A 57279-nucleotide genomic window follows, 5' to 3' on the forward strand; every position below is an offset into this window, starting at 1 on the left:
TCAGGCGGGTTGCCTGACGCTCTGGATGCATTGGGTTGGGAAGACCGGACTTCCTATAGGGTTCCTCAGAAATAGGGCAAACGGATCGTTTTAGGCTCTGGACCTATAAACAGGTAACAGCGTCAACGGCTGCTTTGACCCAGAGCAGACACTTGCAGAAAACACGGCTATGACCGGGTCGCGGACAAACCGGACATTCACTTCATAAGCTGCAGAAGCTTTTATGGAAGGGCTAGGCGGCTGCTACAGCGCGTTTAAGTTGATTAAGCGCGGTTCTTAGCCTCGATCTCGGACATGCAATGTTCAGCCTGCCGAAACGCGAGCTTAAGTGTCCGAAGGACTCCCCTCGTGTGATCGACCAGCCGGCTTGGTTTCTCAGGAATGTGTCAAGTTCTTCTGGGGCAAGCCCCAGGCCTTCGAAATCGAGCCATAAAAGGAAAGTCCCATCTGGTTCGATCAGGTCCACGCCTTGTATGTCTTTCAGACATTTTCGGGTGAGATCTACGTTGGCCCACAGATAATCCAGCATCGACTCCAGCCATGGTTCACCGGAGGTATAGGCGGCCTCCATCGCCACGGATGCGAAGGCATTGTTCTTATTGACTGTTAGTCGGCTATTATGCGCCTGCAGGGTGTTGCGACGACCGTCATCCGGCACCACTGAAAAGGAAGAACAGCAAGACGCGATATTGAAACTCTTGGCTGGCGACAGACAAGTAATGGAGTTGGCGCCTGCCCTTTGCGAGATGCTCGCAAATGGCGTGAATTCGTGGCCCGGAAAGGTGATGTCGCAGTGAATTTCGTCGGACACAACGAACACATCATGTTTAAAGCAGATGTCGTCGACCTGCCGAAGTTCCTCTCTGGTCCAGACCCGCCCCACCGGGTTGTGCGGATTACACAAGAACAGCATACGATTAACGGGTTGCGAGGCGAGGTGCTCCAGCCCAGCGAAATCCATGCTGTATCGGCCCTGCTGAAACACTAAGGTGTTTTCTGCCACGCAACGTTCATTTTCGGTGATGATGTCTGCAAAATCGAAGAACACTGGTGGCTGTATTATGATTCCGTCACCCGGCGCGGTGAAGCAATTGACCGCCATGGCGAGTGTGTTGAGTACATTTGGAGCGTGCAGAATATGATGTGGCTCGATTTTCCATTTGTGGCGACGCTCCATCCAGCCAATCAAAGCCGGGACCAACCTGTCCGGTACGGCTTCGTAGCCGAAAAGACCGTGTTTCAGACGCCTTTCGATAGCAGCCGTGATACAGGGAGCGACACGGAAATCCATGTCGGCGACACCAGCGGCAAAAAGATCCGCACCATCGGACCCCAGAACTGTTTGATGAAACTTGAGGGCTGGAACCTCGCGCCTGTCGATAACCTCATCAAAATCAAAGTCAGGCATCTCGGCCTGTGTCCTGTGCTATTTGATAAAGTGCATCGCCTCGGTTTGTCCGTGCCATTGCACGCATCGCCAATACCACACCGCCAAAGGCGGATTGCACATGATCTGGTGCGCGGCCCGGTGTGTCTGGATGGTGAAGTTGTGCCACGGTTTCACCCTCTGAAACGGGGTCTCCGATACCTTTCAGCGGCTCGAACAAGCCTTCATCATAGGAGTAGATCACGCCCACAGCATTCAGCAGGCGAGTCCCTCTTGAGGCGTCTGGCACATAATCTGGCAGCATTCCCAAAACGTTCAAAATGCGGCGTAACCCACGTCGCGTATAAGACAAAATCCCGGGCGTCACTGCGTTGCGGCCGCCTAGCTCGGCCATAACGTTGATCACCCCCTTGCGATTGGCAGCTCCCATCGCAGTTCGGGCCGTGCTATTTTGTCCCCCACCTCCGGTAAACACCCACGCATAGGGCAAATCAAAGGCTTCTGTGAGTATCTGCAAGCCAGCCTCTTCCTGAGGGGTATGTCCAGGCCCGCGCAAAAGCGTGGCGGGATAATGCAGTGACGACCCACCTGAGTGAAGATCTACGGCATAATCGGCAAGCGGAAGAATGACCTCTTCATGGTAATGGGCGATCATTTCGGAGGGTGATCCCACAGGATTGCCGGGATAGAGGCGGTTTAGATTACCGGAATCCAAAGGTGATATGCGTCGACCGTGCTTGGCTGCTGGCAAATTGACCATGGGCAACAGGATAAGACGACCGCGAATGTGTTCCGGTGATAATTCTGTAGCGAGTTCTGCTACGGCGACTTGCCCTTCGTACTCGTCGCCATGAACGCCGGCCGACAAAACCAATGTCGGTCCCTCTCCATTTCGGATGACTGTGATTGGCACTGGAAGCCACCCGTAAGCCGAATTGTCGACCGAGTGGGGCACGCGAAGATACCCGCTGTGCTTTCCTTCAGCGGCGAAATCAACATCAGAGGAAATCAACGTTTTAGACATTCCTTCTCCTGTCTGCACTGTCACGTTTTTGTCGTTTCAAATCCAGTTAGAAAATTGGTGAAGGCTTGTTTGAAGTGTAGGATCGACCAAGACTGCTAAACCGATTGACAGGTCCGTTTTGTGCTCTGAGCAGTCGGTCAGCCAGGATTTTCCCAACGACAGCTTCCGAAATCCGAACGGCGGCTTAACTGCCCCGCAACGCTCAACAAAAGTTCGTCTGACAAGACCAGACGGAGGGCCTAAAAGTTGCTACGAATGGGAAACTCACATAGCTTTGGCGCGAGGGTAACTCAGTCAGGCTTTCACCTGTCTATGGAAAGGGCGATGAAATGCTCGGCACGGTTTTGATTATTGCACTCATCGCGTTAGAGGTCATTGCGATTGTTTTCGCGTGGCGCGCTATCCAGACGGCGCGTACTCCTCAAGGCGCGATCGGTTGGGCAATCTTTCTTGTAACAGCACCTTACCTTGGTGTGCCGCTTTATCTGTTTCTTGGACACCACAAATATCGTGGCTATGAAATAAGTCGTGCCTCAAGCGAACAGGTTCTTGAAGGTGTGGCGACCTATCGTGAACAACATAAGCCCAAGTCCAAGCCTAAGAACGACACAACACTGTTCGAAAAGATCGGGGAACTACCTGGTGTAGACGGGAATGGTTTTGAGCTATTGATTGACGGCGACGAGACGTTCTCGGCGATTTTCAATGCGATTGATGAAGCAAAGTCGTACGTGCTTGTGCAATCATATATCGTCAATGATGATGGTGTTGGGCGGGCCCTTTGCGATCACATGATCAAAGCCGCCGAACGAGGAGTGTCGGTCCGCTTTATGGTCGATGCCGTTGGAAGCAAGAAACTTCCTCCCACATATTTTCAGCGTTTAATGTCAGCGGGGGTAGAGTACGTAGATCCGAAGTCAACGAGAGGGCCGAAGTACCGTTTTCAGCTCAATTTCCGCAATCATCGCAAAACAGTAGTTGTCGATGGTCATGTGGGATTCACGGGCGGTTTGAATTTCGGAGACGAGTATAAAGGGCTCGATCCGCGTTTCGGTGCTTGGCGCGACACGCACATTCGGTTGACCGGTCCCGTGGTTTCGCAGCTTCAGCTGATATTTACCGAAGACTGGCACTGGGCAACAAACGAGATACTGATCGACGAACTTAATTGGGACGCCGATCGAGATGCGGCTGACATGACCTCACTTTTGGTGGCAACTGGTCCGGGTGATGATTTAGAAACAGGAGCCATATTTTTCATTTCGTGCATCGCGGAAGCGAAGAAGCGAGTATGGATCGCATCACCATACTTTGTGCCGGATATCGACATCCTGACTGCGCTTAAACTTGCTGCGCTGCGCGGTCTTGATGTGCGATTGCTAGTCCCAGAGGTCATTGATCACACTGTTCCTTGGCTGGCAGCCTTCGCATACTTTGACGAGATCCGCGACGTAGGTGTCAAAGTGATGCGCTATAATGAGGGATTTATGCATCAAAAGGTCGTGCTGGTGGACGATACGCTTGCGGCTGTCGGAACCATGAACATGGATAACCGGTCGTTCCGACTAAACTTTGAAGCCATGGCGGTTTACTTTGATGATAGTGCTGCATCACAACTAGAAGCGATGTTTGAAGCTGATTTCGAACGTTCCTTCGAACTTTCGAAAAGGCTGTCGCAGCAACCAAAACGTATCAGAATTGGTGCCCCCTTGTCCCGACTAGTTTCGCCTTTGTTGTGATTGGTAGTTTGCACCTTCTTGTAGAGAGAATTCACCAGCGTTGAAAAAAGCGGGCCAAACAGAGTCTATTCCACAGCGTCAAACGGATAGGACTCAATACGCCGCACATTTTCTGCCAGATGCTTTGCCTCACTTAGCCATTCGGACAATTCCGCCTTGATATCGTCCATTGAGAGATCGTGAAATTCAATGCCAGGTTCCGGTTCTCGTTCAGCGCTCATTCGAGGCGCGACAAGCACCGGAACTACAGCAAGATCCAGGCTCAAACAGCAAGGATTCCGACGCCCAGCGCTTTCCCGTAGTTATCGCTCAGTCAGAAGAACAGGCAATGTTCCCCCCTCCAAAAAAAATAGGCCAATCATTGCAACAAGCATAGCAAAACCACTAAGCAAGATTGATAGCGTGCCACCGCAAGACGACGGCGCGTGATCTGATCGCCTATCCCTTGCGGTTAAGAAATGAACAATCGGCGAAATGGCAATTTTGCAAGGGCACTACGCGTTTGAGACTTTCTCGCTCGGAACACCTCAATTAAAATGACGTGGCCACACCATACGTTTGAGGTTTTCAAAACTTTTCGCGTTTAGTGATCCTCGCTTGTTTCCGCAGACTAAACTGCTTTCTTCATACGTTCGTAAGCAGCCTTCATCTTCAGGCCTAGCTCGCGGGCCGCTTCTCCGACTTCCTCTTCGGACTTTTCGAACTGAGACTTACTCAAGAACGAGTCCCAGTCACGCATTAGGCTTTCCCATTCATCCTCTGCTTCTTTCGCACCAAGATGTAGATGCAAACGAAGCTCGTCGCGTGTTTGCTTGAGATCATCCATCCATTTCGCAATATCAGCCATTTCAATCTCTCCTATCGCTGCGGGCCAGAACTTATTTTACGATGTAAGTACTAGTTTAACTTTAAAATTCTGTATACTCCCGCAACGCTACAGTTTTGCTAATTTGGGATTGGGATTGAGATTCGAACCAAAAGCCAAACGCTTGACTGCGATATCCTCCAAACACTTTGCATGCATGGTTAAACCACTGTTTGCTGATCCATTACTCGCAGTCATCGCTGCAGCCACGTTCAATCGATTACAATGGCGAATAATGGTGGCTCAAAAAAACTAACGACCTGGCCGCCGTTATGACAGTTGCAGAGAACTTCATCGATATAGTCGCGCCCCTGCTAAGCGCAGACTATTTATCTCCATTGTCGAAGTCTGCGCGCAGTTGCTCAATTTCCTCTTCAAACTCTCGGCGTTTTTTGGATTGGCCTATGTGCGACAACATCGATTGCTTACTCTTGTTTGAAGCGACAGTCTGCTCTTCCAGCAATTGACCATCCGCTGACAGAACTACTGCGATCCACCGTGTTGCGGGGATTTCTGCACAAAACACCATAACGATTACCGTCATCGGTATTGCGAGAAACGCTCCGATTCCGCCCCAGACAGTGGCCCAGAAAGTTAGAGCGACCATTACCATGAACGTGCTGAGGTTCAGAGAGCGGCCTTGCATTTTCGGCTGTATGACATTGGCGATGAACTGATCCGCAAGGCCATAGCCAATCAACACGATCAAAAACGGCCTCATAGTATCGAATTGGATCAGAGCAACGAGAGAGGGCAGCGTAATTGCGATGAACGCCCCAATGTTTGGAATGAAGCCGGCTACAAACACGGTCAGTGCGAGTAATGGTGCAAAGTCTAAGCCAACCCACGAAAAAATGGCGAATGCAACAACGCCGCTCATGGCACTCGTTACTGCATTCACCCACATATACTGCTTCACGCCATTGGAAATTCTCGAAAGCACTTTCTTGGCGCGATGTGCCTCTTCCTCCCCAGAAACCAAAAGTGGCAACTTAGTAGCCCAAGCTAGTCGTTCAGCAGTCAAGAAGATCAAATAAAGCGTTATAAGGCCAAGCATTGAAAGTGCTCCGCCCACTCCGCTCATTGCTGCAGTAAACCAACGCCCTACATCGGCTTGCTCCATGGCTTGTTGGATTGCGATCACGATCTTGGGTCCGAGAAAACCTTCCAGTTGTTCCGACAAAATTGAGAAGCGCTCCCGGTATCTTGGCAACGCGCCTTGAACATCATCCGCAGATGAAGCGGCAACAAGACCCAGAAGAACGACCGCTCCGATTATCAAAACCGTGCTCAGAAGTTGAGCCAACCAGCCGGGTGGCGACCAGCCAATCAAACTGGTGTGCTGAATCTTATCAACAAGCGCAGAGGTGAGAATATAAAGAAGACCTGTTACCGCAAGAGGAATGAGAAACCCGCGCCCGAACCACAGGGCGCAAATCACAAGAGCGATAGTGACCATCGTGAGGAACCAAATCGGCACTTTTGTTTTGTCTTCGCGAGTTGGGTCCAAACAATTGAGTCCTATTGGTAAACTTGTCTCAAATTGAACACGTTATGCATACAAAATACAACATCGCTTAATCGGCTGGGGCACTTCACGCAGTTTGGGCGCCACTGTCCGACCGGTCTGGCAACTCCGACGTCCAGACGCCAACAAATTCAGACGCGGATGAAACGATTGAAATAAGCACCCGTGCATTTTTGGAGGATGAGGTAGCGAAAGAACTAGATGAACCAAAGAGCGCAGAGACGAACGTATTCAGCAAAATAAAAATGGCGCGTTAGCGACCTGTTCGTTTGGCTTTAGTTTTTTCCTGCGTGCTCTGCCATATGTATCGTTTGGGTGGGATAGGCTAGCGCGGTACCTGCCCTTGCGACAGTCTCTAAAACTTCTAGGGAAAGTTGTTCACTTGTTTCCAGATAGTCCAAATAAGTCCCAGACTTCGTCCAGGCATAGAACTGAATGTCGATGGAACTGTTGCTAATACCCGATACATTAACGTACTTGGGAGCATCATCATCGAGTGAGAAGGCCCCACTGTTCTTCAAGAACTCACTCAAATCACGTCTAACTTTTTCAATTTGGTCACGGGACGACGAAAGAACAAGTGGAATTGAAATCAGGATACGCCTGTGCTGCATTCTTGAGTAATTTTTAACAACAGAATTTGACAGATCAGCATTCGGAACATGGCGGGGCACTTGGTCGAAGCCAACCACGAGTGTGGAACGCAGATCGATCTTTTTGACCGTCCCCAGAAACTTGCCATCAACTTCTATGGCGTCTCCGGTGACAAATCGAGCCTCGCTTTGGTTGGTCATTCCCGCGATCAAATTCCGTACTAAGTCCTGTGCAGCGATCGCAAGCCCTGCGCCCAAAACACCGACGCCAGTAAGAGCACCGCTGATATCGACATTCCAGACTTTCAAAATGGCAGTAAGTCCAAAGATAAAAATAGCGAAGCGAGTAACTCTAGTGGTCCAATCAGCTTCAAGTGTTACATCCTGAAACTCACCCGTTTTTAAGATTGAAACAAAGTTACCCGCTAGTTCATACCAAGTTGCAAACACAGCCACTATGGCAGCGGTCGCTAGACCACTCCTAAAGAGGCCACCTGTAAACTCGGGAAGTTCCAGAGCTTCAGAGACAAGGAAAATCGATAGGGTTACAAGAAGTACCTGAGTAGCCGAAACGAGGCGTTCACGCGTCGCTTCACCAATCTCGGAAGATAAGTTTGACAGCAATGCGTTGAGCGCTGAAACTACGCCCCTAGCTAGCGCCCGACGAAAAACCAAAACCGCCGCGCAAAACACCATCGCTGCGAGTGCCGCGGGTTGATCTACTGAGCTCCACCATCGCGACAGAGCATCACCGTACGAGGAAAGTGGGTCTCGAAAACTGTTTGCTTCCATAAATTCGATTTGTAACTCCAGCAAACGGATGTGTCGAACCCGCTTTAGAATTAAGCGGGTTCGTTGGCCCGTTAGCCAAGTGCCTCGCCTGCCAGCTTAGCTGCTTTGCTCAAAAGAGCTTTTCTGTGAGAGTACTCCTCCTGTATCTCTGCTTTTCTCTTTTGGAACCGAGCTTTCGTTTTTTCCGTCGCCGAGGCGATTTGTTGGTCAATTGCATCCAACCTAGCATCGAACTCCGCGTCGATCTCGTCTAGCCGAGCGTCAATTCGGTCGTTCGTTTCTTTGACCTTTGATTTGGTCTTGTCGATACTTTCCTGGATATCTGCCGCCATTTCTTCAGCGGCTTCGTCCAGCTCGTCCTCCATTGAAGTCAGCTCTTTGTCCAACGCAACCATTTCCGCTTCTATTTGTTCGTCAACGGCGTCAGTCCGAAGCTTTCTGAATATGGTTCCACCATTTTCCTTCATTTTCACATCGAGTGGAGCTGTCCAGACTTCGTCTACAGAAGCGACTATGCAATATTTTCCTGGCAGGAGTTCGACGGCAACATTATCCAGCATCGCAACATCAACGCCAGAAACCCAAAGATCTCGATATGCACCAAAAACACCGCCCGTCATTGAGCCCAAAGCCATGCCGCCGGCCGCAGCCTGAGCAGCTGCCGCTGAACCCGCGACTGCGGCTCCAGATGCCACCGCCGCCGGCCCAGCCAAGACACCTACCATTGCACCAAGCATAAGGCCGAAAGCAGTTCCAATTGGCCCTTCATCAGCTGATTTTTTGACCTCGACATTGCCCTCATTATCTTTCGCAATGATACCGGCCGCATAGACAGCAAGTTCGCCATCGCGATGCAGGTCACGCATCGCATCTGCACCTTTGTACGCGGCCTCTTCAGTATCAAAGACTACAGCAATAAACTTCTCCATCAGGCTCTCCCTTTTTCCTGTTTATTTGGAAACGACTCATTCTTGAAACTGCATATTAACAGCGAAATACACTTGCGTTTTTGGAAGTCCTGCGCCGCGATCGGCGACGGACCACTGTGGTTCTACAAAAAGATTGAAAACAGTTTTGTTGCGTTTAAAGACTTTGCCAATTCGAACGCCCAGTGGAACCGAGTACGCGTCATTCTGAAAGTTGTAAGTCCAAATTGGCGCTCCCCCAGTATACCAACCTTGACCAAGCTGGTAGAACGCAAACGGTTGAAACGCTCCAAGACTCACGCGTGGTTTGCCGTCTGTATCGCCGAAGCCGCCGCGCCAAGTTAACAAGTACCCATATTGGAACTTTGGTGACTTGGCATTGAAGTATACATTTGCCAAGCCCAGCTGCCATTGATCCGAACCAAGAAGATCACTTGTGGCGGTAGGAGCAACCAACTGTGGGCCAATTGCGAAACTGACCGCCGGATCTCCAGTGTTGATCTGATACGCTGCAAAAACATCAAAATCACCCAGCCCGCTTTCGGTTGATCCATTGGCGCCAAACGGAAAGCTGTTGTAAGGAAGGGAGGCTCTGATCAGCCATTGCGAGTTTCCTACGGAGACTGGCTTCGCATACCGCAAGACGAACTGATTTCCGCTTTCGCCGCTCGGCCCGGTAAACTCGTCTATGTAGTAGTTCTGCAGATTAAACGCAGTGATGTTAGCCAAGGGGTTATTCGCCTGAGCGGCAGCTTCTGTATCACTTTGTGCTAGGGCAGCTACGTTGTCTGACAGCAACCAGAAAAATCCTAGTACAGCAACCAAATAGCTTCGGTTCAAATTGAGTGGCATGCGACTTCCTAAATTGATTCCGAGGCCGATGAGACGCGACGTTGTTGGTATTACTAAACTTGTTGACCAAGGCGGTTTGAACCGCCCCAGCCCTTTGCTCTCGGAACACCGACTGAGCCTATCGCGTTCCGGCCATGGCCCTGATGGTCTCCATTACATCTCCCAACGTCCAGCTCTCCGGCGTCTGGCGTGGTGGGAATTCCTCAAAGGTCGCAAGCTTCTGACCGATGAATGCCATAGCTGGTTGCATCACAAACATCCGTTCGACCGTCCAGCGACCAAGACCCTGAGCAACGTCCATGTCTAACTCAAACGGGTTCGAGCGGAGGTTGAAAATCTTCGGGAAACGCAGTTCTACCAGAGGATAGCGCCAGACATTGAGGCCTTGTGCCAACTGCTCGGCAAAGACAATCTTCCAATCATTGTAGCGCAGATTCATCAGATCGCCGCTGTCCGAGAAGTAGAAGAACTCTTTACGCGGTCCTCCATCGGCTTCACCCTTGAAACGCTTGTAGAAACTGTAGCCGTCCAAATAGACTGGGGTATTGTCCTCGCCAAAGAACGCCTCTTTCTGCAACCGCTCCTTCAAGTCGGCGTCACCCAGAGCCTCTGCGATAGTAGGGAACCAGTCATTGTGAGCTATGATGTCGTTTGAGATCGACCCGGGCTCGATGACACCCGGCCACCTGACCATCAACGGTACGCGAAAACCACCTTCCCAGTTCGAATTCTTCTCACCGCGGAACGGCGCAGTGCCGCCGTCGGGCCAACCGAATTTTTCCACCCCATTGTCTGTGGTGTAAATCACGATGGTGTTGTCTGCGACACCCAACTCGTCAAGCTTGTCGAGCAGGATACCTACATGGCCGTCATGTTCGACCATACCGTCGGGATAGAGACCTAGGCCGGTGACGCCGTCACTTTCCGGTTTCAAATGTGTCCAGACATGCATGCGCGAAGTGTTAAACCACGTGAAGAACGGCTTGTCTTGCTCGACCGCACGCTCGATGAAATCGATGGCGCCGGCGAGGAACTCTTCATCCACCGTTTCCATACGCTTACGGGTGAGCGGGCCGGTATCCTGGATCTCGCCGTCTGCCGAGGCGCGTAGAACACCGCGTGGTCCAAACTGTTCGCGGAAAGCCGGATCCTGCGGGTAATCGGGGTTCTCAGGCTCTTCTTCTGCGTTCAAGTGATATAAGTTGCCAAAGAACTCGTCAAAACCATGGTTAGTAGGTATGTGTTCGTCCCGGTCGCCGAAGTGGTTCTTACCGAACTGGCCGGTCATGTAGCCCTTGGATTTCACGTACTCAGCGATAGTCGGATCCTCTGCACGCATACCTAGCTCAGCACCAGGAAGGCCTACTTTGGTGAGACCGGTCCTCACTGGGAGCTGACCAGTGATGAAGGCGGCGCGCCCGGCCGTGCAGGATTGTTCACCATAGGCGTCGGTAAACGCCATTCCTTCGTTGGCGATCCGATCAATGTTGGGTGTTCGATAACCCATCATGCCCATGTTGTATGTCGAGATGTTCCAGTACCCGATATCGTCGCCCATGATCACTAGTATGTTGGGCTTCTCTTGTGCGTGCATGGGGACAGAGGTGCTAACCAGTGCCGCGCCTGCTACCGCCAGACTTTTAAGTAACCTCATACTTATCCCTTCCCCTTTTTGCTTGGCGACAATTCTTTCATCCTGACAGATCAGGCCTCGATATCAAATTTATGAATGTATCCGAAAACTGCAGTTGCAGGTGCAGGTGTGCGATCAAAACAAATTCTTGATCGTTTTGCGCGTGCTCTTATGCTGAAATCAATGTCCGCTATTAATATGCCGCTTTATCTGTCCGTGTGCTCGCGTGATTTCGAGGAGTTGCGTGAGAACCTCGCTGGCTGGGATCACGAATACGAACTGATGAAGCCGGGTGGCTTTTCGGGCTACATGAAGGTCGCCGATTTCTTGGGGACACAAGTGAGTCTAGTGCGATGGGGAAACGCGATCCGCTATCGCGGCACGACACAAGAGCGCAGCTTTGCGTTCGGTTTTCCCATTTCGCAATCTTACCCGGGCGAATGGATGGGCCTTAGAAGTACAATCAACGACATTATTGTGCAGCGCCCTGGCCGTGCTGCCGAGTTTTATGCACCCAGCCTCTGGGAAGCGCTGGTTGTGAGGATTCCAGAGCGGAAATTTCTAAGGTTGCATGCGGTATTGTCAGGCTCAGAAGCCGAGATTTCTGCCATGCCGCATGGCACGGTTTCGTTGCGGCCTTCTGATGCCACGCTATTGCGTCAACTGGCCCGCGGATATTTCAGAACTCTCACTTCGCAAGTCCGGGCCATTACGTCAGTGGCTGTCCAACGCAGCCTATTGTGTGATCTGACCGAACAGCTTGAGCGCGAATTGGTGCTGTCGCTGATAAAAGCCCGTAATCTGGAATTACCGGTGCCAAACCTTGCTAGTCCCGACGCTTTAGTCAGGAAGGCCGAAGAGCTGGTGCGCGGAGCACAACAACGCCGTATCGGTATAGCTGAACTCTGCGCCTATCTCGATGTCAGCGAGCGCGCGTTGCACTATGCCTTTACCGAGACGCGCGGAACTCCGCCGGCCGCATGGCTGCGGCGGATGAGGCTGAACCAAACCTACAGGCTCTTGCGTAAGAACGACCCAGCGCGCGGACTGGTGAAGAAGGTCGCGCTTGAGAACGGTTTTATGCATTTCGGACGTTTTGCGGAGCAGTACAAACGCCATTTCGGCGAACGACCCAGCGAAACCCTGCATCGAAGTGTCGGTCCGTATCGCAAATAATCGGTGAGGGCTGTTCCGCGCCAATGGGTCTAAGTCGGAAATCGACCGGATTTTCAGTAAGCAGACATTCGCTGCAACCCACTTGACAGACCACTTGGCGGACAAAGCCTAGGAGACAAAAAGGCGTGACCCCTCTGAACGCTTCGCATAACGGCTTTCGATGCACGCAGCGCTTTTCGTTTACTGAAATCTCCGAAAAACTCTGACTACGGACAGAGCGCCAGCTTTACCAGAAATACAGGTTTGGGGCGTTGGCAGTTACCAGGTTGTGATTGGTATGGATCAGTTGAGGGATTGAACCGAAACCACGGGTAAAAGCAGTTTTTCTTCGATGTAACTCAGGCCAACAAGTTGTTGTACAACAAAAAATATTGATATCTATATATATTAGTTGCACCTTTAAGAGATACTAACCTGCCGCAAACCTGGACGTGCTATTAGAAGTTAGTCGGGGAATTCATGAAAAAAACGATTAACGTCAACACCAACGGGTCGGATAATTTTCACTCGCCAATGCGCATCAGGGCGGGCGTCTTGGCCGGTCCTGTTCACAGCTTTTCGACGGAGCGAAACCGCCACTTTTCGCCGTGTCTGGACTTGGTTTCTGAGATAACCATCAGCGAAGAGTTTATCGATTTTGATCTGTACCTTGAGACATTGGAGCAACTGGAAAAGGCGTCATACGATGGAGACTTCTTACTCCGAACCGGTCTTGGCCAAAGTGTTGGCGATCTCGGGCTCTTCGGTAAGGCAGTTCTGACAAGCGAGACTCTTTGGGACAGTCTCCAGATCGTTCGAAAGGGCCTTAACTATTTGATGAACACAGCCAATCTCTCGATAACGATCAGGTTCGGCCGATGCCGGCTAGAATACGATCTAAATCTACCGCGGTCCTTTCAGGGTGATCTTGAAATTCAGTATTCAGTGGCCCTCCTAACAAACGTCGTCAGTCAAGCCGTGTGGACGCCGACGGCAAACATGCGAATAGGGTTCCCTAGCGCCAGAAGCGAGCACAAGCACCTTTTTCCTTTCGCGGAGGTTGTGCATCAGTGTCGAACCGGCGTTATCGAGTTTGACGATATCCTGCTGAGAAGCCCAATGAAGAGCTCGGATGCCGGCGTGTATGCAACTCTTCGGCCGTTGATGGAAGGCGTTGATGTGGGTTTTAAAGAGCCGAGTGACTACGGCCATCTGATACAACAGCTACTTCTGAATTCAATCGAACACGCTCATGCGCCGTTGAAGTTGAGCCAGGCTGCAAGTCTGTTGGGAATTTCTTCGAGAACATTGCAAGAGAAGCTGAAACTGGAAGGGACCAGTTTCTCTGGTCTTCGTTCGCAATCGCGGCATGGGATCGCCAAGAAAGCACTCGCAAAGGGTTATTCCATTGAAGAGGTGTCAGCGAAGGTAGGGTACTCACACCGTCAGACATTCTCGGAAGCCTTCACTGCCCTAGAGGGGGTTTCACCTTCGGTGTTCGCTTCCCGCGGAAGGCGGGCTTAAGCAAAAAGAACGCAGGTTCGATACTCGAAGAAGGGTTGGACCGCCGCGTGTTTTCCGACATCTCTACTTTCGGCACAGTTATTCTCTGCATGTTCACCGCAGGGGGCGGACGATTCTGTCGGTGTATTCAACTTGCAGACTTTGCCCCTCGATCCTGGGTGTTTGTCTAATTTACGTGTGGGAGAACAGCTATGAAATTCTCGTCAACCGTTGCTCTGACTGGCTTGCTGGGGGTGTTGGGGCTGCCAGCATCAATTGCACAAGCCGAAAACAGCGATAATTGGGACCGGTCAGTCCTGCCAATCCCGATGACCGAGTTCCGTGGGCACGCAGGGTTGCGAACCAACGAGTCGACGTTGGATTTTCCACGACAAGTAACGGCCCCCAAAGGCGCTCCGAACATTCTCCTGATCATGCCGGATGATGTGGGTTTTGGTGCTCCAACGGCGTTTGGTGGTCCGGTCCCGACCGAAGCCTATGACCGGTTGGCTGCCGAAGGTCTGATGTTCACACAGATGCACACGACGGCTTTGTGTTCACCCACACGCTCTGCCTTGATTACGGGCCGCAATCACCATTCAAACGCCACAGGCGTCATCATGGAAATCGGAACCGGTTTTCCAGGGTATAACTCGCTGATGCCGAAAGAAAACGGTAGCATTGCCGAAATCCTGAAGGGCAATGGTTACAATACGGCTTGGTACGGGAAGAACCATAACGTGCCCGACTGGCAATCGAGCCAAGCCGGACCGTTCGATCTATGGCCCACTGGGCTGGGTTTCGAACAGTTTTTCGGCTTCATCGGCGGCGATACCAGCCAGTTCACCCCGGCGATATTTGACGGCACCAAGCCGGTTGAGCCGCCCAACACGCCTGACTACCACCTTGATGAGGACATGGCCGACCGGGCCATAAACTACATCCGCGAGCAGCATGCACTGGCGCCAGACAAACCATTCTTTGTTTACTATGCGCCGGGCACCTCTCACGCTCCGCATCATGCACCAAAGGAATGGATCGATAGGTTCAAGGGGCAGTTCGACATGGGCTGGGACGAGATGCGTAAGCTGACCCATGCCAACATGATCGAGAAAGGAATCATTCCGCCAGGTACCTTGCTAACTCCACGACCAGAGCAGCTCCGCGCTTGGGACTCCTTGAACGATCAACAGAAGGAGCTTTATGCACGAATGATGGAGGTATACGCGGCGGCTCTCGCGCATATGGACCATCAGATCAATCGAATCTTGGATGCGGTCGAAGAAACTGGCGAGATGGACAATACGCTGGTCATCTACCTAATGGGGGATAACGGTGCGAGCGCCGAGGGTAGCCCGGACGGATTGTTGAACGAGATGACCTTTTTCAACAACATTATGGTTCCGTTCGAAGACACCTATGCCCGCATGGACGAGTTGGGCGGCCCCAACACCTTTGGGCATTTCCCGGCGGCTTGGGCCCATGCGATGAACACACCGTTCCAGTGGACCAAGCAGATCGCGAGCCACTTTGGTGGCACCCGAAACGGAATGATTATCTCTTGGCCGGCGAAGATTGAAGGCAAAGGAGAGGTGCGCAATCAGTTCCACCACGTGATCGACATCATGCCAACGATTTTGGAGGCAGTGGGCGTTCCTGCGCCACATTCGATAAATGGAGTGGCACAGTCGCAGATTGAAGGCACAAGCATGATGTACGCCTTCAATGATGCCAACGCTCCTTCAACCCGCCGAACCCAGTACTTCGAGATGATGGGGAACCGGGCTATCTATAGTGATGGGTGGGTTGCAACAACAACACCACCAGAAGCACCCTGGATCAGTGTGACTAAGAAAAGCGACGTCATCAACGATTGGCCGTGGGAACTCTACAACGTCGCACAGGATTTCTCCCAGTCGAACAACGTTGCAGACGAGCACCCTGAAAAGCTGAAGGAACTACAATACCTGTTCTACGGCGAAGCTAGGAAATACGATGTGTTTCCTATAGACAACGACAAGGTTCCGCGACTGGATGTTGCCTTGCGCCCGAGCCTGACCTTGGGCCGGGATACCTTCACTTACTACGACAACATGCGTCGAATTCCGGAAGGCACCGCGCCTGATTTCAAGAACAAGTCGCACTCGATCACCGCCCATGTCGAGATCGGTGAAGGCGAAACGGATGGTATGCTGGTGACTCAAGGTGGCCGCTTTGGTGGCTGGGCCCTCTATGTACTCGAAGGCAAACCCGTCTACACCTACAATGTCGCCAACCTGGAGCGTTACAACATCCAAGGCGATGTTCTGACGCCGGGCAAGCACGTCATCCGCTATGAGTTCGAGTACGATGGTGGTGGTGCCGGTAAGGGTGGCACCGGCAAACTGTTTGTCGATGACGCTCTTGTTGCTGAAGGTCGCGTCGACCGAACCATGGGCTACCGTATATCGCTCGATGAGACTTTCGACATTGGGTCGGATGCTGGTGAACCCGTAAGTGAAAGCTATCATGTACCCTTCGACTTCCCGGGTGAGATTGAAAAGGTTGTGGTCAACCTCGACCTCAACGACTGATTGATAGCGTAACCGCATTTAGGAGATACATCCTTCGGGCGGTTTTTTCGTAATGTGTAGGCAAGCTGTCTAGCTGCCCTCAAATTAAAGGCCAAGATTATGAAAACACAATGCTTATTGCTGGCGTCTGCACTTTCGAGCTTTGCCTTTTTAGGTACACTTACCAACGCCGACGAGATCCGGCTTTCTGATATCCAAAGCGATGAGGAGTTCGCCGGTTCAATGCCGGTCACCGGATCTGTCGAAACTTATTTTGGGAACTTTGATCTAGAACACAGCTTCCCAACAGAAGAGACTGCGGACCGGATATACGAACTGATTGACCACCAGCGTGCATCGCAACTCTATCTGTGGGCGTTGCCAATCGTGGCTCAGGAACGACTTGCCCAGAACTACTTCAACAATTTTGACTTTGAATACGGCGATTTCGTACGCATCGAGTCCTTTAACGAAAGGCGTGGATACCTGACGGCCAATGAGACCACCAACTACGCATTGGGCCTGCTCAACACCAACGGAGCCGCTACTGTGCTCGATATTCCACCGGGTGTGGTTATCGGCATGGTCATTGATATGTGGCAGGAATCGCCTACTGACATTGGAATCTTCGGGCCCTTCGAAGGCAAAGGGGGAAAGCATGTCATTGTGGGTCCAAACACGCCGCAACACATGCGACCTGACCAGAAAAAGCTAGGCGACGACTTCCAAGTTCATGAGATTGGAACGGACAGGGCCGTCGTTCTGGCGCGTGTGGCCGGTGCAGATGTGGATACGGTTCAGAAAACCTGGAACCAGATCCAGATGTACCGCTACGGTGATGAGCCCGCTACCACAGTGCATCCCGGCGAGGACAAGTTCCTTCCGACGATCCAGCCTCGTGGAATGGCCTTCTGGAAGGTCGTACACGCCGCAATCAACAACGAGCACCTCGCCGAACGCGACCGCCTGTTTATGTATTGGCTGCGTTCCTTAGGTATTGAGCGTGGAAAGCCGTTTGAGCCGAATGAGCGTCAAACAGCAGCGTTATTAGACGGTGCCAAGGTGGGCGAGATGATGGCAAAGTCGTTCGTGTTTAGCGAGCGGCTGGATGGTGTCCTCCGCGAGTTCGATTGGCGATACGTGCTTGGCGGCGAATGGGGCGACGGTATCAAGTACGATCAAAGCACTCAGAACTTTGACATTTTTGATCCCCGAGCCCGGTATACCTACGAAGCGCAGTTGACCTCACCTTCGATGACTGTACCCCGACCCGGGAAAGCACAGGGGTATGTTGCCAAGTTCGAAGACTCAAATGGAGAGCGGCTCAAGGGCGAAGAGCGTTACGTAATGCTCTTTGACCGGGAACCGAAGACCGATTTGTTCTGGTCTCTGACGATTTACGATCCCGACACACGTGTTCTTCTCGACAATCGAGGCCTGGAATCCGGCGATGACGTAACCATAGACAGTCTCGGGCACAAACCAAAGAAGAACGAAGATGGTTCCTTTGCTGTGATGCTAGGGCCTGACGCTGCACCAGATGGCTGGGAAAGCAACTATGTTCGTACGCTGCCTGGTCGCGGCTGGTTCCCTTACATCCGGGCCTACGGAGCTCACGCAGAGTTCTTCGACGGAACGTACCAACTGCCGAATATTCAACGCGTGGAAAACTTCGACGAATATGTGCAATAGGCCGAACCGAGCGCAGGCGGCTCGTTTGCGGGTCGCCTACCACCTAATACTCGTTTCTGTATTGAGCGAGACTGTGTTTTTGTTCCTCATTAACCTGGAGCAGCGCTAGCCGAAATCAGTTCTCAAGAGCACCCAACTTTAGTATGCGCCGTTCGGTGACGTTCGTCGAAGACGATTGGCCACAAGAATCTTGAGGGGCATCGCTAAAATAGAAAGGCAATTCGAGTGAGCGGTTTAGACATTTTTGCATGGGTCGTACTCATCGTTCTGATTTTTACGGCAATCGTTGGTTTTGTGGTTTTAGCCATGCTTCCGGGAAAAATCGCGGCGCAGCGTGGTCATCCGCAGGCGGATGCTATCAACGTCGCTGGATGGGTGGGCGCTCTGTTGCTAGGTGTTTTATGGCCTTTGGCACTGATCTGGGCCTATACTCGGTCTCCGTTTAAAACACAGCTGGACCTTGAAGACCCTACTCTGAACTCTAAGGAGAAGGGGGACTCTGCATGATCGTTTTCCTGACTCTTGCCTATGTTGCAGTCCTCTTTGTTCTCGTGAAGCTCAAGGTTCTTCCGAACTCTAAAACGACTTGGCTGTCGACTATAGTTTGGATGGTTGTCCTATTGATCTTCTTGTTCATCCCGATGCAGTGGGGCGCGCCATCGGGGCCAATTAAGGTTCTTACTCGCGCAGTTAGCATTGTCCCCAATGTCAACGGCGAGGTGATTGAGGTTGTGGCCAAGCCAAACGAGCCTTTGCAGGAGGGGGACGTTCTGTTCCTGATTGATCCTGAGCCCTACAAGATCGCTGTTCAGCAAACCCAAGCCACCGTTGCGCGCGTTGAGGCACAGATCCGACAGGATCGGGAAAGTCTCGCGTCCGCAGAGGCTCAGTTGCGACAAGCAATAGCGCAAAGAAACCTTGCCCAGGCTAGGTTTGAGGATGACCGTCAGCTTGTGCAAAGCGGTGCAATATCGGAGAACCGGTTAGAGACGCGCCAATCAAATTTGGACACTGCGCAAGGTGCCGTTGATCAGGCTCAGGCAGCCGTGTCCCGAGCGCAAGTCGAACTCGATGCCCTCACACCCGACGGGGTCGTTGCCAAACTTGCCGAGGCACAAGCCGCATTGGCCCAAGCCCAATGGAACCTAGAGCAGACCACGGTTCGCGCGCCGTCCAATGGGTTCGTGACCAACTTGGCCATCACTGAAGGTCAAAGGGTCGTGCCATTCCCCTTTTCGCCTGCGGGTGTTTTTGTCGATACTTCTGAGAAGGCCATCATCGTCGAAATCCACCAGATCTATCTGCGCCACCTCAAGCCAGGACAGCCGGTTGAGATGACTTTCAAGACTAGGCCCGGCGTGCTTCTTACAGGGACGGTCGAGACCATTCTGGATGTTGCATCCCAAGGACAAGCGCAAGTGACCGGAAGTGTTTATCAGGCCGGCCAGATCGTCAGCGAGCCTTTCATCATAACGATAACGCCTGATGATCCAGATTTACTCGACGCTATTCCACCGGGTGCAGCAGGCATTGCGGCAATCTACACGGAAAGCGCTGGGGCTACTCATGTCATTCGGAAGGTGGTCATACGTATGAACGCCATCCTCAACTACATTCGTCCCGGCCTATAGCGATTGAAATGGCGCTGGAACGGAAGCTGAAGAGCCCTCCGTAACCTATTCGGCAGTACTGCCAGAGACTTGAGCCGAAAACGTACTGGCAAGAGCTTTTTCCTGCAGCCGTGGTGTCGTTGTATGATGGCTAAACGATCGTCGTTTTGATGAACACACCTGCGGATCATAATGACTTAAGTGCATCGTTGATCTGTTGCACGACATCGTCAGAGAAATCCGATATCAGCACCTCACCCTCAAAAGCAGACAGCTTTTCAAGAACCATTTCTGGGTTCTCGGTTCCACCCAATAGGAAAAGTATGGCACGACCATCTTCCAATGATCGTGCCGTTTTCTTCATAAAATCATCCGGAATGCCACGATCAGCGACCGATCCTCCAACGGCACCTGTGAGTGACCCAAACACACCGCTTGCGGCCAATAGCGCTGGATTCCCGCTCATCAGACCAATAGCGCCACCGATAACCACACCGACCCAAAGACCGCCCAGAGCCCCGAATTTCGTCATGTTGACGGTCTGATCAAGTTTGATTTCGCCATCTTCAGTGTAGACGACAACCGCGTCTTCTAACTGAACAAGCGCCTTACTGGTTAATCCCGCAATTTTGCCACGCGCGGAGCGCGCCGCTTCAACATCTTTCATGAGAATTGCGACCAGGTTCATCGCTCGGTCTCCTTTAGTTCGGCCGCGGATCCTTCTGCAAGACCCATCGCACTATTGTTGAGCCCAAAGTTATGAAACTTCTGGCGGGCTGGCAGCCGGGTATGAGGTCGCACTGAATCACCCAATAGCCTGGTTGATCAGGTTGCCTTTTTCATTTTGTCATACGCGGCCTTCATCTTGAGGCCGAGATCGCGTGCTGCTTCTCCAACTTCCTCAGCGGACTTTTCGAACTCGGCTTTTGTAAGAAACTTGTCCCATTCGGCCTGAAGCTCTGTCCATTCATCCTCGGCTTCTTTCGACGCAAGGTGCAATTGCAGTTTCAACTCGTCGCGTCGTTGCTGCAGGTCTTTCATGAGTACAGTCAAGTCCATATGAATTGCCTTTATTTTGATTGAGAGCAGACGAATGCTGCCAGAACACAGCACAAAGTCAAGCAGCCTCAGTCGAGCGGTGAAGCTTACAAAAATATCTCAACCTGCCGTAACTTCGAGACAATCTCTTCGGGCTTCGGTCGCTTGTTTGCCATTCGTGGTCCTCCGTTTCCTAAACATAGTGGTGGACCAGTTCAGTTGGGGAGGCTCAGTAGAAGGGTATGAGAAAATGGAGTTGATCTCCGATGCAGGCTAAAACTGCAGGAATTCCGCAGTAAGCCGTCGACCCAGACGCAGTGGGGGGAGGTACTCGAATGGTTAGAGAAGCATGGCGTAGAGCCACAGGAGCATGCATTGCCTATTGAGCCTGAACTGGGAGGTCCGGTCGGCCATCGGTGACCACTCCCCTATAGTATCCTTTAAAACCCTAAGAGCTTAGGTATGTTCACTTACCGTACTTCTGTGATCGGCTCAGAGGATAACCGCCATTCGCCAGAGCAGCACTGGTATTTCTCAACTTCTTCAGGCCTGAGGTGCCTTGAGCGGCTTTTCTTTTGGTAAGCTTAGCGCCCCGCTTCATCGATCCCTTCATTGGAACCAAAGGTAACTGGCCGTTGTGCCTGCGAAGCTCGTTGTGTTTGGACAGGTAATCAGTCTTTCTTGGCATCAGCTTCCTCCTTTGCCAATTGAGCCTTGGCCTCGGCGATCATGCGCGCAGTTTCGGCCTCACCGTAGGCTTTCACTAACAGGTGTCTGCCGCGCCGGTTCCCTCCTGCTATCGACCGCGCCATTGTGGCAGCGGCCCTCGGTAATACACGTTTCAACCGTGCCTGCACGTCATCCATTCCGACTACCTCCAAAGGCCAGTTCTTTGCTGAACTCGGAGGGAGGCCTCTTGCGTTTTCGGTTGTGAAAATCGCCACTGTGGTTACGCCGTCCGTCCTTTCGGACATACCGCCAGTATTGGTGAGACGCCGACCGGCAGGAGTTGCTGCAGAAGAAGTGAGCACGATGCACGGGTTCAAACTGCTGGTGGCAATGGCGGCAAATCCGATACTCACCGACATCGCTATGATCCAGATGCCCCTCGCGCAGGGGCGGCTGGCTGTATTCCTTGTTTCGGTATTCGATCCAATACGCCGTTTTTACCGGCCACATCTCAAACCATGACTTGTGGATGCGGCCATCCCTCAGTTGTCGGATCAGCCAGACAGCCAGCTTCCTACGGGCTTGATATCTTCGGTGCCTGATCTTCTGTTCAGGGCCCTCGACATTGCACGCCTCAAGCAAGGGACGCAGTTCCTCGTCACGCTGTCGGTCTAGTCCCCAAACATATTCAGTTTCGATACACAGTTGCATCCCACGCAGGACACCGGCACCGCTACCGGGCGTGAATGCCCAAGGGCATAAGGCGGCAAATTCAGATAGGGTTTGATGGATATCGCGGACCACATCCCGCGTGTTTTGTTCCGTGCTGTCGTCCAGATGAGTTGTCCCCTCGCCGGTCATAGCGTCACTCCAACAGTTTGCGCTCGGGTTCGCGGACGGTAACTTTGACACCGGTACGTTCTGCGTGTTGTTCGGCCAGCGCGACAGCACGCCGGTGACGTAGACGGCCTGTCAGGTCTTGGCCGACACCATCTCCCAAGGCGCGCCTGATGAAGGAAAGGTCTTCGGAGAACAGGTCATTTCGCACCTTCAATGCAGGGACTGCGCTTGCCAGCAACTTGCCAGTTGCAATAGCGGCTCCGACCCGAACACCTTTGTCGTTTTCCTCGTCCAGCGCGAAGCTCTTCGTCAACGCGGCCATCTCGGCAATACCTGTGATCACGCCGTCGATGTCCAATTGGGTGAAGTACGCGGTATCTGTATCCTCGTCAGGTTCGACCGGCGCTAGGCGCTTAATGTTCGTCATCGTTTTCCTCCTCGGCGCTGTGCATCCCATCGGAGTAAAGGCAACGAGGATCGTCATTCGCACCCTGTGGGTGATGGTATTCTAGACGGTAACAAGCCCCTGATAACAAATCGAGGAGAGCCTCCTGCACAACATACGCGTCGAAGCCCCGCGTACCACGATCCGGCAACTCCATGTCAGGCGAAGCCGACAATTGTTTCAGCAGCAAAGCACTCTTTCGCACGAGGTCAATGAAGGCCTGTTCAAATGCTTCGGGGTCTGTTGGAGGTGCGTCGTCACAGGTTGCTAAGGCTTCTCGCAACAACGCCGCTCGGTAGGTTTCCTCATTGTTGGCCAGCAGATGGCTCAAGCCCGCAGCATCCAGTGCGGCAACAATCGGTTCGGGTTCAGGGACAGGGTCCCGATCTAAGATAATTTCATCCGTCATCAGTGTCGGCTCCTTTGCTGGACTTTAACACATCACCGAGAGCATTTTGCGCATGCACCCGGTCCCGCAGAACTTGGTCGATAATCGCTGGTGCGTTGATCGGGTCGGCATGGACGAAGTGAGCGGAAATCTCTCTCAAGGCCTCCGCGATCTGCCGGTGCTCGTGTGCTCGAATGTTGGTCGCGATTTCGAGGCGCGTGTTCACATTCTCAGAAAGCTTGTCCACCGCGCCCAGCGCAGAGGCCACATCACCCCGCTCAAATCCGCTCTGGATCGCGCGTCCAGCAGCATCTCCGGCATCGGCCAACGTGTCGAGGATCGGTAACCAGTCGATTGCACGATGCCGCTGCTCCTCTTGGGCGGCGATGTTTGCTGCCTCACAATTGACGAGATGCGTGCGTAGCGCGTCCTTATTCGCGGGAAACTCGGAGGCCAGTTCCCGGAATGATGCCCCCGCGACACGGCGCATAACAAGCCGCTTCCGATCCTCAGGATGCCAGCGACAGATTTTACATTCCTTGCCGGGACCAACAACGCTGTGACGTCTGAACCTGTCTATGGGCTTGTTCACCTCAATCCTCCCTCACTCAAAATCGTCATGGGCTCAGCTAAGCCTCCGGTAAAACACCCCGGCAGTGGTCACCTGAAATCTATCCGGGTGTCTCCCCCTCCAAGGTCATGAGATAGGTGATCACCCACATGGGAAAGCATAGGTATATGCATTGGCATTGGCGGCGCTGCCTGCAGCATGATGTTGCCGTCGATCAGCCCCATCATTCCAACTCCCCGAAGAAGTCCAACTGGATCGGCGCGGTGTATCCTCGGCTATGCGGAACCCAAGCAGCAGCGACACCACAATCGCGACAATGCACGCGCCCAGCGCGATCAGTGAAGGGAGGCAATGCTGTCAGTATTTCGTCAGGTTTCCACCCACCTGAATGCTCATAGAACGTGACTGTTGTTTCAGCCTGACAGCTCGGGCATCGGCATCTCTCAGTTCGTGTCGCCATCTTACGACCCTCCAAGGTTGGAGGCGCGGGGCAAACGCCGGTGGTGACGATCATCATCGCCATAAGGATTTCTCCAGTTTCGCTAGTGTTGCAGTGGGTGAAGGCAGTGGACGCGCGCCGGTGACACGTTCGATTTCGTCCATTGCCTGCTCAACATTCAGGTCTCTCATCTCAACCAAGAACATCATCAGGATCAGCCCAGGATGAGGGTTCTGGGATTTGGACCGACGGGCAGCTTTCTTCTTTGCGCGATCCCACTGCAAAGCACTGATGCCAAATTGGCGGCGTATGGCGGAAACGTCGCTCAAGCTTCACTCGCCTCGGGCAGGAGGTCCACGCTATACGTCAAAAACATCAGATCAATCCCCGCTCGGCCAGCGCCCATGGTTTGGGGTCGCCTTCACTGTCTAGTTCGCAACTGTCGAAGGGGGTCAGGTCGATAAGGTGATCGTCAGTGTCGAGAGCCATGTAGACCTTATCAACGTGCCGCACACTACACTCGTACCACTCACCTGAAGCATGCCGTTTCAAGGCACCCTGGATGGCAACTTCGGCGTCACGGGCCTCAGAGCGCAAGGGAAAGAACTCATACCACTCCAACGACAATTGACGTGGATTACCCATCTGTAACTCAGTAAGACGGCGGCGAATGTTTGAGGATATCCCCACCTTCACACATCCACTCCCATCAGAGATCACGTAGAGGACGCCCCATGGTGGTGGGAGAGGATCACCTCCCAACCGCTCGTGTTCTTCAATAGCGTCGTTCAAAGTCTCACGGTCAGCGTCAAGCTTATCCAGTTGCGCTCGGGCAGCATCAGTTAGGCTACGTTTCGGCATTCAATTCTCCTGTACTGGCAGGTGTCGGCCACGCTCGACTTGGCGCTGTGCCAATTGGTGCAGGTCACCCAGCGCAGGATCAGTGACCTCACCCCGCTCTTCGCGCCACAGGTCGGCGATCCGTCGCGACATCAACGTGATCCAGATACGATGGGCACTTCGCCTCACTGCAAATCGGCGAGTGCCAATCAATCCTCGCCGGTCGGTCTCCGAGGCGAGCAGGTCGATCAAATCAGCGCGTTCGGTGGGGTCTGGGGTAGCGGCCATTACCGCGAAAATGTCAGCCATCTTCACGGTCTCCTGCGGTAAACTGGGTGTCTTCAGGGTCCAGTTCGCAGTTCGGTAGTTCCCTTTCCATATATATAGGCGAAACGAACTGGATCAAAAACCCGCTATGTACATTGATATCGCGTAGTTTTTTGACAGTTTCTGACCATGGCTCCAGGCGAACTGCCTCATCAAAAACCCGAAGCGGGTTGGGATTTTCGTCCCAAATCTCCTCTTCAACATCCTCCAAGGCTGCGAGCACGGCGATCACATCCCAGACATCGGGAGCAACTTCTAGCGGGGGTTTTTGGGCACGTCGGTACAACTGGTATTTCGTGGTCGGGTACCCCGCGTAGGTCAGTAGTTTGGCCATATCGACAATGCTCCATCGGCCTGCCTCCAGATCAGAAGCTCCCTCACTGGTTCCGATAAGGCCAAATGTCCCGTGGACGGCGGCAGAGCGAAGGGCGTCGATGTTTGCGTCAGGCCGCGCCGCACGGCCTGTGGCCTTGGGTTTCTTGCAGGCCGCAAATCTGCGGTAGTCATCAAGATCGGTAGGCGTCTTCAGGACACGTTGCTGTCCATGCCGCCAAAGCTTGAAAGAGGCACGTGCATTGTGCGCGTCGGAGGCTGTCATCCAAGGGACGGTCGGTGCTCCGAACAGACCGTTCCACTCGGTCACGGGGTCCATGATCATACGCTTATGGTCGTATTCCAGCGCCACGGAAACGGACATTTCCTTACGCGTCAGGTCACCACCACGCAGTTCCCATTGTTCCATGATGCTGCGCAGACGCCCGCGCTTCACCTTGGTGCCGTACTCACGCTCAACGGCCATCCGAAGCCAGTAATCATTCTCAGCCCACGCAGCCTCGTTAGATGTAAGCTCGCGCTCGACAAGGCTGATCAGATCGTCCTCGTCCATCTTATTGCCCGCACGCGCCATAAGGGGCGCTTCAGAGCGGTCACCATCGATTGAGAAAGCACCGCGTGTGCGAATACTCAGCACACGCTGGGCGGTGTGTTTCAGTTCCAATGGGGCATCTCCCGGCACGAGAAGGTGCCGTGCGTCCATGAACGCCGTCATGGCAGGACCGCTGATGTCGATGTCTTCGAACTTGGCGCTTGAAAGAAACCCATCGGTCGTGACGCTGATGATCGCGGTGTCACGCGGTAACCCGTTGATCAGTTCACTTACCACCGCACGCGCGATCCCCGTTACGTGAGCCGCAATGGCGGGGCTTGTAATGGCGCTCTCAGGTATCTCGGGGCGTGATCCATCATGCAGATCAATGCCGCGAATGCGTTTGCCTCCAAGCCGCATACCACTGACAGTGCGCGCGATCTGCCCATACAGAGAGTTTGCGATCTCTTTGGCTCCACGCTCTTCAACGGACCCTTTACGCCCAGCACGACTTTCCATGGTGCGGATACCCTGCAGCATTTCCAGTACGTCAAAGAACGGGCGACGGGTCATGTCCATGGGCAGCACGACACCGCTGATAACGTTGATCTTCGCACCAAGTTGGAGGGCGACAACAAGCTCGGGGCCGGTACACCACGAGTTCCCAGATATCGGGTAGAACAGGCCTTCATTCTCACCACCACGCGTAGGCAGGCAAGGGAACCGGGTGTCCAGTGGGAATGAAAAATCCACATTCGCGTAGGTCATGTGGTCCATTGTGGCCAATCGGGACAGGTCAACAGTTTCTTCGGCTTGGTCCCAGAGGGGCATACCAACCATGCTGAGCGTGGTCAGGTAACAGCTAGGCAAATCCCAATCGTAGAGCGGTGTGTCTTCGGGCGATGGACCGATCCAAAACGTCTCATTACGCGCGCCGTGAAACGCTTCAGCGGCCTTGTGGTTCACAACAACAGCGCGGGGCAGATATTCACCGTCCTCATCCCGCCCCACAACTTGGTGTATGGGCATGCCAGACGCCTCAAGCGCACTAACAGCGAAAGAAACGCCAGCACCACTCGCCGTGACAGGGACCTTGCTCCCAAGCCTCAGTGTGTCTCTCGTGAACTGGAGAAAGCGATGCGCGTAGAGGGCAGCAACCTCGGCGTCACGTATCGCGTAGGCTCGGAACAGGTCTGGATCGTCGATCAGTAGCTGCCGCATATTTCGTATAGCACCTTGTGGAAGAACGATCTTGGGCAAGCCCAACGCATCCCCGAGCTTTGATACTGACTTATGGGTCTGCGGTGCCCACAACATCGTATCCACCAGCCGCACCGAGACGGGTACACGATGTCCTAAACCGAGGATCCTAACAGACCGCTTCATAGGCCGCTCCAACGTGGCGTACGTCTTTCGCACAGTTTGGAAATACCGCGCCCGCGACTGCGTTAGCTCCTCAAAATCAGATAGCGCAGGAAGGTCAGCAGCGGTGTAATGTGCGGCGAATATCACCGAGTACCCATCTGGGTCGGCGGGTATAGTTCCGTCACCAATACCGCCCGCAATTGCAGCAGCGATCAGGTTCATCATCTTTAGACGCTTGCGCCAATCCGCAAAGGGACCATCACCCAACCCTGTATCGCTCCACGCGTCGATGCAGGAGGTGGTACGCGCACCTGTCGCAGGGTTCAGGACACAGACCGTATAAGCCAAAACTTCATTGAACTTTTCGACAGAACGCGCTTCAGGACTTTTGTGCCCGCCACGCTTGTTGGGTCCTTTGAAAACAAGGGGGTTCGGCCGTCCCATACCTACGGGATCGACCTCCTGATATTCGGTATCCCAGCCTATTATTACGCGCGTTGGCATCGGCTACAGCAGCCCCCTGCCCCATTTGGAAAAGCCGGTGTTAGCAACCAGCAAGGGCAGGTCTGTCGCGATGCCCTTGGCCAGCGCCCCGTCGATTGATTTCAGCAGCTTCTGGTAACGGCTCGCGACCTCGCGAGGGTTACCGACAAAGTGATCAAGGTAAGGCTCAGCGATGGCGTTGATGATTTCTTCTTCGTCCCATCCAGCGCTTGAAAGGTAAGCTACGATAGCCGTCATGGTGGGGTGCCGTTGACTGGCTTCACGCATGATCTGGGCCACGACGTCGGCTATGTCCCGGTCAGGGTCCAAAAACCGGGCATCTTCGACCCGCGCGCCGATATCGGCTGACAAACTAAATTGTCCGGCGCTTACGTCGTCGAAGTCGTGCCGGGTCTCAGTTGGGTTCAGCCGTTGCAATTCCGATATGAAGGCGTCGATCTGTCCTGACGTGACAAGCGGCACATCATCGGGGGATATCTCTAATGGCTCGACTTCGGTGTAGTAATACGGCGCGCCTGTTAGCGGGTGCATACCGTAAAGAACAAACTGACCCGTGGTGCCGTATAGACCGACATCAATGTCACGGTGCGTTCGGGTTTGGATGCGGTCATCAGCGTTTTGCCGGTATATACGCAAGGTCTTTGGAGCCTGACCCACGCGGATCAGTGGAGTACGACCGAGATATTCGTCGGCAATAGCATGCACAGCAGCGGCGTGATCTGCTTGCTTATGATCCAAATCAACGCCCAGCGCCCAACCACCAGAGGCACAGCCAATACCGTCGTAAGCACCGCGCTTAACCCACGCATCAAACTTTTCGGACGGGATAGACCCTTCGTTTGCGATCTCCCAACCGGGGTAACGTGGTGCCTTGTCGTTCTTCTTGAGTGGTATCAACCGATCCCAGCCCGCCATTGCGAGCTGGGGCGCGGCAGAGGCATAGGTCGGGGTCGTCATTTCTTCGGACCAACGATCTTCTTGATCTTGTTTGCAGGCAGGCCGTACTGATCTTTGCTCCGCGCAACAACAACGCAAAGCTCAGTACCAATAAAGCTTTGCAGCAGGTCATCCGCATCGGCAACGTCGGCCAGTTCGTCGGCGTCGATCCCGGCGATCTTGATCAATTTATCCACCGTGGCAAGACCCGCAAGAAACTGACGCGCTATATGCGGGTTCTCCCTAAACTTTTCGGTATCAAGCTCACCGTCAGCCGTTTTCAGGCTGTCGTCAGTGTTAACAGCGGCGAATAACGGGATCGGCTCGACCCCTTCGGGTACACCTTCCAACTTCACATCCAGCACGCCGTAGAACAGTCCACTGTCATTCGCGTCGGACCCAACGCGTGCGTCGTCAATAGTCGCATTGTAGCGACCAGCCTTTACCAGCATACCTTCGGCGGTCTCTTTCATCTGGGCCATGTAGGCTTGGATGTCGAAACCATTTTTGGGAGCGGTAGCACCAGCAGCTTCGCGGGCCTGTGCGACGAAGCCTGAAGCCTTTTCACTCGGCTTTTCAGGCCCATCCTTCAAATGCGCCGCGACCTTTGTCGGATCAATAGGATCACCAGCCGCGTGACCGTTCAGGCAATAGGCGTTGATCGCCTCCACTGCCTCACTGTGGGTTACCCCCGCTTCGTCCTTCACAGATTGGATCAGGGCCTTGTTGGCACCAGAGGATTTTGCGGCTGTGTTGAGCTTCGGTGTTGCCATGACTGTTGTCCTTTCAATGGCGATGTGCCCTGCGCAAATCAGCGCGGAGCTTTATGAAGGACCGGTGATCGCTCGGCGTCGAAGGCGTGATGATCGGGTCCAAGAATGGGTGGTTTAGTGACAGGTGATTGTTGCGGGTACGGCTTACAGTTCTGCCGAACAGGCGGGCGAGACGGGCAACGTCTCTCTCACGACGTCTCATGGGTTCAATCCGACGGCGTCGTTGCTGTTTTCCGTAGTTCTGGATAAAGATGTAACCATTAGAGGTTCTCCTGCTTTGGTCGGCTGGGGACCTTGGTGATAAAAAAAGCCCCGGCCCAAATAGGGCTGGGGCGTTTTTCATTCTCCCGCTTCCAAGCTCAGATCGTGATCAGGGTTCTGTTCAAGCACCCACTCAATAACGTGCCGGTACATATACCGCACTGCACCGTTGATCCGGGTCACCTTTGGGCCACGCCCCTCCGACCTCCATGCCTCCAAAGTCCTCGGGCTGACCATGAGCATGTCGGCGAGATATTGGGTGTTCAACATCTCGTCTGGCTTGGGGCTTTTCGGGATCGTTGCAATCTCGGCAGTGATCTCCGAATTCATCCTGACAATGGCGTCAGTCAGGTAGTTATGCTTGGCGGGTACGTTCAAAAGCCGATCCTCGTTACTGAGTTCGGCATCTATTTTAGGGGGGATAGACCCCTTGGCTACAACCTCAAATCCAGAATTAGATTTCAGTTACTTACGGGAGTTCTGGGTTTTTCTTAGTATGTTTTTCCGGAGTTTCGCCAATCGGCTTACCAATTGCTTCACGTTATCTTTCACGCACAACTCCGCGTCAGCCTCAGACATCCCGTCCAGCATCTCCTTCGCCTTTTCCGCGAGGAACTCAATCTGCTCCTTTCGCCAAGGGTCACACTGTTCCCCTCCCGGCCACCACCTTTGAAGGGTGCTGGTTGATACCGCGCCGTTCGACCAGTGAGACACCCGACGCTGAGCATCTGTCTTGGTAATCGAAGGAACCCTCTCCTGCAGAGCAACCGCAGCAGCAACTAACTTGATGTTCCTGAACTCGGGTGTGGTGTCAGAAGCAGCAGCGGCTTCCCCGCCAAATCCGACAAAGTTCTTCTGCGCCGCATTGTCGAGCATCGCTTCAGCCATGGAATAGACAGCATTCAGCCTTGAGCCATGGACACCTGCGGGAAACATTTTGCTAAGCATGGACATCAAGGCACCGACAGTGGCAGCTTCCTGCTTAAGTGGGTGAAGGTTTCCGGTTCGGTCAAGCGCCTCCTCGAATTCTTCCACTGCTGCCATCTGTCGGGTCTTCTTCTTTAGTTCCATCGGGCTCAAAGGTTTCACCGGATAGCCTCCATCCAAGCAGCCTCAAGTTTTGCCTGCGCCTCACGGCGAAGCTCTTCAAGCTCTGCATGATCGTACAAGGCATCCAGACCAGAACGCGCATGCCCGATATTGAGTTCGGCCACATCCCGGTCAATGCGTAGCTCGGTCAGTGCCGTTCGATATCCACGTCGCAGCCCATGCAGCTTAACGTCTTCACCGTAATGATCGCTGAATTGGTGAACTCGCTGGCTCCAACCAGACATCTCCACATCACCCCTGCCCGGAAACACCAACTCACAGAGCCTTGGTATCCCGGACAACACCTCGACCATCAGATCGTCTAGGAAGACAGTGTGACTGACGGCGGTCTTGCTGTGCTCGGCGGGTACAATCCACGTGCGTGCTTCCAGATCGATATGTTCCCATCGTGCCTTTGAGGCCTCGCCTCGGCGCATGCCAGTTAGAGCAAGCGTGCGCAGATAGGCGGCGAATACTTGATCCGACAACCCACCGGTGGTTTCCCAGAACCGTTTCCAGTCCATACGACGCAGTGTCCAACGGGTCTCCTTACGCTTGTTTGATGCGATCTTTTCCGCACGGGTTGCCTCAGGCGCAGGCACCAACAACAACTCAGAATTACGGAGAATGCCTTCACCATTCGCCCACTGCATCATTGCTCGACCAAACTTACGAGCGTCGGTCACGGCACCCATTCCGAACTTGCGGTGGATGCGGTTAAGGGCTTCCGCCCACTGGGCCTGCGAAACCAGATGCGCTGGAGTTTCGCGCAGACCAAAGGTGAGCCGATCCAGACAGCGCTCCTGATTGTCGATACGGACGATGCCTCTACTTCTTTGGCGTTGGAGATAAATGTCTACTAGCGCCTTCACAGATATCTCATCATTCGAAGCCTGACGCGGATCGATGCCCAACTGCATCTGCGCAATTACTGCTTTAGCCCTCTGCCTTGCATCGAACAGAGATACAGCCTCGGTCGATCCGATCCGGAAGTCTATCTTCGGGCGGCTACGGCCTTTACCGATCCTACCGCGCACAACATAGCTTTTCCCGCCTCCTGCAGACACGATGACAAAGAGGCCCACAACATCAGCGTCGGCCACTCGGGTGCGGGTTGGCTTGCCGTTTGGACCCTTACCGGGTTTCAAGGCAGCTACTCGTTTGGTTGTAAGATTGACCCGGTCGCCGCGTACACGGGTTTGCTTCTCCGCTTCTCTGTGGTCCGTAAGGCGAACCACGTTCGTTTGGTTGGTCATTGGTCGTTCCCTTGGTGATTAGTGATTGGTAACACACCAGCCCCCACTACGCCACCACCCAGCCCCCACCGTTTTATCGTAGGATACTGTAGTTGTAGCGTAGCGTTTGCTGCTATTTTCTTTATTTTATAAGGCAATCAGCGTGCTCTAACGTACTGCATCGTATTTAGAGCACTCCCTTGGTAAGGGAGAGGTCGAGAGTTCAATTCTCTCCAGCAGCACCATAAATCCCTTTAATTATAACCTGTTACGCGAACCACTAGATATAGCGGTTATGCGCCTTTAAGCATTCCTTAAGAAAAGCCTCCGCCCACCGAAGTGGACAGAGGCCAAAGACATTGTTTAGATTCAAGAGGTTGATTATTCGCTCGGCTCCCTTACCAAATGCCAATTCTCTACCTCTCCTTCGGCTCGCCTGTAGGCGTTTAGCAACCACGCATAGATGTCGGTTTGCCTGCGTGTCCCGGCAGCAGAAGCAACTTCTCTGGCTCGATCCATCAAAAAGTGTTCCGTGTCGGAATCAAGTCCGAACATTCGGACGGCAAACGCGGCGAGTTCAGTTCTGTCAAAATCTATAAACCTGACAAACCAACAGTTGGGTCCGTTAGGTATCTTCGCGACTTCCTCGAACGCATAGATATTCGTAGTTACATACTGAGCTCTGTAGGCGGAAGGAAATCGATCGCCAGTCATTCTGCTGCCATCAATTCATTGCCTTTACCCAACTCCTTTAGGAAGGCATCCTGAAGTGCAACCACCTCTTTCCAGTCAAAGCCCATGTGCATTGCACGAACGGCGACAGTGATACAGTTGTCAGTTTGGTAGCACACAGGGACCATCGTCTGAGGTTCCGGACCAAACTCCTCTGTATCCCACCAAAGCCAAAATGCTTCAGTGAATTCGGGGAACGCTCCGCTTGCACAATCGGGTTTACGTCCGTTTCCGTCGCACCAAGGATACGCCTTATCTTACAGGTCCCAAAGCGTTAAAACTGTCCAAACATCTGATTTTTTAGGATAATTACTCCTGAAAGGGTTTTGCTTTGGTAAAGTAAACCCTATCTCAGCTGTACAATCTATGGTAGAGGACGAGTACAAACATGGACGTTAACACGACTGCACGGGTGATCTATTTGGCCCTTGCTGATTACGAGGCGATACCGGAGGCCGAGCGACCGACCCGCAGGGCGTTTGCCCAGATGGGCCAAGGACAGCATTACATGCGCAGCCGAACGCGACTATGCCCGCATTTCCAAGGCGGCTAAAAGCAAGAGTTCCAAGCGGTTCGCCAGGCTGAAGAAACCAATGACGCCAAGGCGCAAGAAACAGCTTCACGACTGGGCGCGTCGCATCGCGTATCAGGTCAATAGCAAGCGGGAGGTGGAAAAGCCGCGCAAAGCCAATCGCCGTCGATGAATATCAGCTTTAGTCCGCATAGCAGGCCTTGGCGCAACGTGCAGCGAACGACTGCTCTGAGCCCAAAGTGACCGATGTTGCGTTCGGCACAAATGTCAGCACTGCGCAGAAAGCGGACTTTGCAAAGTCGCACAGAATGTCTCTTACTTGGATTTCCGATACCGATCTCGGTTCTGCACTAGTGAAGTTTGTTTCGTCCTAAGCACTCGTGCCAGTAGAGATTTTTGTTACCTTGGCACTGCTACCCGCCTTTTTCCATCACCCTATCGTTCTGGGCTTACCCATCCTTGTTTTCGTAACTCGCGTAGCACGGCTTCTGCGTTCTCGACGTCTTTGTGGATACTTTTGAGCATCGCATCTATCGGCGCTTCCGGCCATGCACGCTCAAGTTCAGCCAGCTTGGCTTTAGCCGCACGGTCTTGCCCCATGGCTGACAACGCTGCCGTTACATAAGCTAGTGAAGGAGCGCTGAGTGGGTCCCCAATTTGCTTTGCCTCTTCAAAGCGCTCTACCGTCGTTTGATAGTCACCCAGATGAAAATACGTCGCGCCCGAAATGTTTCGATTTGCAAATCTTTGGTTACTGGAATCCAGCAGAGAGAGCCTGTCTGCTGTTTCTATTGCTTCCTCAAACTCGCCTGAAAACATGGCCACCGCGCCAAGAAAATCGAGTACCGCACCATCATTCGGGTCAAGTTTTGATGCGCGTCTACTGAGTTGCAGCGCGGCGTCATAGTCGCGATTGGCGAAAAAGGCCCAGCTTTTGGCAGACTGGCTCCAGGCTTGGTCTGGAGCAAGGCTGACGGCTTGGCTCGCCAGCTTCATGGCGGCATCAGCATATTCGGTCTTGGCATCGGACGGCGGAGTTATCACCGCAAGGGACGCGAGTGCCTGTGCTGCACCAGCATATCCACCGAAATACTCTGGGTCGATCTCGATTACGCCTTCGAACACAGACAGAACAAGTAGCTGCCGCTGTCGGTCGAAGATCGGAAATATCATTGTCCGCGCTTGTTGCGCTAAATTGAATGCTTGTAACGCGGCTGGGGATTTTTCGTAAATTGCCGCACGCTGCAAGTACGCGTTCGCGTCAGTTGCAGATAGACCTCCGACTTCGGCAGAAGCAGTTTCTTGTCCATCTTGGGCAAGACCAACTGCGACCAACGCACCAACGACGGCCCCAATCGTAAACGCCCCTATGGGTAGTCCAAAGCGTTGGGCATTTGTTGAGATTGATACTGCACCGATTTCAGAGACATTTTCGAACCGCGGCCTATATCCACCGCTATCGATACACATTCGTACCGGATCATCCTTTCCAATACCCTCGTAATGCAGTTCCAAGAACTGGCGAAGCCGCCGAGCGTCGACGCGAACGATGTTTTCCGGATCGGTCCCCTCTGAGGTATCGCGGTCATAAACATCTTGAGCGATAGTCTTGCTGCGAATTTGATCGCCCCGTCCAGCGAGCTCTTCCTCGACGATGTACGTCAGGAACGCCTGAAGTCTATCGGATCCATCTAGATGAGCGTCAGCAAGTAGCCTGCCAAGGGCAGTGCGTTTCTCACTGTCCGAGATGTCTTTAGAATACCTCACCATATTCTTATTTTTGCAGCTATCAGCGCGTGAGTCACGCCGATATTCACCGTGAGTCACTTACGTGAATGCTTCCTAAGCCTCAGACTGATAACCGAATTAGCGGGCCGGAATGCGAAATTCCGCATTCCCAGCTTGCCAATCTACTTAGCGACTGGAGGATGACACATGGCCCAACGTATGAACTACAGGAGTCTTAGCAAGCACTTCGCAATCGGTGTAGTATTTGGCGCTTGGGCTGTTTCTCCACAAGCGGTCACTGAAGCCGTCATCGATTTAGTTGCGCCTTCGGCAGCATATGCGCAGGAAACAGATGAAGTTTCACCGACGACGGTGCGTGATCGCCCGCGCGATGTATACTACCCCAATACCGAAGATCTTGCCGAAGACGAGATGCGGGTCATCGCGTGTGGAACTGGAATGCCGACAACGCGGGCTGCACAGGCTGCTGCGTGTTTCCTTGTGGAACTGGGCAACGGAGACAAGTTCTTGTTCGACATTGGCTCGGGATCGGCAGAGAGAATTTCTTCCCTGCAAATCCCATACAATTATTTGAACAAGGTCTTTATCGGCCATCTTCATACTGACCATTTCGGCGCGTTGCATGACCTTTTCATCGGTGGCGCATTGATGGGACGGAATGTGCCCTTGCGGGTATGGGGACCAAGTGGACCTGCCGAAGAGCTGGGTACAGCATACGCCTTGGATCACATGCAGAAGATGTTGACCTGGGATCTTGCCGGGCGTGCCGGAAACGTGGATTTCCGAGGCTATTCCATGGAAGTCAATGAGTTTGACTACAAACTGGAGAATGAAGTCATTTATGACGAAAACGGCGTCCAAATTAGAACGTTTCCGGCCATTCATTCGATTGACGGCGCTGTTAGCTATGCGCTGGAATGGAACGGGCTGAAGTTTGTATTTAGCTCGGACACTTACCCCAACAAATGGTTCAAAGAGTATGCAAAGAACGCCGACTTGGCGATCCACGAGTGCTTCATTGCGGTTCCGGAACTTGTCACAAAAATGAGGTTTACGCCGGAATCCGCCTTGCTTGTCGGAACCCAGGTCCACACTGCGCCGGAAGCCTTTGGAAAGGTCATGAGTGACATCCAGCCGCGTATGGCCGTTGCCTACCACTTCTTCAATGACTTCGATACCTCCACCGGCGTTTATGAGCGTATCCGATCCACCTATGACGGGCCATTGAGCATGGCGGACGATTTCATGGTCTGGAACGTAACAAAGGACGACATAACCGTTCGCATGGCGGCGACAGAAGAACGTACATGGTCACCGCCGCTTGCCGCACCGGCTGAAACTCCATCGCAGGACGACAAAGCTGAATTTGCTGAGCGAACAGGCGTATCGCTGGAGGCAATGCAATTCTCGGACTTTACAAAGCAAGGTTACGATGACGTGGATGACGTTCTACGGCCGATCTTTGAAGAGGCTTCGGAAGTGCTAGGCCAAGAGTTCCCGTATCCGGGCGATGAATAAAGCCAAATTTGACCGGCGCGACTTCAACACGCGCCGGTTCTTTCAACGCTAACCGGATTTCCCCATGCGATACGCCCCACTGATTTCTCGCTATTTGTTCTGTGTTGGATTGTTGCTTGTCGCGATATCCCACGCAGCAAGCGCCCAGTCACTTGCACGTTCCGAAGATGATGAAGGCGGTTGGCGACACTCAATCACGCCCTATCTTTTTCTACCGCTCAGCACGACTGGCACATCAACCATTGATGGTACTAGCGTCGGTTTGGACTTGAGCCTGAGCGAGGTGCTGGACGTGCTGCAAGGCGCAGCTTCCGTACGCTATGAAGGCTGGAACGGGGATTTCGGGATCATCTCCGAGGTCTACTACGTAAGGCTCGGTGAAGACGGAACCTTACCGAGTGGAAATGCAAACGTTGATGTTGATGTCCGGCAGACCTTTGTAAACGTTCAGGGGGCTTACCGATTTGCGAACGGGGTCAATGCTTGGGGTCGCCGCTATGCAGCAGATGTAGCAATTGGTGTTCAGTGGAACCGGCTAAAACAAGAAATCGACATTGCGGGTCCTGGACCCGGTGTAACGCTGGGCGGAACAGAGGATTGGTTCGAGCCTATGATCGCGCTCCGCTATGCGATGGAAATCAACGATAAATGGAGTTTCGCCAGCCGCGCTGAACTGAGTGGCTTCGGTGTGAATGGCGATGACCTGCAATACCTGCTTCTGGCTGGGCTTGACTGGAAAAGCTGGGAGAACACGTCACTGCGGTTTGGCTATCAGTTCTATGGAATTGACTATTCCACTGACCGCTCAGGTGGGGAGTTTGCTTATGATGTGGACCAGAATGGCATCTATGCTGCTGTCGCGTTTCATTTCTAGGATTGGCGAATGCAGCAAGACATGGGTTTGGGTGGGCTCAGCGCTCGCCAGTTTCGCGATTGGCGCAAACCCATCGATTGCTGATCTTGTGTCCCCCTACGGCGGAGAAACCGCGCCGAACTTTGTCGAGCTTTTGGTGCAGCCTGATCATGTGCGGGTTATCCTTGAGGTCGATTTGAGCGACTATCCCATATTCGTCATTCCAGATGATGGTTCGGGTACGTCTCTGGCCGAGCGTACGGGTCAAAACCTTCAAATCTGGGCAGACGAAGAGGAACTTACCAGCACAACGAATACGATTGATGTGCGTCCCAGAATTTCCCGGCAAACAGCAACGAGCGCACAGTATCGACCGCGACCCCGCAGCGAAAATGTTGTCTACGTCGATATGGAGTTTCCGTTCGCTGGTAAACCCGAACGGATCAAGTTCATTCCCCCCCTAAGTTCAGACGGGATTCCCTTGGCTTCACTTGGGGTTGTGGCCGAGCATATGGGCGTTCCGGTGACAGACTATCGTTACCTTTCTCAGGCTGAGACAATACTACCGGACTGGGACGATCCTTGGTTTAGCAAATTTGAGAACCCAAACCTCACCCGACACCACAAGTCCCCGATGATGTCTTTTCTGGCGATGGAACCACGTGTCGTTCGGCACGAGATCATATTGCGTTTGAAAGACTATGAGACTTGGGCGGATTTGGACTTTGGAGACGCTGATCGACTGACCACAGATGATGTCACCAGGATCAAGTCTGGCGTCTCGGACTTTTTTAAGACTAAAAACCCGCTCGCCGTCGACGGCAAGCCGATGAAACCGGAAACTGTGCAGGTCTCACGTATCAAAGTTGGGGCCGAAGGTTTGCGTGTTCTTCCGGATGAAGCGGAGGCAAACCGAAAGTCGATGCTGTTGGGTGTTGTCCTTTCCTATCCGGTTGCGACCTTGCCGAACCGAGTTGATCTGGCATGGGAGCTCTTCCCAGATGGCCTGGATGTTATTCCGATCACCCTCTCTGATCCGGCAGGGGCGGTCCCCTCGCAGATTTATGCAACTGACCCCGTTGTAAGTTGGAACAACCACCTGAAAACTTGGGTAAACCCAAAAACGGAGCCGGTCGTTGTCAAAGTCGCAGGTGTAGCTCAGGTGCCTTCGTTTGCGTTCGGCTTGGGTTTTCTGTGTTTGATATGCGCCTATTTTTCGTTTCAGCGTGCAAATGGTCAGCGTCTGATCTTGTTTGGGCTGACCGGGGCATTCGGTGCCGCCGCGATTGTCACGTATTCACTGAGCAACCCGTCGACAGCGCCAAATCCGGATGAGATCGCGACGCATCAAATCGTAGAAGGGTTGGTGACCAACATCGGAACCACCATGCTTGAGACGCGAGGTGATAATGCCCTGGCGGCGATGGAGCCATATGTCGAGGCGGTCAATCGCGACAAGGTTCAAACCGAAATGCGTCGTGGCTTGTCAGTTACCTTACCCTCTGGCGCCATGGCACGCGTCGAAGCGATTTCTGACCTGAACGTCGAGAGCTTCACGCCAGGCGAAGAAAGAAATCAGCATCAGGCCCTCGCTAATTGGACTGCCCGCGTAAGCGGAGGCCATTGGGGGCATCTACACAGGCAAGCGGTTTCTTATCGTGGCTTGCTAGACGTTTCGCGGCACGGCGATCATTGGATGCTTGATGACCTGACGATTATCAGCGCAAAAACGGGAGGATAATTCAGTGCCTATCGTGAGGTTGTTTTTTGCCACGTTCCTGTTTGCCATGGTCTTTTTGTTTGCAGGTACAGCAGAGGCGCATTTCAATCTCAACCAGAATGTCCGCATTCATCATGTGGCCCATTCGAAAGATGGGTTAGATGTCTATTTACGCCTTCCGATGCCTTATTTGGTTGCGGAACTCGTCGGTCCAGAAGGTACGGACGGTTTGCCTGCACCGGCTCCGTACACATACAATCTGATCGAAGATGGCGTGCTCATGCACTACTTGGATCAGGTCGCATTTCACAAAGACCAATCCGGTTTGGCTCGTATTGCTGAAAACGGCTTTGTACTATCTGTCGGCGGGCACCGACAATCGGCAGAAATCGTCTCGATAAGACTACACTCGGTGGGGCAAGAACCTGGATTCGCCACGCTCAATGAGGCACGTTCGGCACTTGCGCAAAAAGATGTTTTGCCAAGAACCCAGGAGATTTATGTTGGCGAGGTGATGGTTGACGTGCACCTGCGCTTTGTGACGGGAGAAGTTGGAGCTTACAGTGTATCCTACACTTCTGATCCGGGGCTTCCTGGACAAGAAGAAACGGCAAACCTGATCCTCGACTATAACGGGCAGGATGTTCGTACATTTCGCGCACGGGGCCTGATGCATACCCCGGTTGATGTTTCCGGATCAGCGACCGCAGCCGCTTCAACCTTTTTCGTTGAGGGAATCCGGCACATTTTGGAAGGTCCAGATCATGTTCTTTTTGTGCTTTGCATGATCATCGGCGCCTTGAACTTGCATAGCCTTCTGGCCCGCGTCACAGGCTTTACCTTGGGCCACACGGTAACACTGATTTTGGGTTTTTTTGGCTTCGCGCCGAGCGGAGCGTGGTTCATCCCAACTGTCGAATTGGCAATAGCACTTTCAATAATCTACGCAGCTGCAATGGCGGTTTGGCCACCAGAGAAAGGACATGGTGACCTGAAGGCTTTTGCCATCACGTCCGGAATTGGGTTGCTGCACGGGTTTGGGTTCTCCTTCATGTTGCACCAGATTCTACGTGTTGATGCTCCTAACGTTTGGCACAGCTTGCTGGCCTTCAATGTTGGGGTTGAGGCTGGACAAGTCATTATCGTTCTATTGGTCTGGCCATTGGTGTTGTTGCTTCGCAAACAACCAGGCCGCATCTGGGTCAGCTCTCGCGCTGTTATTGCCGCATGCGCAAGTCTGGTCGCAATGGTTTGGGTGGTAGAGCGGGCAGAGTTCTTTCTCTGACACTTGCGTTGTTGACATGAAGCACGCAGCCGCTAGCGATCTGACACGCGGCTTTCGCAGATTTACGGTCAGTTCTTTGCATGTCACTCAATCTGCAAAGTCTTGGATTGAATGTCCGCTTCGGCTGTCTGCGGTCCTCCGGTGAAAACGGGCCAATGGCGGCAAAGTCCCGCAAAGCAGACGTTCAAGCAAGTTGCAGCGAACGACGGATTGGCGGACTTTGCGGACATCCGCATTTTTTTCCAAAGGACCGCAGTTAGCCCTGAAACGGACGTTAAACGGGTGTCTATTTGCCAGTAGTTTTAAGTTAAAGTAGGCGTCTGAATCCTGCCTCAGTTTTTTGGCAAGTACCGATCTAACAGAGCGTCGACCAACCCTTCCTGAAGTTGGTAACCGGTTTCTTCGTTCACACGCAAAATGTCTTCAAGAATAACAAGTTGTTCCATGCCCGTCGTCATGGACAATCGCTTCGCCAGGTCATCAATTTCCTTCGGCTCAAGCAATCGGTGAACTGGCGCAAGTGCTTCCGAAAAAGCCGCCACTCTTCTAGCACCACGCATTTTGACCGTTCCATCTTCAAGAGATGCCTTGAGTGATTCCGCCAGAAACTGCCGGAAGTGCGCCTCATGAATCCGAGAAAATTCCAGATAGTAACGCGCGACCACATGTACACGGCTCCTAACGTCATCCAGCCCCTCGAGAAGTTCTGACGTTGGAGTGACGTCAAGATCCAGCGTCGCATCTAAGGCTAAGACACTCGGGTCAGAAAAGTAGCGATAGACCGTCGCACGGCTGATTTTGGCGCGTTCAGCGACTTTTGCCAGCGTGACTTCCTTGCCTTCCGACATCAGGTCACGTGCAGCCGAAAGAAGTACTTCTCGCGTTCGGTTGATTTGATTTGTACGAGGCGCCAATTCCAAGCCTTTTGTGATACACTTGTCTCATAAGTAGATATATGTATCATAAGAGAGGTATGTTTCAAGTAAAGGGAGTCGCAGTAATGACTGAATCTCGCCCGCGAATTTATCATCTTCTTGGGAACCTTTTGACCTTTCATGCCTTTCCCAATGAGACAGGAGATCGTTGCACAATTGTTGAGATAAAGACGGCACCTGGTGCCGGTGCACCACCCAATCATCATGCTGGCGAAGATGAGAGCTTCTATGTGCTCGATGGTGAATTCGAGTTCTTTTTGAATGGTGAGACAGTCAACGTCAAATGTGGTGACTTCGTTAAGGTTCCAGACGGCGCAGTGCACGCCTTTACATGCACCGGAGAGCGGCCTGGCCGGCTACTTTGCATCAACGCCCCCGGCGCGATGCATGACACTTTCTTTACTGAAGCCGGTGAAACAATGCCTGATGGCACGACCGATATCCCAGCGCCAGATGGACCACCAGACATTCCGGCGATCATGGCCGTAGCGGACCGAGTGGGAATGACAATCCTGGCGCCAGCGGACGTTCCCAGCTAACGAACGCGCGTGCATAGCTCCGGGTTGCGAAACGGAGGCTTTGGTACAAAGCCTCTGCCGTACACCTTACCTTGTAGTACTGGCTCAACCCGAAGCCGACATTCACGACGAGACCTTGCGATTCAGGATAGCGGACATTCGCGGCACTTTCCAAAAATGTCTTCTACGTGAACCAAAGCAATCGTTTAGGCGCAGGCGCGATAGCGGCATAGATCGTCTGCTCTCAGTGCTTGGTTGAGTTCGTTTTGCCTTGAGAACGCTCAACTCAGCATTCTTTCCGAAACGTCCTCAAGTAGGGCATGAAGATCGAACTCTTCGCCTTTCTCCGCAAGCCCTTTGTCATGCAGAATGAACGACAGCCCGTGCACAAAACTCCACAACAAAAAACCACGGCGGCGAACTTCGTCTGTGATTCCCGGTTCACCGAGACACTTTGCTACTTCAGTTAAAAGAATCCCGAAGCTTTGCTGGCCGCCTTCCTCCAGCCGGGGGTCCGCAATACGGTCTGTGAAGCCGCCAAATTTCAGTCTGAAGATTCCGGGCTCATTTAACGCGAAGGCAATATACTCCATTCCTATGGCAGTAAGGCGCTCGGGAGATCCTTCAGGAACACCTTCCAGCGCGGCAAGCATTTTGTCTCGGTGCCGATCCATTCCTTCAAGGACAGTGGCAACCAGCATTTCTGTCTTGTCTTTGAAGTGCTTGTAAGGTGCCGCGGTTGATACGCCCGCACGTCTGCACGCCTCGGATACAGAAAAACTGTCCGGACCTTTTTCTTCAACCAACTGTCGGGTTGCTTCGATCAGTGCAGCGCGGAGATCGCCGTGATGATAGGCTTTCTTGCTAACGGAAAGACCAGCCGCTTGTCTGTTTGTCGGATGATTTTTTTCGGTGCTGCTCATGATCCAACATGTGCCAGATCACGTATCTCTTGTCAAAGTGAGAACTTCTAACATATGTTAGAGACGCTAACTTGATGAGGTCCCCAAATGCCGAATCCTGCAATTTCATCTACTGAAGCGACCAAACCGAGCCCACTTGCACGTGTGTTGCGCGGCACTGTGCGCCTGGGAGTGACCGTCAGTTTTTTAGCTGTTGCAGCGGCCGCCGTTTACTTTGGCGCATCCGAGCTCACCCGTAGAGCGGACGCTGTACCCGCACCGGATGCCGCCGCTGTGACACCCGTGTCCGTGACACCGATCACGTCCGAGAGCGCTTACACAGTCGACCGTGTATTCATCGGGCAGGTCGAACCTCAGCGTTCGGCAGATATCTCTTTCGAACTGAACGGGACGCTGGATCAAATTCTGGTGGATGAGGGTGATGAGGTTGCCAAGGGTCAACTTCTTGCGACACTGGACATCGCACTGCTGGAGGTCGAACGCGACCGTCTGACAGCATCACGTGACGCCATTGCAGCCCAACTTTCATTTGCAAAGAAAACGGTCGAGCGAAACGCGAAACTAATTGAACAAGGCTTTACCAGCCAAGCCCGTTTGGACGAGGCCGTTTCTCAGCAGGATGAATTGCTATCTAGGATTGGCGAGTTAGATGCGGCCTTGCGTGATGTGACCGTTCGAATCGAGAAATCCAGTATCGAAGCCCCGTTTGCCGGTCGAATAACCGCGCGACACGTGGATGGCGGTGAAACTTTGCGCTCGGGCGAGTTGGTTCTGGGTATGGTCGAGGTCGTGTCGCCGCAGGTTCGGATAGGTATCCCTCTCGATATTGATCCGGCGCTGCTGACTGACGTTGAAATCGAAATTGCAGGTCAAAGCTATCAGGCTGAGCTTGCAACTTTACGGCCCGATATTGACCCGGTGACCCGAACCCGCACCGCGCTGTTCGGTTTGAAGAACGCGCCGGACGTTGCTTTCGGACAAACCGCACGTGTGCATGTACTCGATCCCGTCCAAAGTGCGGGGACCTGGGTGCCTACAACATCTCTGAAGGAAGGAACGCGCGGGCAATGGACATTGCTCGTTGCCGACGCGCAAAAAACTGTGCGGCTAGCGGCGGTCGAAGTGCTGCATGCCGAAGACGACCGCGTCTTTGTGCGTGGCGCGTTTCCGGATGGCACCGTCCTGATCGATCAGGGGCCGCAGCGAGTCAGCGTTGGTCAACGCGTTGCCTTCAACACTGGCGAGTAACGGAGCGATCTGATGGAAACCCTTACCTTTCGCCACCCCAGGCTGGTTGCCCTAATCGTTTTAGTGCTTGTATCCGCAGGTCTGTCTTCGTTCCTGTCTCTTGGGCGACAAGAAGACCCTACGATCACCAACCTCTTCGCAACTGTAACGACACAGTTCCCGGGTGCAGATCCAGAACGGGTTGAAGCGCTGGTCACTGCAGAAATCGAAGAAGAACTGCGTAAAATCGCCGAGGTGGATGAGATCAGTTCAGTCTCCCGCTCGGGTGTGTCGGTCGTTTCGGTAGAATTGCTGGAAACGCTAGACGAAGCCACCATTGAGCAGGTTTGGGCCGAGGCTCGGGATGCCGTCGAAGATGCGCGCCAGAACTTTCCGGCAGGAGTCTTGCCGCCGGAGTTCGATGCCGAGGGCATTTCTGCCTATTCTGCGGTCATTGCAGTTGCGGCCGAGGATCCAGACTTTCCGTTAACTTTGTTGTCACGTCATGCCGAAGCACTGGGCGACAGATTGCGTGCGATACCTGCCACGCGAGCAGTGGACTATTTCGGTCAGCCAGAAGAAGAGGTGCTCGTAAGCGTTGATATGGACAAGGCCGCTGCGCTTGGGCTTGGCGCTGCCGAGATTTCCCAGCGGATCGCCGAAGCAGACGGAAAGGTTCAGTCTGGGCGGTTGCAATCTGATGTCGACCTGACCATCGGCGTCAGCGGAGAAATTGAGAGTTTGGATCGCATTCGGAGCATCGTCCTGCGTGAAAACGCAGGCGGTGCCGTGGTGAAGCTCGGAGATATTGCAAGCGTAGACCGTGGCGCACGCGAACCGCAGTCCTCAATCGCGTTTGCCAACGGAAAGCCCTCCGTTTTGGTCGGGATTCTGGCGCAGGACGGCGTACAGATCGACCGTTGGACAGGCTTCCTTCGGGATGAGCTTGATGCCGGCGCCGCGTCGGTACCTTTGGGCATGCAGGAAATACTGCTATTTGATCAAAGCCAGTACACGACGGATCGTTTGTCAGAGGTTGGGGTCAACATGGCCATTGGCGTGGCTCTGGTCGTGGCAGTTTTGTTTGTTACGTTAGGGGTTCGGGCAGCCGCGATTGTGGCTTTGGTTTTACCGGTTGTCTCATTGGCGACCCTGGCGACGATGAACATGATTGGATTGCCAATTCATCAGATGTCTGTGACCGGACTGATTGTTGCCCTCGGACTGCTCGTTGACGCAGCCATCGTGATGACCGATGAAATCCGACGTCGTCTGCAGGATGGGATGGAGCGACTTGCAGCCGTACGAGATGCTGTTCGCAGGTTGGCCGCGCCACTGCTGGCATCGACCGTGACAACGGCGCTTGCCTTCACGCCGATGATATTGCTGCCGGGACCCGCAGGCGATTTTGTCGGCGCCATCGCTATCGCCGTGGTTCTTATGCTTGTCTGGTCCCTGGTTGTGGCCTTGACTGTGACTCCGGCGATTGCGGGCTGGCTACTGTCCGATCGCCCAGACGCAGGAATGCTGAGCCGCGGTATCAGCATCCCGCCACTTGCCCGTATGTTCGAGGCCTCAATTCGATTGTCTGTTGCTAATCCTGTGCGATCCATCGCGTTGGCATTGATCTTGCCGGCGCTTGGCTTTGCGGCCTTTCCAACGCTGACCGCGCAATTCTTCCCGGGCGTCGACCGCAACCAATTCTATATCGAAGTCGATATGCCGGGTGGAACGTCAATTGCCACCTCCGAAGCAACCGCCCGCCAGATCGATGAAATGCTGCTGGCTGACGACGGCGTCAAAAGTGTCTACTGGACCGTCGGAGAGTCCGGCCCGGCATTCTACTACAACATCGTTGGAAACCGCTCACGCGAGCCTGGGTTCGCACAAGCTATGATCACGACCGACACGGCCGACGACGCCGCCCGCCTTGTTGGAACGTTGCAGAGTCGTCTGGATACTGGCTTTCCTGACGCGCAGATCATCGTTCGCAGTCTTGTTCAGGGCCCTCCGGTCGACGCACCGGTTGAAGTCAAAATTCAGGGGCAGGACATCACGGTATTGCGTGATCTGGGCGACGAGGTGCGTTCAGTCATGGCCAATCTCGATCTGGTAACCCAGGCGCGTGCCAGCGTGAACGGAGGCAACCCTCAAATCCGGTTCGAGATTGATGAGGTCAAAGCGCGTCTGCTGGGACTGGACGTTGCGGATATAGCTGGTCAGCTGGACACGGCGCTTGTTGGCATCACCGGTGGATCACTGATCGAAGGGACTGAACAGTTGCCGGTGCGCGTTCGCTTAGGTGACGAGGTGCGATCAGATCTAAGCGCGATTTTCAGTATGCCTATCCTACTGCCAAATGCAGCTGCGATATCTGCGACTGGAGCCTTCCCAGCGGTACCGCTGTCGGAATTGGCCAAGCCCGTGATTGAGCCGGCAGAAAGCGTAATAACTCGAACGGACGGTACGCGCGAAAACACTATTCAGGCGTTTATCGTACCCGGTGTTTTACCTGAAGAGGCCTTGCAGGACGTACTAGAAGCACTTGATGCGTCCGGGTTTGTGTTGCCGCAAGGCTATTCGATGTCCTTAGGCGGCGACAGTGATGCCCGATCCAACACCGTGGGCAATCTGCTTGCCTCTGTTGGTTTGATTGTGACACTCTCCATCGCGACCATCGTTCTGACCTTTAACTCGTTCCGGCTGACCCTTGTGACCTTGGTCGTGTGCGTGTTGTCTGCAGGCCTTTCAATGCTGTCGCTGGCCGTTATGCAATTCCCGTTCGGAATTACGGCGATCATCGGGGTCATCGGATCGATCGGGGTTTCGATCAACGCGGCGATAATCATTCTGACCGGGTTGCAACAAGACGCTGACGCAAGCCAAGGTGACCGAGCGGCCATGGCGCGCGTTGTGACTGGTTCAAGTCGGCACATCATCTCGACAACAATCACAACCTTTGGCGGCTTCCTACCCCTGATCATAGCTGGAGGAGCATTTTGGCCGCCATTCGCCGTTGCAATCGCCGGGGGGGTGCTGTTGTCGACTGTCGTATCGTTTTATTTCACTCCGCCCGTGTTCGCGTTGGTTTATCGTGGTAAGTTCGACAATCCGCTTGAGGCAGAAAACCAGCATTCCCAGCCTCAAGAAGCTATTGTTGCGCTTGTGGCAGAGTGAGGATCGAGACTACTTCTCCTTGCGAGTTAGTATGTTTCAAAGCCGTCGTTGTTCGAAGCAAGGTTCAATTTCTGCTATGGGCAGCACGCTGAACTCTGCAAAGTCTGGTTTCTGCGCTTTGCTGTCGTTAGCGCGGGCTGCAGCACCCGGTAACTTTGGGGCTCGATGCGGTCATCGACTGCACTCGGCATGAGCGGCTGCTTCGCCGGAAATGCAGACCTCCAGATTTTACATGATAATTATAATCCTTACATGACGCAAGTTGCGCTCAACCAAAGAGATCATTGACCGATAGGCCAAACGAACTTCAATATGATCATGCGCTGGCTCCGTCGCGAACCACATTGAAATTATGGGCGGAGGATTGGCCAGAGAACGACTGGGAGGGGCGCATGACTGCCAATGTGGAGACCCTTTTCACCGAAAGCGACGGGCTATCCATCGCCTATCAAGTTTGGGGCGATGGGCCGCGCAATCTTGTGTTGGTCCCCGGAATGATTTCGCATCTGGAAGCGTCTATGGAAAATCCGGGCTACCTGCAGTGGATGACAGCGCTCAGCTCGGTGGGAAGATTGGTGACCTTCGACAAACGCGGCAACGGCATGTCAGACCGCATTCAGGGGACACCAACCCTTGAAGAGCGCGTCATGGATATAGAGGCTGTGATGGATGTCACTGAAATGACCTCAGCCACGGTCATTGCTTTCTCCGAGGGGGCTTCACTTGCCTGTGTCTATGCCGCGATGCGCCCCGAGCGCGTCGAACGTCTGGCTTTGTGCGGCGGGTACGCTCAAGGCCGTCTTACTCGCGGTTACCTGACCCCCGAAAGCCTTAAAATCGCGTTGAAGCAGTTTCGCGAGAATTGGGGGAAGCTCTATAAACCTCACCCATTCTCGGCTTTTGGCCCAAGTGAGGACGATGTTGAAGCTCAGGAAGCATGGGCGCATTTCCAAAGGATGAGCGCGACCCCTATTACAGTCGCCAACCTGTTCGAATTGGCTGCCCGGATAGATATCCGGGAATTGCTGCCTTCTATTTCACAACCCACTTTGGTTATACATCGCGAATTTGAAGAACCCAACGGGGCTGATTGCGCCAAGGATTTTCTGCGTTTGATGCCATCCACTGAATACAAAACCATACCCGGCCACGAGCATGTGCCATGGGAAGGCGACGTGGACAGCTATGCGGCCGCAATCGTCGAGTTTGTCACCGGCGAAGCATCGGCGACGATCCAACCCAAGCGCACCCTTGCTACCGTTCTGTTCTCAGATCTCGTCGCGTCCACCTCACAACAAGCACGTATCGGTGATGAGAATTGGCGCGACCTTATGAACCGCCACGATGACGTCTGCGCAAACCAGATCTCTCGACACGGTGGTCAACTGGTGAAATTCACCGGCGACGGCGTGCTGGCGACGTTCAGTTCTCCTACAAGTGCGCTGGCCTGCGCTGGTTCGTTACGTGAAGCGTTGTCTGCAATCGACCTTAACGCACGCTTCGGCGCTCACACAGGTGAGATTGAAATTCGCGGCGAGGATATCAGCGGCCTTGGCGTGGTCATAGCCGCTCGAGTGATGGGCCAAGCCCAGGAAGGACAGGTTCTGGCATCCGATCTCACGCGGCAACTGATGCTTGGTGCGCCGTTCGAGTTTCAAGACTGCGGTGAGCACGAGTTGAAGGGCGTTCCAAATTCTTGGAGACTGCACGCGGTCAGCCCTACGAACTAAACAACTTGGAACCCTGGCCTTGCCTACTGGTCTTAAACACGGAATCCGATTGTCGGCTTTGGGCTCATTGCAGACGTTCGTCGAAAATTCGTGAAGGACCGCATCGCGGACAAAGCGAACTTTCGCTGCGGCTGCGCCAATGACTGCTTTCAACTACCACTTAAACACGTGACGTAGGACGCGGAGGTTGCCGCTAAGCTTGTTGCCTCCCAAATCCCCGGCAAGCCTTTGCAAGACGTCGCCAAAATCATAGTTCGGGATTGCATCTTGCACGGCCTTAACTTGCGCCCGCGTCAAACCTTTACGAATTTTGCCATCGGTCGCATCGACCCAATCGCCCTTGCGAACGGCTTCTACGATACGCTGGTTTGGGCCGCGATAGGGGAAAACCTTGTGATGCCAGTGGATCGCATCCTGCAGCAATTGAGGATCAAACCCCCAACCATATTTCTCGTTGTCGGCCAAGGCATGTTCTTCCGATGGTTCCAGATAGGCAAGTTCGTTCTCTGTCCAGAGGCCAATGTCGTGGTACACAAATGCGGTTTCGACCAAAGGTCTTGCTTCTTCGTCGCCATCAAGAAAGTGCATTGCATAGGTGATCACACGATACACGTGACCCCGGTATGCCAGGTAATCGTCGCCAATGATGTCACGGTAAGGGGCAAACAGGCTTTCTACACGATCACTATGATCGATAATATGAATCTCATCGGGCATCTTGCAGCCTCGCTTGGAATTGGTTGGCATGAGTTGTAATCAGGTGATTACAATGACGGGTAAAGATAAGTCAACAGGTGATTACATGAGTGTTTCATTAAACCAGCAAAAGATGTCTAGCGCGAAGCAGCGCAATCCATCCGCGACCAAAGACGCTCTGCTTGATGCAGCGCGAAAAGAATTTCAGCGGGCGGGGTATGAGGCGGCAAGCACACGCAATATCGCGTCGGATGCCGGGTGCAATGCCGCGCTCATCAATCGTTACTTTGGCTCGAAGATCGGCTTATTCGAAGCTGTCATGGAGGAATGTATTGATCTTGCCCCCCTTCACGGCCTGTCACCAAATGAGATGGTTGAGGCATTGACTGACATCGCCTTGGACAAAGCTGACCCAACGGGTGGCTTTGACCCTATGGTCGTCGCTATCAAGTCTTCCGGTTCCGAGGAAGCGCATGACGTTATTCGCAACAAGCTCGGTAACCCGATGGTCGAGCAACTTGCTGCTTTGATCGGCGGTAAGGACGCTGATCAAAAGGCTGGAATGTTACTCAGCATCGTCTCAGGAATGTTCGTTGGTCGTGTTTCGGTGGATGCTGATGCTCTTTCTGCAGAACATGACGATGCCTTGAGAACGTTACTAGGTCAGGCGATGACGGCCGTGTTGTTGTCAGAGACGTAGAATACGTCTGGTGATTTGATATTCTGCTTCAAAGGGGCCATTCGCGCATGGCGCAGCATTTGGAAAAATAGGCTCCGGGCAATCACCTGAGTGTTTTTATCTAATGACTGCTAAGCTCCGCTTAAAAGTCGTTCGGTAACGCAAATCCGATTTTTTTGCTTCCAATGACCGCTTCCAGCGATTGCAGATGCTGGTGAAAAAACCGTCTATGACCGCTCTGCGGACAAAGTCGCCGTTAGCCGCACAGCAGCGTTCAAACACCTTCTGAGTGTCGCTCCGCGGACACAGTGGACAAAGAGATCTTGTAAAACTAGAAAATTCATCCGGTCTTAACTGCCGGGCTATTTTCTCGCCTCTATGCTTCCAACTTTTCCATTTAACGCAAGTAAGTTCACTAAATCTGAAGCAAACATGTGCTTTGGACACGATTTAGACCTGCATGCTTGGTCTGATTAGCACGGAATACGCGAGCTAGATCGCTAGATATTCCTCACGCAGGGTGGTGTCCTCAAGCACCTCTTTCGCAGTACCATCAAATACAATAGTCCCAGTATCTAGAATGATCGCACGATCTGCCAACTCCAAAGCGCGTACGGCGTTCTGCTCAACGATTATCGTGGTCATACCCTGTTGTTTAACGTGAATGAGAGTCTTTTCGATTTCATCGACAATGACAGGAGCCAATCCCTCATATGGTTCATCCAAAAGTAAGACCTTGATGTCCCTCGCCAAGGCTCTGGCGATTGACAGCATTTGCTGTTCGCCTCCTGACAGTGTAATTCCCTCTTGTTTTCTTCGCTCCCCCAAACGTGGGAACAACTCGTAAAGCCGTTCCAGTGACCATCCGATTGGCGGGGCAATCTGAGCAAGCAGTAAGTTTTCTTCAACAGTCAGGCCAGGAATAATGCGCCTATCTTCTGGCACAAGACCCAGGCCTGCTGCTGCAGCTTCGTAGCTTGTCATGTTGTGTAGTGGCTTATGGTCTAGCCAGATTTCGCCATGTCTTACTTCAGGCTCTCCAACTCTTGCTATCGAACGAAGTGTTGAGGTTTTACCCGCACCATTGCGCCCAAGAAGAGCCAGGATTTCACCTTCGTGCACATTGAAGCTGACGCCTTGCACGATGTAGCTTTCTCCATAGTAGGAGTGCATATCCCAAACGGAGAGAAAAGCGGGGGCCGTGCTGGCCAAATTGGCGTTTTTCGAAAAGTCAGGTTTCTCGTTCATAGCTTTTCCTTACGCAGCCTCGCCTAGATAGGCCTCGCGAACCTTGGGGTTTCCGCGAATGTTCTCAGGAGTGTCTTCAACCAAGGGCGTACCCTGAGCCAGAACTGTAATGCGTTCGGCAAGGCTGAAGACCACATGCATATCATGCTCGATGATTGCGATGGTGATGTCGCGTTCATCCTTGATTTGTTTTAGCAGGTCAATTGTGTTGTTTGTATCCGCCCTCGCCATCCCCGCCGTTGGTTCATCCAGTAACAATAGCCGCGGGTTTTGGCTAAGGCACATGCCAATCTCAAGCCGCCGCTTGTCACCTCGAGACAGCGAAGCTGCATGCATTTCGCGTTTGTCCGCCATGTTCATCTCTTCCAGCATTGCTTCGGCTTGTTCAACGATGTCACGTTCGTTCGCGATGGTCTCGTATGCGTGCATCCGGAATGCACCGTCACGCATCGCGAAAATCGGGATTAACATGTTCTCCATCACCGTCAGTTCACCAAAAATCTCTGGCGTCTGGAACACGCGACTAATACCCATCTGGTTGATCTGGAAGGGCTCAAGCCCCAACACCGAGGCGTTGTCAAACAATACGGAACCAGTGTCTGGCATAAGCTTCCCCACCAGACAATTAAGCAAAGTCGACTTGCCAGCGCCATTGGGTCCGATGATCGCGTGAACTGAGTTCTCCTCCACACTGAGATTTACGTCTGTCAGTGCCTTGAGGCCGCCGAAGCGCTTGCTCACGTCTTTGACTCTTAGAATTGCCATAGCTCGCCCCCTATTCCGCCGGTTCCGTTTTGCCCGACTTTGCATCGTCAGCTTTTGATTTCTTGCGCTTCATCCGGTTGAGCAAACGCTGGCCACCTTCGACAAGACCGCCTGGCAAGTAGATTACGACTAGCATGAAAAGGATGCCAAGCGTCAGATGCCAACCTTTTCCAATGAACGGATGGATCACAAATACTACCGCGTCCTCCAAACCGTCAGGCAGGAACGCAAACCAACTGTGCAACACGTTGTCGTTGATCTTCGAGAAAATATTCTCGAAATATTTGATAAAGCCTGCACCCAGTACTGGACCGATCAAAGAGCCTGTACCTCCTAGGATCGTCATCAGAACAACCTCACCCGAAGCGGTCCACTGCATACGCTCTGCGCCTGCTAGCGGGTCCATCGCGGCCATCAGCCCACCAGCTAGACCAGCATACATGCCAGATATAACAAACGCCGCCAACGTGTACGGCTTTGAGTTTAGGCCGGTGTAGTTCATCCGTTGCTGGTTTGATTTGACGGCCCTTAGCATCATGCCGAAAGGCGAGCGGAAGATGCGGATGGACAGATAAAACACCACCATCATGATTACTGCACACAGATAATATCCCGCGTTAAAATCAAAGCTCCATGCTCCCACGTCCATAGTATAGGTTGCGCGCATCGGCAGCCCGAACAGATGTGGCAGATCCGGTGAGTTGGCTCCCTGCAGGATTTGCGGATCGTCTGCATAAACCTGCAGACCGGTTTCCCCGTTGGTCAGGTTAAACTTGGGGTTCGACAAGACAGAGTAGGCCAATGCAAAACTCATCTGCGCAAAGGCCAGCGTCAGGATCGAAAAGTAGATGCCCGACCGACGCAGACTGATAAACCCAATCAGCAACGAGAACAACCCAGCGACTAAAACGCTGAGCGCGATAGCTGGAATGATATTGTAACTCAGCAACTTGAACATCCATACGGCTGAATACGATCCGACACCCAAAAAGGCCGCATGACCGAATGACAGGTATCCGGTAAGGCCGAATAGGATGTTGAACCCAATGGCAAAGATGCCAAAGATCACGAAGCGCTGCATCAAGTCCGGATAACCCGCGTTAAATTGCGCCATGGCGCTGCCTTCGGGGAACGGGTTCAGAATGAACGGTGCCAGAAGGGTGAGAAGGCCGACGATGATCAGAAGGCTGGTGTCTTTTTTGTTCAATCCAAACATCGATTATTCCTCCATCACGCCTTTGCGTCCCATCAACCCTCGCGGGCGTGTCAGAAGCACAATGATGGCAACAAGGTAGATGATGATTTGGTTGATCCCGGGGATTGTTGTGGTAGCCCAGGTTGTTGAAGCAAAACTCTCCAGGATGCCCAATAGAAAGCCAGCCAGAACGGCTCCAGGCAGCGAGCCCATGCCGCCGACAACAACCACAACGAAGCTAAGAACCAGAAAGTCCATCCCCATGTGATAATTTGGCGGGTTTAGCGGACCGTACATTACACCAGCCAAACCGGCCACTGCGGCGGCGATACCGAACATAATCGTAAAACGACGGTCGATGTTTATTCCCAGCAAGCCTACGGTCTCGCGATCCGCCATTCCGGCGCGCACGACCATGCCGAACGTGGTGAATTGCAGGAATGAGAAAACAGCGCCGATAATGGCAACTGCAAATCCGAAGTAAACCAGACGCCAAATCGGATAGATTATGGCGTTGGGGTCAAATCCAACCATTGTGCCAAGGTCGATGGAACCGCTCAGCGCGTCGGGCGGGGGCGTTTGGATTGGATTGGCGCCGAAGAAATATTTAACGATTTCCTGCAACACGATCGCCAGACCAAACGTCACAAGGATCTGGTCAGCGTGAGGGCGCTTATAGAAATGCTTAATCAACCCGCGCTCCATGACGTAGCCAACTGCTAACATGATCGGGACCGCAAACAGGATAGCCAGCGGAACAGACCAGTCGATGATCGTCGCACCGGCCTCTAGGCCGAACCAAGCCTCGACGTAAGGTGTTTCTACCTTCAATGGGTTGCCCAGAAAGTCGGTTTGGCTCTCGTCGATAGTCACAAAGCTCAGGTTCATGAGCTTTTGCAGAGTAACGGCACAGAACGCACCGATCATGAACAGTGCGCCGTGGGCGAAGTTCACAACGCCTAGCGTTCCAAAAATGAGCGTCAGCCCCAGCGCTATCAACGCATAGGCCGATCCTTTGTCCAGACCGTTTAAAATTTGCAATAGGATGGCGTCCATTGGCCCCACCTCAGGGTTGGTCAGTGTGAATTGATTGATATAACAGGATCAACCCTGTTTAAGATGTCTGGCCACCGCTTTGATGGCCAGACTTAGACACGCGGACTTACGCGCCTGGATTACACTCACCCAGTGATCCACCCGAAAACATCGGATGCTCGGGGTCGTATTCGACCTGCGCACGCGGTGTGATCTCGACGATTTCCAGAGTGTCGTAGGCATTGGTCGGGTTTTCGTTGCCACGAACGACCAACACGTCTTTGAAGCACTGGTGGTCGGCGCCGCGATACCAGGTCGGACCGTTGCCTAAACCGTCGAACTCGAAGTCTTCTAAAGCTTCAACAACGCCGCATGGGTTGAATGTACCAGCACGCTCGCAGGCATCAGCGTAAAGCAGAACTTGTGCATAGCAAGTCTGTGCAGAGTTGGACGGCGGTTTGCCGTACTTTTCACCAAAGGACTTAACAAAAGCCTTGGTGCCCTCATCTTGAAGCTGCCAATTCCAGTTCATGGAACCCAGCACGCCTTTGATGTTCTCACCCGCACCAGCGGCCATCAGTTCCGAATACAACGGAACGACGATCTTGAAATCCTTGCCGTTGGCCACTTTGTCGAGCAAGCCGAACTGAATTGCGTTGGTGAGTGAGTTCACCATGTTGCCGCCGTAGTGGTTCAGAACCAGAACATCAGCACCTGAGTTCAATACCGGAGTAATGTAGGAAGAGAAGTCCGTCGAGGCGAGCGGTGTTTTGACGGTGTTGACAGTTTCCCATCCCAAGGCTTCGGTCGAAGCAACAATCGACTCCTCCTGCGTCCAACCCCAGTTGTAGTCAGCTGTCAGGTGATAGGCACGGCGCTCTTTGCCCATCTCGGCCGCCAGCACCGGCGCGAGCGCTGCTCCCGACATGTAGGCGTTGAAGAAATGGCGGAAACCATTAGCCTTCTTGTCTTTGCCAGTCGTGTCGTTGGCGTGGGTCAGGCCTGCCATGAAGATCACGCCTGCTTCTTGGCAGAGACCCTGCACAGCAACGGCCACGCCGGATGACGAGCCGCCGTTGATCATGATGGCACCGTCTTTTTCGATCATCGACTTCGCCGATGCACGTGCAGCGTCTGATTTCGTCTGCGTGTCGCCTGTGACGAACTCGACCTTTTTGCCGAGGATACCGTTGCCTTTCAGTGCTTTCGAGGTGAAGGTGTTCAAGCAACCCCCATCTCCCTCTCCATTGAGATGTTCGACGGCCAACTGTTGCGCAAGTAGCTCGTCATTGCCCTCTTCAGCATACGGCCCTGTCTGGGGAACGTTGAAGCCCAGGGTTACGGACCCTCCGGTAGGTTCGTTGGTGTAAGCAGCAGCCGACGAAGCCGTGAAGATCGTAGGCAGGGCCAGACCGGTACCTGCGACGGCACCAGACTTCAACACGCCGCGGCGTGTGACAGATTTAGTGGTCATTAATTCCTCCCATTTCCCTTTCTTTCGTCATTTGGCTCCTCTTCCAGCAGACGAAAGCGCACTTATGTGCAAATCAATAATGGGAAGCCGATAGAAAATTTCACAACAACTTACTGGATTTGAAACAAAATTTTGTTAATTTTTTTACTAATTTTACCTAATTTTGTAAATATTTTGCGACCTAGAAGTTTAAATTCTCCACGTTCCATATAGTTAAGTGCAAAATGCTAAACCCAATACTTTTGTTGTGAATGGTATCGCACGCGTTAGTGGGCAAACGCTGAGGTTAAATCGCTAGTGCGGACCAGCAATTCTAGTTCCAATTTGACACTAGGTGTTCTCGGATATTAGGTGTCCGCGTGCAAGGGAGCCTGTTTTACCATTTGTCACATTGGGCTCAACCCGGTCATCTGACAAAAACTGTCGGATGACGGCTTTCCAGCGAAACCCCCTGCCCGCACTTAAACGCATTTTTCAAAATGTCCCTCAACCTTTGGCAGCCCCACCTAAGCGGTCTACCTCCCAATAGTGAAACTTTAGAACGAAGTAGATGTAGGCAGACAAACCTGCCGCAACGAAGCACCAGATTGACGTCAAGGCATGAGAAGCAAAGAAGAACCCCAAAGCAACGGAAACGACAATTAAATACCCAAAACCTCGTAAGCCTTTATCGCTCGATCCCACAAGCGGAACGCAGATCACCAAAGCGTAGAAAACACGTGCAAAGTTCCTCGTAGTTTCGGAAGGGAACGTTTCTATGTTTTCATCCTGAATGGAGTGTTGCGCTAGGCCATTATCTAGGGTCAGGACCCATTGATTTCCGCTTGGGTGCGTGATTCACGGTTCGAAAAT

General features: G+C 53.1%; 50 protein-coding genes. 17 read left to right on the plus strand and 33 right to left on the minus strand.

Going from position 1 to position 57279, the window contains the following annotated elements:
* Nucleotides 1-232 precede the first annotated feature (232 nt).
* Nucleotides 233-1408: a MalY/PatB family protein gene (locus GS636_RS21400; protein ID WP_171672551.1), complete on the minus strand. Its 1176-nt coding sequence runs from the start codon at nucleotides 1406-1408 to the stop codon at nucleotides 233-235.
* Nucleotides 1401-2411 carry a succinylglutamate desuccinylase/aspartoacylase family protein gene (locus tag GS636_RS21405; RefSeq protein ID WP_171672554.1) on the minus strand — a complete coding sequence of 337 codons (1011 nt, stop codon included), beginning with the start codon at nucleotides 2409-2411 and terminating at the stop codon, nucleotides 1401-1403. The genes GS636_RS21400 and GS636_RS21405 overlap by 8 nt, the downstream gene beginning before the upstream one ends.
* 329 nt (nucleotides 2412-2740) lie before the next feature.
* On the opposite strand from GS636_RS21405, the gene cls reads away from it, so the two are divergent.
* Nucleotides 2741-4150 (plus strand): cardiolipin synthase, encoded by a 1410-nt coding sequence (gene cls / locus GS636_RS21410; RefSeq protein ID WP_171672556.1) that lies wholly within the window; start codon nucleotides 2741-2743, stop codon nucleotides 4148-4150.
* A gap of 610 nt (nucleotides 4151-4760) precedes the next feature.
* On the opposite strand, the gene GS636_RS21415 is transcribed toward cls, so the two are convergent.
* The 6 genes from GS636_RS21415 to GS636_RS21440 form a co-directional block, all read right to left on the minus strand.
* Nucleotides 4761-4997 carry a hypothetical protein gene (locus tag GS636_RS21415; protein WP_170494659.1) on the minus strand — a complete coding sequence of 79 codons (237 nt, stop codon included), beginning with the start codon at nucleotides 4995-4997 and terminating at the stop codon, nucleotides 4761-4763.
* A gap of 343 nt (nucleotides 4998-5340) precedes the next feature.
* Entirely contained in the window at nucleotides 5341-6525 is a 1185-nt protein-coding gene (locus GS636_RS21420; RefSeq protein WP_171672558.1) for an AI-2E family transporter, read from the minus strand.
* Between the two features lie 293 nt (nucleotides 6526-6818).
* Nucleotides 6819-7952 carry a mechanosensitive ion channel family protein gene (locus tag GS636_RS21425; protein ID WP_171672561.1) on the minus strand — a complete coding sequence of 378 codons (1134 nt, stop codon included), beginning with the start codon at nucleotides 7950-7952 and terminating at the stop codon, nucleotides 6819-6821.
* A 47-nt stretch (nucleotides 7953-7999) separates the two neighbouring features.
* Nucleotides 8000-8857 carry a DUF1269 domain-containing protein gene (locus GS636_RS21430; protein WP_171672564.1) on the minus strand — a complete coding sequence of 286 codons (858 nt, stop codon included), beginning with the start codon at nucleotides 8855-8857 and terminating at the stop codon, nucleotides 8000-8002.
* 36 nt (nucleotides 8858-8893) lie between these two features.
* Complete coding sequence (locus GS636_RS21435; RefSeq protein ID WP_216602993.1) at nucleotides 8894-9706, minus strand: hypothetical protein; 813 nt, start codon at nucleotides 9704-9706, stop codon at nucleotides 8894-8896.
* Between the two features lie 118 nt (nucleotides 9707-9824).
* The gene (locus GS636_RS21440) at nucleotides 9825-11360 is read right to left on the minus strand and encodes an arylsulfatase (protein ID WP_171672566.1); all 1536 of its coding nucleotides are present in this window, start codon (nucleotides 11358-11360) and stop codon (nucleotides 9825-9827) included.
* A gap of 162 nt (nucleotides 11361-11522) precedes the next feature.
* On the opposite strand from GS636_RS21440, the gene GS636_RS21445 reads away from it, so the two are divergent.
* From GS636_RS21445 to GS636_RS21470, 6 genes are all read left to right on the plus strand, one after another.
* Nucleotides 11523-12515 (plus strand): helix-turn-helix domain-containing protein, encoded by a 993-nt coding sequence (locus tag GS636_RS21445; RefSeq protein ID WP_171672568.1) that lies wholly within the window; start codon nucleotides 11523-11525, stop codon nucleotides 12513-12515.
* 459 nt (nucleotides 12516-12974) lie between these two features.
* Nucleotides 12975-14018, plus strand: coding sequence for an AraC family transcriptional regulator (locus GS636_RS21450; protein WP_171672571.1), 1044 nt, complete (start codon nucleotides 12975-12977; stop codon nucleotides 14016-14018).
* Between the two features lie 191 nt (nucleotides 14019-14209).
* The gene (locus tag GS636_RS21455) at nucleotides 14210-16570 is read left to right on the plus strand and encodes an arylsulfatase (protein WP_171672573.1); all 2361 of its coding nucleotides are present in this window, start codon (nucleotides 14210-14212) and stop codon (nucleotides 16568-16570) included.
* Between the two features lie 99 nt (nucleotides 16571-16669).
* Nucleotides 16670-18241: a DUF1214 domain-containing protein gene (locus GS636_RS21460; protein WP_171672576.1), complete on the plus strand. Its 1572-nt coding sequence runs from the start codon at nucleotides 16670-16672 to the stop codon at nucleotides 18239-18241.
* A gap of 225 nt (nucleotides 18242-18466) precedes the next feature.
* Complete coding sequence (locus GS636_RS21465) at nucleotides 18467-18748, plus strand: DUF3302 domain-containing protein (protein ID WP_171672579.1); 282 nt, start codon at nucleotides 18467-18469, stop codon at nucleotides 18746-18748.
* A complete protein-coding gene (locus GS636_RS21470; RefSeq protein ID WP_171672581.1) occupies nucleotides 18745-19872 on the plus strand; it encodes an HlyD family secretion protein in 1128 nt (375 codons plus the stop codon). Before GS636_RS21465 ends, GS636_RS21470 begins: the two co-directional genes overlap by 4 nt.
* 166 nt (nucleotides 19873-20038) lie before the next feature.
* Here the strand turns inward: GS636_RS21470 and GS636_RS21475 are convergent, their stop codons facing one another.
* The 16 genes from GS636_RS21475 to GS636_RS21550 form a co-directional block, all read right to left on the minus strand.
* Nucleotides 20039-20539, minus strand: a complete 501-nt coding sequence (locus GS636_RS21475; RefSeq protein ID WP_171672584.1) for a DUF1269 domain-containing protein — start codon at nucleotides 20537-20539, stop codon at nucleotides 20039-20041.
* Between the two features lie 137 nt (nucleotides 20540-20676).
* A complete protein-coding gene (locus GS636_RS21480; RefSeq protein ID WP_170567908.1) occupies nucleotides 20677-20910 on the minus strand; it encodes a hypothetical protein in 234 nt (77 codons plus the stop codon).
* A 445-nt stretch (nucleotides 20911-21355) separates the two neighbouring features.
* On the minus strand, nucleotides 21356-21577 hold the full coding sequence (locus GS636_RS21485) for a hypothetical protein (protein WP_171672587.1): 222 nt from the start codon (nucleotides 21575-21577) through the stop codon (nucleotides 21356-21358).
* A complete protein-coding gene (locus GS636_RS21490; protein WP_171672589.1) occupies nucleotides 21561-21755 on the minus strand; it encodes a hypothetical protein in 195 nt (64 codons plus the stop codon). The genes GS636_RS21485 and GS636_RS21490 overlap by 17 nt, the downstream gene beginning before the upstream one ends.
* A gap of 668 nt (nucleotides 21756-22423) precedes the next feature.
* Nucleotides 22424-22825, minus strand: a complete 402-nt coding sequence (locus GS636_RS21495; protein WP_171672591.1) for a hypothetical protein — start codon at nucleotides 22823-22825, stop codon at nucleotides 22424-22426.
* Nucleotides 22812-23252, minus strand: coding sequence for a hypothetical protein (locus GS636_RS21500; protein ID WP_171672594.1), 441 nt, complete (start codon nucleotides 23250-23252; stop codon nucleotides 22812-22814). The genes GS636_RS21495 and GS636_RS21500 overlap by 14 nt, the downstream gene beginning before the upstream one ends.
* Complete coding sequence (locus GS636_RS21505) at nucleotides 23242-23823, minus strand: hypothetical protein (RefSeq protein ID WP_171672597.1); 582 nt, start codon at nucleotides 23821-23823, stop codon at nucleotides 23242-23244. Before GS636_RS21505 ends, GS636_RS21500 begins: the two co-directional genes overlap by 11 nt.
* Nucleotides 23824-24315: 492 nt before the next feature.
* A complete protein-coding gene (locus tag GS636_RS21510) occupies nucleotides 24316-24570 on the minus strand; it encodes a hypothetical protein (RefSeq protein ID WP_171672600.1) in 255 nt (84 codons plus the stop codon).
* Between the two features lie 46 nt (nucleotides 24571-24616).
* Nucleotides 24617-25102 (minus strand): GIY-YIG nuclease family protein, encoded by a 486-nt coding sequence (locus tag GS636_RS21515; protein ID WP_171672603.1) that lies wholly within the window; start codon nucleotides 25100-25102, stop codon nucleotides 24617-24619.
* Nucleotides 25103-25390, minus strand: a complete 288-nt coding sequence (locus GS636_RS21520; RefSeq protein ID WP_171672606.1) for a hypothetical protein — start codon at nucleotides 25388-25390, stop codon at nucleotides 25103-25105.
* Nucleotides 25383-28142 (minus strand): hypothetical protein, encoded by a 2760-nt coding sequence (locus tag GS636_RS21525; protein ID WP_171672609.1) that lies wholly within the window; start codon nucleotides 28140-28142, stop codon nucleotides 25383-25385. The genes GS636_RS21520 and GS636_RS21525 overlap by 8 nt, the downstream gene beginning before the upstream one ends.
* A gap of 3 nt (nucleotides 28143-28145) precedes the next feature.
* The gene (locus GS636_RS21530; RefSeq protein WP_171672611.1) at nucleotides 28146-29099 is read right to left on the minus strand and encodes a bifunctional DNA primase/polymerase; all 954 of its coding nucleotides are present in this window, start codon (nucleotides 29097-29099) and stop codon (nucleotides 28146-28148) included.
* Complete coding sequence (locus GS636_RS21535) at nucleotides 29096-29851, minus strand: hypothetical protein (protein ID WP_171672614.1); 756 nt, start codon at nucleotides 29849-29851, stop codon at nucleotides 29096-29098. The genes GS636_RS21530 and GS636_RS21535 overlap by 4 nt, the downstream gene beginning before the upstream one ends.
* Before the next feature lie 339 nt (nucleotides 29852-30190).
* Complete coding sequence (locus GS636_RS21540) at nucleotides 30191-30490, minus strand: helix-turn-helix domain-containing protein (RefSeq protein ID WP_171672616.1); 300 nt, start codon at nucleotides 30488-30490, stop codon at nucleotides 30191-30193.
* Between the two features lie 87 nt (nucleotides 30491-30577).
* The gene (locus GS636_RS21545) at nucleotides 30578-31201 is read right to left on the minus strand and encodes a hypothetical protein (protein WP_171672619.1); all 624 of its coding nucleotides are present in this window, start codon (nucleotides 31199-31201) and stop codon (nucleotides 30578-30580) included.
* Nucleotides 31198-32457, minus strand: coding sequence for an integrase arm-type DNA-binding domain-containing protein (locus GS636_RS21550; RefSeq protein ID WP_171672622.1), 1260 nt, complete (start codon nucleotides 32455-32457; stop codon nucleotides 31198-31200). Before GS636_RS21550 ends, GS636_RS21545 begins: the two co-directional genes overlap by 4 nt.
* A gap of 1099 nt (nucleotides 32458-33556) precedes the next feature.
* Between GS636_RS21550 and GS636_RS21555 the strand changes: the two genes are divergently transcribed.
* Complete coding sequence (locus GS636_RS21555) at nucleotides 33557-33721, plus strand: hypothetical protein (protein ID WP_171672624.1); 165 nt, start codon at nucleotides 33557-33559, stop codon at nucleotides 33719-33721.
* A gap of 414 nt (nucleotides 33722-34135) precedes the next feature.
* On the opposite strand, the gene GS636_RS22970 is transcribed toward GS636_RS21555, so the two are convergent.
* A complete protein-coding gene (locus GS636_RS22970; RefSeq protein ID WP_171672626.1) occupies nucleotides 34136-35527 on the minus strand; it encodes a tetratricopeptide repeat protein in 1392 nt (463 codons plus the stop codon).
* Nucleotides 35528-35635: 108 nt separating this feature from the next.
* Here GS636_RS22970 and gntH point away from each other — a divergent pair, with 108 nt between their 5' ends.
* The 4 genes from gntH (at nucleotide 35636) to GS636_RS21580 (ending at nucleotide 40825) form a co-directional block, all read left to right on the plus strand.
* Entirely contained in the window at nucleotides 35636-36967 is a 1332-nt protein-coding gene (gntH, locus tag GS636_RS21565; RefSeq protein ID WP_171672629.1) for a guanitoxin biosynthesis MBL fold metallo-hydrolase GntH, read from the plus strand.
* 64 nt (nucleotides 36968-37031) lie between these two features.
* The gene (locus tag GS636_RS21570) at nucleotides 37032-37841 is read left to right on the plus strand and encodes a hypothetical protein (RefSeq protein WP_171672631.1); all 810 of its coding nucleotides are present in this window, start codon (nucleotides 37032-37034) and stop codon (nucleotides 37839-37841) included.
* Nucleotides 37792-39561: a hypothetical protein gene (locus tag GS636_RS21575; protein WP_171672634.1), complete on the plus strand. Its 1770-nt coding sequence runs from the start codon at nucleotides 37792-37794 to the stop codon at nucleotides 39559-39561. Before GS636_RS21570 ends, GS636_RS21575 begins: the two co-directional genes overlap by 50 nt.
* A gap of 13 nt (nucleotides 39562-39574) precedes the next feature.
* Nucleotides 39575-40825, plus strand: a complete 1251-nt coding sequence (locus GS636_RS21580) for a HupE/UreJ family protein (RefSeq protein WP_171672636.1) — start codon at nucleotides 39575-39577, stop codon at nucleotides 40823-40825.
* Between the two features lie 332 nt (nucleotides 40826-41157).
* On the opposite strand, the gene GS636_RS21585 is transcribed toward GS636_RS21580, so the two are convergent.
* Nucleotides 41158-41745 carry a TetR/AcrR family transcriptional regulator gene (locus GS636_RS21585; protein ID WP_371808765.1) on the minus strand — a complete coding sequence of 196 codons (588 nt, stop codon included), beginning with the start codon at nucleotides 41743-41745 and terminating at the stop codon, nucleotides 41158-41160.
* An 80-nt stretch (nucleotides 41746-41825) separates the two neighbouring features.
* Here GS636_RS21585 and GS636_RS21590 point away from each other — a divergent pair, with 80 nt between their 5' ends.
* The gene (locus GS636_RS21590) at nucleotides 41826-42299 is read left to right on the plus strand and encodes a cupin domain-containing protein (protein WP_171093398.1); all 474 of its coding nucleotides are present in this window, start codon (nucleotides 41826-41828) and stop codon (nucleotides 42297-42299) included.
* Nucleotides 42300-42559: 260 nt separating this feature from the next.
* On the opposite strand, the gene GS636_RS21595 is transcribed toward GS636_RS21590, so the two are convergent.
* Nucleotides 42560-43201, minus strand: coding sequence for a TetR/AcrR family transcriptional regulator (locus tag GS636_RS21595; RefSeq protein ID WP_171093400.1), 642 nt, complete (start codon nucleotides 43199-43201; stop codon nucleotides 42560-42562).
* Between the two features lie 87 nt (nucleotides 43202-43288).
* On the opposite strand from GS636_RS21595, the gene GS636_RS21600 reads away from it, so the two are divergent.
* From GS636_RS21600 to GS636_RS21610, 3 genes are all read left to right on the plus strand, one after another.
* The gene (locus tag GS636_RS21600; RefSeq protein WP_171672642.1) at nucleotides 43289-44449 is read left to right on the plus strand and encodes an efflux RND transporter periplasmic adaptor subunit; all 1161 of its coding nucleotides are present in this window, start codon (nucleotides 43289-43291) and stop codon (nucleotides 44447-44449) included.
* A 12-nt stretch (nucleotides 44450-44461) separates the two neighbouring features.
* Nucleotides 44462-47605 (plus strand): efflux RND transporter permease subunit, encoded by a 3144-nt coding sequence (locus tag GS636_RS21605; protein ID WP_171672644.1) that lies wholly within the window; start codon nucleotides 44462-44464, stop codon nucleotides 47603-47605.
* A 392-nt stretch (nucleotides 47606-47997) separates the two neighbouring features.
* Nucleotides 47998-49335, plus strand: coding sequence for an adenylate/guanylate cyclase domain-containing protein (locus tag GS636_RS21610; protein WP_171672646.1), 1338 nt, complete (start codon nucleotides 47998-48000; stop codon nucleotides 49333-49335).
* Nucleotides 49336-49488: 153 nt separating this feature from the next.
* Here GS636_RS21610 and GS636_RS21615 read toward each other — a convergent pair whose 3' ends face one another.
* A complete protein-coding gene (locus GS636_RS21615; protein ID WP_171672649.1) occupies nucleotides 49489-50052 on the minus strand; it encodes a phosphohydrolase in 564 nt (187 codons plus the stop codon).
* 52 nt (nucleotides 50053-50104) lie between these two features.
* Between GS636_RS21615 and GS636_RS21620 the strand changes: the two genes are divergently transcribed.
* Nucleotides 50105-50731 carry a TetR/AcrR family transcriptional regulator gene (locus GS636_RS21620; protein WP_171672651.1) on the plus strand — a complete coding sequence of 209 codons (627 nt, stop codon included), beginning with the start codon at nucleotides 50105-50107 and terminating at the stop codon, nucleotides 50729-50731.
* A gap of 471 nt (nucleotides 50732-51202) precedes the next feature.
* Here GS636_RS21620 and GS636_RS21625 read toward each other — a convergent pair whose 3' ends face one another.
* The 5 genes from GS636_RS21625 to GS636_RS21645 all read right to left on the minus strand — a co-directional run bounded on the left by GS636_RS21625 (nucleotide 51203) and on the right by GS636_RS21645 (nucleotide 56427).
* Nucleotides 51203-51958: an ABC transporter ATP-binding protein gene (locus GS636_RS21625; RefSeq protein WP_171672653.1), complete on the minus strand. Its 756-nt coding sequence runs from the start codon at nucleotides 51956-51958 to the stop codon at nucleotides 51203-51205.
* A gap of 9 nt (nucleotides 51959-51967) precedes the next feature.
* Complete coding sequence (locus GS636_RS21630) at nucleotides 51968-52723, minus strand: ABC transporter ATP-binding protein (protein WP_171672656.1); 756 nt, start codon at nucleotides 52721-52723, stop codon at nucleotides 51968-51970.
* Nucleotides 52724-52733: 10 nt separating this feature from the next.
* Nucleotides 52734-53939 (minus strand): branched-chain amino acid ABC transporter permease, encoded by a 1206-nt coding sequence (locus GS636_RS21635; RefSeq protein ID WP_171672658.1) that lies wholly within the window; start codon nucleotides 53937-53939, stop codon nucleotides 52734-52736.
* Nucleotides 53940-53942: 3 nt separating this feature from the next.
* The gene (locus GS636_RS21640) at nucleotides 53943-54974 is read right to left on the minus strand and encodes a branched-chain amino acid ABC transporter permease (protein ID WP_171672661.1); all 1032 of its coding nucleotides are present in this window, start codon (nucleotides 54972-54974) and stop codon (nucleotides 53943-53945) included.
* Between the two features lie 106 nt (nucleotides 54975-55080).
* On the minus strand, nucleotides 55081-56427 hold the full coding sequence (locus GS636_RS21645) for a substrate-binding protein (protein ID WP_050606077.1): 1347 nt from the start codon (nucleotides 56425-56427) through the stop codon (nucleotides 55081-55083).
* Between the last annotated feature and the right edge of the window lie 852 nt (nucleotides 56428-57279).

This window comes from Ruegeria sp. HKCCD4884, from assembly GCF_013110855.1.
Taxonomy (GTDB): Bacteria; Pseudomonadota; Alphaproteobacteria; order Rhodobacterales; family Rhodobacteraceae; genus Ruegeria.

What these genes read in the sequence shown, in the direction of transcription:
- GS636_RS21630 (WP_171672656.1), bottom strand. Translation starts at nt 52,723, where the DNA reads ATGGCAATTCTAAGAGTCAAAGACGTGAGCAAGCGCTTCGGCGGCCTC.
- GS636_RS21485 (WP_171672587.1), bottom strand. Translation starts at nt 21,577, where the DNA reads ATGCCAAGAAAGACTGATTACCTGTCCAAACACAACGAGCTTCGCAGG.
- GS636_RS21470 (WP_171672581.1), top strand. Translation starts at nt 18,745, where the DNA reads ATGATCGTTTTCCTGACTCTTGCCTATGTTGCAGTCCTCTTTGTTCTC.
- GS636_RS21610 (WP_171672646.1), top strand. Translation starts at nt 47,998, where the DNA reads ATGACTGCCAATGTGGAGACCCTTTTCACCGAAAGCGACGGGCTATCC.
- GS636_RS21570 (WP_171672631.1), top strand. Translation starts at nt 37,032, where the DNA reads ATGCGATACGCCCCACTGATTTCTCGCTATTTGTTCTGTGTTGGATTG.
- GS636_RS21605 (WP_171672644.1), top strand. Translation starts at nt 44,462, where the DNA reads ATGGAAACCCTTACCTTTCGCCACCCCAGGCTGGTTGCCCTAATCGTT.
- GS636_RS21430 (WP_171672564.1), bottom strand. Translation starts at nt 8,857, where the DNA reads ATGGAGAAGTTTATTGCTGTAGTCTTTGATACTGAAGAGGCCGCGTAC.
- GS636_RS21435 (WP_216602993.1), bottom strand. Translation starts at nt 9,706, where the DNA reads ATGCCACTCAATTTGAACCGAAGCTATTTGGTTGCTGTACTAGGATTT.
- GS636_RS21405 (WP_171672554.1), bottom strand. Translation starts at nt 2,411, where the DNA reads ATGTCTAAAACGTTGATTTCCTCTGATGTTGATTTCGCCGCTGAAGGA.
- GS636_RS21615 (WP_171672649.1), bottom strand. Translation starts at nt 50,052, where the DNA reads ATGCCCGATGAGATTCATATTATCGATCATAGTGATCGTGTAGAAAGC.
- GS636_RS21515 (WP_171672603.1), bottom strand. Translation starts at nt 25,102, where the DNA reads ATGCCGAAACGTAGCCTAACTGATGCTGCCCGAGCGCAACTGGATAAG.
- GS636_RS21600 (WP_171672642.1), top strand. Translation starts at nt 43,289, where the DNA reads ATGCCGAATCCTGCAATTTCATCTACTGAAGCGACCAAACCGAGCCCA.
- GS636_RS21640 (WP_171672661.1), bottom strand. Translation starts at nt 54,974, where the DNA reads ATGGACGCCATCCTATTGCAAATTTTAAACGGTCTGGACAAAGGATCG.
- GS636_RS21400 (WP_171672551.1), bottom strand. Translation starts at nt 1,408, where the DNA reads ATGCCTGACTTTGATTTTGATGAGGTTATCGACAGGCGCGAGGTTCCA.
- GS636_RS21555 (WP_171672624.1), top strand. Translation starts at nt 33,557, where the DNA reads ATGGACGTTAACACGACTGCACGGGTGATCTATTTGGCCCTTGCTGAT.
- GS636_RS21445 (WP_171672568.1), top strand. Translation starts at nt 11,523, where the DNA reads ATGTCCGCTATTAATATGCCGCTTTATCTGTCCGTGTGCTCGCGTGAT.
- GS636_RS21525 (WP_171672609.1), bottom strand. Translation starts at nt 28,142, where the DNA reads ATGCCAACGCGCGTAATAATAGGCTGGGATACCGAATATCAGGAGGTC.
- GS636_RS21480 (WP_170567908.1), bottom strand. Translation starts at nt 20,910, where the DNA reads ATGGACTTGACTGTACTCATGAAAGACCTGCAGCAACGACGCGACGAG.
- GS636_RS21455 (WP_171672573.1), top strand. Translation starts at nt 14,210, where the DNA reads ATGAAATTCTCGTCAACCGTTGCTCTGACTGGCTTGCTGGGGGTGTTG.
- GS636_RS21440 (WP_171672566.1), bottom strand. Translation starts at nt 11,360, where the DNA reads ATGAGGTTACTTAAAAGTCTGGCGGTAGCAGGCGCGGCACTGGTTAGC.
- GS636_RS21620 (WP_171672651.1), top strand. Translation starts at nt 50,105, where the DNA reads ATGACGGGTAAAGATAAGTCAACAGGTGATTACATGAGTGTTTCATTA.
- GS636_RS21460 (WP_171672576.1), top strand. Translation starts at nt 16,670, where the DNA reads ATGAAAACACAATGCTTATTGCTGGCGTCTGCACTTTCGAGCTTTGCC.
- GS636_RS21495 (WP_171672591.1), bottom strand. Translation starts at nt 22,825, where the DNA reads ATGACGAACATTAAGCGCCTAGCGCCGGTCGAACCTGACGAGGATACA.
- gntH (WP_171672629.1), top strand. Translation starts at nt 35,636, where the DNA reads ATGGCCCAACGTATGAACTACAGGAGTCTTAGCAAGCACTTCGCAATC.
- GS636_RS21550 (WP_171672622.1), bottom strand. Translation starts at nt 32,457, where the DNA reads ATGACCAACCAAACGAACGTGGTTCGCCTTACGGACCACAGAGAAGCG.
- GS636_RS21415 (WP_170494659.1), bottom strand. Translation starts at nt 4,997, where the DNA reads ATGGCTGATATTGCGAAATGGATGGATGATCTCAAGCAAACACGCGAC.
- GS636_RS21450 (WP_171672571.1), top strand. Translation starts at nt 12,975, where the DNA reads ATGAAAAAAACGATTAACGTCAACACCAACGGGTCGGATAATTTTCAC.
- GS636_RS21530 (WP_171672611.1), bottom strand. Translation starts at nt 29,099, where the DNA reads ATGACGACCCCGACCTATGCCTCTGCCGCGCCCCAGCTCGCAATGGCG.
- GS636_RS21590 (WP_171093398.1), top strand. Translation starts at nt 41,826, where the DNA reads ATGACTGAATCTCGCCCGCGAATTTATCATCTTCTTGGGAACCTTTTG.
- GS636_RS21475 (WP_171672584.1), bottom strand. Translation starts at nt 20,539, where the DNA reads ATGAACCTGGTCGCAATTCTCATGAAAGATGTTGAAGCGGCGCGCTCC.
- GS636_RS21490 (WP_171672589.1), bottom strand. Translation starts at nt 21,755, where the DNA reads ATGGATGACGTGCAGGCACGGTTGAAACGTGTATTACCGAGGGCCGCT.
- GS636_RS21625 (WP_171672653.1), bottom strand. Translation starts at nt 51,958, where the DNA reads ATGAACGAGAAACCTGACTTTTCGAAAAACGCCAATTTGGCCAGCACG.
- GS636_RS21520 (WP_171672606.1), bottom strand. Translation starts at nt 25,390, where the DNA reads ATGGCTGACATTTTCGCGGTAATGGCCGCTACCCCAGACCCCACCGAA.
- GS636_RS21575 (WP_171672634.1), top strand. Translation starts at nt 37,792, where the DNA reads ATGATGTGGACCAGAATGGCATCTATGCTGCTGTCGCGTTTCATTTCT.
- GS636_RS21500 (WP_171672594.1), bottom strand. Translation starts at nt 23,252, where the DNA reads ATGACGGATGAAATTATCTTAGATCGGGACCCTGTCCCTGAACCCGAA.
- GS636_RS21645 (WP_050606077.1), bottom strand. Translation starts at nt 56,427, where the DNA reads ATGACCACTAAATCTGTCACACGCCGCGGCGTGTTGAAGTCTGGTGCC.
- GS636_RS21595 (WP_171093400.1), bottom strand. Translation starts at nt 43,201, where the DNA reads ATGAGCAGCACCGAAAAAAATCATCCGACAAACAGACAAGCGGCTGGT.
- GS636_RS21535 (WP_171672614.1), bottom strand. Translation starts at nt 29,851, where the DNA reads ATGGCAACACCGAAGCTCAACACAGCCGCAAAATCCTCTGGTGCCAAC.
- cls (WP_171672556.1), top strand. Translation starts at nt 2,741, where the DNA reads ATGCTCGGCACGGTTTTGATTATTGCACTCATCGCGTTAGAGGTCATT.
- GS636_RS21635 (WP_171672658.1), bottom strand. Translation starts at nt 53,939, where the DNA reads ATGTTTGGATTGAACAAAAAAGACACCAGCCTTCTGATCATCGTCGGC.